General features: G+C 56.1%; 38 protein-coding genes and 2 pseudogenes (1 of these 40 only partly in view). 22 read left to right on the forward strand and 18 right to left on the reverse strand.

Annotated features, from left to right (window positions below):
- Positions 1-423: the 3' end of an o-succinylbenzoate--CoA ligase gene (gene menE, locus IAE27_RS16675; RefSeq protein ID WP_200092682.1), read on the forward strand. It extends 969 nt beyond the left edge of the window; 423 of the gene's 1392 nt are visible here — the last part of the coding sequence; its start codon lies beyond the left edge, outside the window; its stop codon occupies positions 421-423.
- Here menE and IAE27_RS16680 read toward each other — a convergent pair.
- The 4 genes from IAE27_RS16680 to IAE27_RS16695 all read right to left on the reverse strand — a co-directional run bounded on the left by IAE27_RS16680 (position 400) and on the right by IAE27_RS16695 (position 4088).
- A complete protein-coding gene (locus IAE27_RS16680; RefSeq protein ID WP_004114209.1) occupies positions 400-1023 on the reverse strand; it encodes a DUF2238 domain-containing protein in 624 nt (207 codons plus the stop codon). The two genes, menE and IAE27_RS16680, sit on opposite strands and share 24 nt — an antisense overlap.
- Positions 1024-1128: 105 nt before the next feature.
- On the reverse strand, positions 1129-2649 hold the full coding sequence (locus IAE27_RS16685; protein WP_004114208.1) for a tripartite tricarboxylate transporter permease: 1521 nt from the start codon (positions 2647-2649) through the stop codon (positions 1129-1131).
- An 11-nt stretch (positions 2650-2660) separates the two neighbouring features.
- Entirely contained in the window at positions 2661-3092 is a 432-nt protein-coding gene (locus IAE27_RS16690; protein ID WP_016808363.1) for a tripartite tricarboxylate transporter TctB family protein, read from the reverse strand.
- Between the two features lie 15 nt (positions 3093-3107).
- Positions 3108-4088, reverse strand: coding sequence for a Bug family tripartite tricarboxylate transporter substrate binding protein (locus tag IAE27_RS16695; RefSeq protein ID WP_070555602.1), 981 nt, complete (start codon positions 4086-4088; stop codon positions 3108-3110).
- Positions 4089-4222: 134 nt separating this feature from the next.
- Here IAE27_RS16695 and tctD point away from each other — a divergent pair, with 134 nt between their 5' ends.
- Together tctD and IAE27_RS16705 are read left to right on the forward strand one after the other, a co-directional pair.
- On the forward strand, positions 4223-4897 hold the full coding sequence (gene tctD, locus IAE27_RS16700) for a transcriptional regulator TctD (RefSeq protein WP_016809054.1): 675 nt from the start codon (positions 4223-4225) through the stop codon (positions 4895-4897).
- Positions 4884-6299 (forward strand): annotated as a pseudogene (locus tag IAE27_RS16705) (sensor histidine kinase). The gene tctD and the pseudogene IAE27_RS16705 overlap by 14 nt, the downstream one beginning before the upstream one ends.
- Here IAE27_RS16705 and nudI read toward each other — a convergent pair.
- Entirely contained in the window at positions 6291-6716 is a 426-nt protein-coding gene (gene nudI / locus IAE27_RS16710; RefSeq protein WP_004104021.1) for a nucleoside triphosphatase NudI, read from the reverse strand. The pseudogene IAE27_RS16705 and the gene nudI sit on opposite strands and share 9 nt — an antisense overlap.
- 141 nt (positions 6717-6857) lie before the next feature.
- On the opposite strand from nudI, the pseudogene IAE27_RS16715 reads away from it, so the two are divergent.
- Positions 6858-7499 (forward strand): annotated as a pseudogene (locus IAE27_RS16715) (Rpn family recombination-promoting nuclease/putative transposase); the annotation flags it as partial.
- 52 nt (positions 7500-7551) lie between these two features.
- Here the strand turns inward: IAE27_RS16715 and IAE27_RS16720 are convergent.
- Entirely contained in the window at positions 7552-9000 is a 1449-nt protein-coding gene (locus IAE27_RS16720; RefSeq protein WP_200092689.1) for a catalase, read from the reverse strand.
- Between the two features lie 269 nt (positions 9001-9269).
- Between IAE27_RS16720 and IAE27_RS16725 the strand changes: the two genes are divergently transcribed.
- The 6 genes from IAE27_RS16725 (at position 9270) to yfaU (ending at position 15471) form a co-directional block, all read left to right on the forward strand.
- Complete coding sequence (locus IAE27_RS16725) at positions 9270-9812, forward strand: YfaZ family outer membrane protein (RefSeq protein WP_004114193.1); 543 nt, start codon at positions 9270-9272, stop codon at positions 9810-9812.
- A 96-nt stretch (positions 9813-9908) separates the two neighbouring features.
- Positions 9909-11105, forward strand: a complete 1197-nt coding sequence (locus IAE27_RS16730) for a nicotinamide mononucleotide deamidase-related protein YfaY (protein ID WP_070555596.1) — start codon at positions 9909-9911, stop codon at positions 11103-11105.
- A 204-nt stretch (positions 11106-11309) separates the two neighbouring features.
- Positions 11310-12092 (forward strand): IclR family transcriptional regulator, encoded by a 783-nt coding sequence (locus IAE27_RS16735; RefSeq protein ID WP_004104016.1) that lies wholly within the window; start codon positions 11310-11312, stop codon positions 12090-12092.
- A gap of 13 nt (positions 12093-12105) precedes the next feature.
- Positions 12106-13311: an L-rhamnonate dehydratase gene (gene rhmD, locus IAE27_RS16740; RefSeq protein WP_004104015.1), complete on the forward strand. Its 1206-nt coding sequence runs from the start codon at positions 12106-12108 to the stop codon at positions 13309-13311.
- A 52-nt stretch (positions 13312-13363) separates the two neighbouring features.
- On the forward strand, positions 13364-14653 hold the full coding sequence (locus IAE27_RS16745; protein WP_004104014.1) for an MFS transporter: 1290 nt from the start codon (positions 13364-13366) through the stop codon (positions 14651-14653).
- A 14-nt stretch (positions 14654-14667) separates the two neighbouring features.
- Complete coding sequence (yfaU, locus tag IAE27_RS16750; RefSeq protein WP_004104012.1) at positions 14668-15471, forward strand: 2-keto-3-deoxy-L-rhamnonate aldolase; 804 nt, start codon at positions 14668-14670, stop codon at positions 15469-15471.
- Positions 15472-15493: 22 nt separating this feature from the next.
- On the opposite strand, the gene glpC is transcribed toward yfaU, so the two are convergent.
- From glpC to glpA, 3 genes are read right to left on the reverse strand one after another with little or no spacing between them, the layout of a single operon-like run.
- Positions 15494-16672 (reverse strand): anaerobic glycerol-3-phosphate dehydrogenase subunit GlpC, encoded by a 1179-nt coding sequence (glpC, locus tag IAE27_RS16755; RefSeq protein ID WP_004114188.1) that lies wholly within the window; start codon positions 16670-16672, stop codon positions 15494-15496.
- Positions 16669-17928, reverse strand: coding sequence for a glycerol-3-phosphate dehydrogenase subunit GlpB (glpB, locus tag IAE27_RS16760; RefSeq protein ID WP_115239356.1), 1260 nt, complete (start codon positions 17926-17928; stop codon positions 16669-16671). Before glpB ends, glpC begins: the two co-directional genes overlap by 4 nt.
- Entirely contained in the window at positions 17918-19540 is a 1623-nt protein-coding gene (gene glpA / locus IAE27_RS16765) for an anaerobic glycerol-3-phosphate dehydrogenase subunit A (RefSeq protein WP_004104005.1), read from the reverse strand. The genes glpB and glpA overlap by 11 nt, the downstream gene beginning before the upstream one ends.
- A 271-nt stretch (positions 19541-19811) precedes the next feature.
- Between glpA and glpT the strand changes: the two genes are divergently transcribed.
- Both glpT and glpQ read left to right on the forward strand, forming a co-directional pair.
- The gene (gene glpT / locus IAE27_RS16770; RefSeq protein ID WP_004104004.1) at positions 19812-21158 is read left to right on the forward strand and encodes a glycerol-3-phosphate transporter; all 1347 of its coding nucleotides are present in this window, start codon (positions 19812-19814) and stop codon (positions 21156-21158) included.
- A gap of 9 nt (positions 21159-21167) precedes the next feature.
- Complete coding sequence (glpQ, locus tag IAE27_RS16775) at positions 21168-22238, forward strand: glycerophosphodiester phosphodiesterase (RefSeq protein ID WP_115239357.1); 1071 nt, start codon at positions 21168-21170, stop codon at positions 22236-22238.
- A 71-nt stretch (positions 22239-22309) separates the two neighbouring features.
- On the opposite strand, the gene yfaE is transcribed toward glpQ, so the two are convergent.
- The 4 genes from yfaE to ubiG form a co-directional block, all read right to left on the reverse strand.
- Positions 22310-22564, reverse strand: a complete 255-nt coding sequence (gene yfaE / locus IAE27_RS16780; protein ID WP_004104002.1) for a class I ribonucleotide reductase maintenance protein YfaE — start codon at positions 22562-22564, stop codon at positions 22310-22312.
- Complete coding sequence (nrdB, locus tag IAE27_RS16785; protein WP_004104001.1) at positions 22564-23694, reverse strand: class Ia ribonucleoside-diphosphate reductase subunit beta; 1131 nt, start codon at positions 23692-23694, stop codon at positions 22564-22566. The genes yfaE and nrdB overlap by 1 nt, the downstream gene beginning before the upstream one ends.
- Positions 23695-23794: 100 nt before the next feature.
- Positions 23795-26080, reverse strand: a complete 2286-nt coding sequence (gene nrdA, locus IAE27_RS16790; RefSeq protein WP_200092691.1) for a class 1a ribonucleoside-diphosphate reductase subunit alpha — start codon at positions 26078-26080, stop codon at positions 23795-23797.
- Between the two features lie 344 nt (positions 26081-26424).
- Complete coding sequence (gene ubiG / locus IAE27_RS16795; protein ID WP_154022284.1) at positions 26425-27153, reverse strand: bifunctional 2-polyprenyl-6-hydroxyphenol methylase/3-demethylubiquinol 3-O-methyltransferase UbiG; 729 nt, start codon at positions 27151-27153, stop codon at positions 26425-26427.
- Between the two features lie 184 nt (positions 27154-27337).
- Between ubiG and gyrA the strand changes: the two genes are divergently transcribed.
- Positions 27338-29971, forward strand: a complete 2634-nt coding sequence (gyrA, locus tag IAE27_RS16800) for a DNA topoisomerase (ATP-hydrolyzing) subunit A (protein WP_004103997.1) — start codon at positions 27338-27340, stop codon at positions 29969-29971.
- A 131-nt stretch (positions 29972-30102) separates the two neighbouring features.
- Positions 30103-32949, forward strand: a complete 2847-nt coding sequence (gene rcsC / locus IAE27_RS16805; protein ID WP_004114172.1) for a two-component system sensor histidine kinase RcsC — start codon at positions 30103-30105, stop codon at positions 32947-32949.
- Between the two features lie 44 nt (positions 32950-32993).
- Here rcsC and rcsB read toward each other — a convergent pair whose 3' ends face one another.
- Both rcsB and rcsD read right to left on the reverse strand, forming a co-directional pair.
- A complete protein-coding gene (gene rcsB, locus IAE27_RS16810) occupies positions 32994-33644 on the reverse strand; it encodes a response regulator transcription factor RcsB (protein ID WP_004103995.1) in 651 nt (216 codons plus the stop codon).
- A gap of 16 nt (positions 33645-33660) precedes the next feature.
- A complete protein-coding gene (gene rcsD, locus IAE27_RS16815; RefSeq protein ID WP_200092693.1) occupies positions 33661-36321 on the reverse strand; it encodes a phosphotransferase RcsD in 2661 nt (886 codons plus the stop codon).
- Positions 36322-37092: 771 nt separating this feature from the next.
- On the opposite strand from rcsD, the gene IAE27_RS16820 reads away from it, so the two are divergent.
- The 6 genes from IAE27_RS16820 (at position 37093) to mgtE (ending at position 44457) form a co-directional block, all read left to right on the forward strand.
- Complete coding sequence (locus IAE27_RS16820) at positions 37093-38190, forward strand: porin OmpC (protein ID WP_004103993.1); 1098 nt, start codon at positions 37093-37095, stop codon at positions 38188-38190.
- 102 nt (positions 38191-38292) lie between these two features.
- Positions 38293-39345 (forward strand): FAD:protein FMN transferase ApbE, encoded by a 1053-nt coding sequence (gene apbE, locus IAE27_RS16825; RefSeq protein ID WP_004103991.1) that lies wholly within the window; start codon positions 38293-38295, stop codon positions 39343-39345.
- Positions 39346-39417: 72 nt separating this feature from the next.
- A complete protein-coding gene (gene ada / locus IAE27_RS16830; protein ID WP_135800604.1) occupies positions 39418-40482 on the forward strand; it encodes a bifunctional DNA-binding transcriptional regulator/O6-methylguanine-DNA methyltransferase Ada in 1065 nt (354 codons plus the stop codon).
- Entirely contained in the window at positions 40482-41138 is a 657-nt protein-coding gene (gene alkB, locus IAE27_RS16835; protein WP_200092695.1) for a DNA oxidative demethylase AlkB, read from the forward strand. Before ada ends, alkB begins: the two co-directional genes overlap by 1 nt.
- A 70-nt stretch (positions 41139-41208) precedes the next feature.
- The gene (locus IAE27_RS16840; protein WP_154022283.1) at positions 41209-42852 is read left to right on the forward strand and encodes a multidrug ABC transporter permease/ATP-binding protein; all 1644 of its coding nucleotides are present in this window, start codon (positions 41209-41211) and stop codon (positions 42850-42852) included.
- A 168-nt stretch (positions 42853-43020) separates the two neighbouring features.
- Positions 43021-44457 carry a magnesium transporter gene (gene mgtE, locus IAE27_RS16845; RefSeq protein ID WP_004103983.1) on the forward strand — a complete coding sequence of 479 codons (1437 nt, stop codon included), beginning with the start codon at positions 43021-43023 and terminating at the stop codon, positions 44455-44457.
- On the opposite strand, the gene IAE27_RS16850 is transcribed toward mgtE, so the two are convergent.
- The gene (locus IAE27_RS16850; RefSeq protein WP_227685273.1) at positions 44420-45667 is read right to left on the reverse strand and encodes a SulP family inorganic anion transporter; all 1248 of its coding nucleotides are present in this window, start codon (positions 45665-45667) and stop codon (positions 44420-44422) included. The genes mgtE and IAE27_RS16850 overlap by 38 nt on opposite strands.
- 279 nt (positions 45668-45946) lie before the next feature.
- Here IAE27_RS16850 and mqo point away from each other — a divergent pair, with 279 nt between their 5' ends.
- A complete protein-coding gene (gene mqo, locus IAE27_RS16855; RefSeq protein ID WP_004103978.1) occupies positions 45947-47581 on the forward strand; it encodes a malate dehydrogenase (quinone) in 1635 nt (544 codons plus the stop codon).
- A gap of 45 nt (positions 47582-47626) precedes the next feature.
- Here the strand turns inward: mqo and eco are convergent, their stop codons facing one another.
- Both eco and IAE27_RS16865 read right to left on the reverse strand, forming a co-directional pair.
- Positions 47627-48118, reverse strand: coding sequence for a serine protease inhibitor ecotin (gene eco / locus IAE27_RS16860; protein WP_004103977.1), 492 nt, complete (start codon positions 48116-48118; stop codon positions 47627-47629).
- 315 nt (positions 48119-48433) lie between these two features.
- The gene (locus tag IAE27_RS16865; protein ID WP_004103976.1) at positions 48434-49540 is read right to left on the reverse strand and encodes an AI-2E family transporter; all 1107 of its coding nucleotides are present in this window, start codon (positions 49538-49540) and stop codon (positions 48434-48436) included.
- A 1382-nt stretch (positions 49541-50922) separates the two neighbouring features.
- Here IAE27_RS16865 and vgrG point away from each other — a divergent pair.
- Positions 50923-52112, forward strand: a 1190-nt coding sequence (gene vgrG, locus IAE27_RS16870) for a type VI secretion system tip protein VgrG (protein ID WP_200092697.1), incomplete at its 3' end; no start/stop codon positions are given.

Consider the following 52112-nt stretch of genomic DNA (forward strand, 5'->3'; position numbering starts at 1 on the left):
CCGCTCACCAACGCCGATGGCTGGTTCGCCACCCGCGATCGGGGTCGGCTTGACAACGGCAGGCTGACCATCCTCGGGAGAATGGATAATCTTTTTTTTAGCGGTGGAGAAGGCATTCAGCCGGAGGAAGTCGAGCGGGTTATCGGCGCACACCCGTTGATTGAGCAAGTTTTTATCGTGCCGCAGGATGATGCGGAGTTTGGCCAGCGGCCGGTGGCGGTAGTAGAGTGTCGCGATCATGGCGATCCATCCGTGCTGGCTGACTGGTGCGCCGATAAGCTGGCGCGCTTTCAGCAGCCTGTGCGCTGGTTACGGCTGCCTGAATCGCTGAAAACCGGCGGAATTAAAATTTCCCGCCGGGCGTTACGTGACTGGGTCAGCCAGCAGCAGAGCTCCGCCTCAGATGCGCTGGACGTGCAATAGCTGCTTCGTATGCCAGCGGCCCAGCGCAAAAACGGTGGTCAGCGCGCCGAGCAGGGCGCAGAACATATCGGACTGAGTATCCCAGGGATCGCCCTGGGTGCCGAGAAAATCATCCGCCCCCTGTCCCAGCGCCAGCGCCGCCCACCATTCGATCAGCTCGTAGACGGCGCTAATCGCCAGCGCAATGCAGCAGACCACGAAAGCGAGCATTTTACGCCCGTGAACGTAGCCGCCGCGCAGCAGAATCTCCCGCGCCGCCAGGGCTGGCACCAGCCCCTGGAAAAAGTGCCCCAGCTTGTCGTAGGGATTACGACTCAAACCCAGCCACGCCTGGACATCAAAGCCGATGGGCACTTTCGCGTAGGTGTACATACCGCCGACCATCAAAATGATGGCATGGAAGAAAATCAGCACATAGAGCAGCGTCGTCAGCGGATAGCGAGCGCGCGTGGCCAGCAAAAGCGGAACGATGATAATCACCGGCGTCACTTCCATCAGCCAGGTAAGCTTTTCCCCTGCGCTGATACCGGTATAAATAAGAATCAGGGCCAGCGCCAGCGCTGCGAATGTTAACCCCGAGCGGGATGCTGCGACGGTCATAACGGATCACCAGAAAGTTAAAACCATAACTATCAGGCAGGTGCGGTGAAAATTCAACGTATACCGAGACTGGCGGCGCTGAGCGACCGCCAGTTTCGTTGCGCATCAGGAAGAGGGCAGGTCGCCCTGCGTGTTAAGCTGACGTTTGCGCCAGTAACGCAGCAGCGGAGGGACAACAAGCACCGCGATGGCTAACACCAGGAGCGTTTTAGTTACGCCGCTTTGCCACAAAATCCCCACGTTGCCGTTACTGATGGACAGCGCGCGGCGCAGGTTCTGCTCCAGCATCTCGCCCAGCACAAACCCTAAGATCAACGGCGACATCGGGAAGTGCATCTTACGCATAATGTAGCCCAGCACGCCCAGCCCAACCATCAACAGCAGGTCGAAGGTAGTGCTGTGTACCGCGTAGACGCCGACCGCGGACACGGCGGCGATGGCCGGGGCCAGAAACCACAGCGGGATCGTCAGCATGCGGGTGAACAGACCGATCAGCGGAATGTTCATAATCAGCAGCATCACGTTGGCGATCAGCAGCGCGGCAATTAATCCCCAGACGATATCCGGCTGCTCGGTAAACATCGCCGGACCCGGAGTGATATTGTAGAGGGTCAGGGCGCCCATCATCACCGCGGTAGTTCCGGAGCCGGGGACGCCGAGGGTAAGCATCGGAATGAACGATCCGCAGGCGGAGGCGTTATTTGCCGCCTCCGGCGCCGCCACGCCGCGAATATCGCCCTTACCGAAGGTATCGCTGTTACCGCTGAGCTTTTTCTCGGTCATATAGGTGATGGCGCTGGCAATGGTCGCCCCCGCGCCCGGCAGAATACCGACAAAAAAGCCCACCACCGATGAACGCAGCGTCGCGCCCACGCACTGGCCCGCCTCTTTGGCGTTAAACAGCATGCGCCCGGTTTTACGTACCAGCCTCTGTCCGCTGCTGGTGCTCTCCAGCATCAGCAAAATCTCCGAAACCGAAAAGAGCCCAATCACCACCACGATAAACTGCACGCCGTCTGAAAGATGAACGCTATCGAAAGTGAAACGGTACACCCCGGTATTGGCATCAACGCCCACCGTCGCCAGCCCCAACCCGATTAACGCGGCGAGAAACGATTTCAGCGGATTTTGCGCCATCATGCTGCCGAGGCAGGCGATGGCAAAAATCATCAGGGCGAAATATTCCGCCGGACCGAACGCCAGCGACCACTGCGCCAGCACCGGCGCGAACAGGATGATCCCGCCGATAGCGATCGTTGAACCCACAAAGGAGCTCACGGCAGAGATCGACAGCGCCACGCCGCCGCGTCCCTGCTGCGCCATCGGGTAACCGTCGATGGCGGTCATAATGGCGGCGGCATCGCCGGGCACGTTGAGCAGGATCGACGAAATACGCCCGCCGTATTCACATCCAATATAGACCGTAGCCAGCAGAATTAACGCCGATTCTGCGGGCAGGTGCAGGGCAAAGGCCAGCGGCAACAGGATCGCCACGCCGTTAATCGGGCCGAGACCCGGCAGGAGTCCGACGATGGTGCCGACGAAGCAGCCGATCAGCGCGATCGTCAGGTTGCCCGGCGTCATGGCGACAGCGAAGCCCTGCGACAGATAAATCCAGATATCCATAACCTTCTCCGTTAACTTAACCAGACGCCGAGCGGCAGGGTGACATCAAGCAGGGCGTCAAAGACGTACCACAGCGCGATGCCCATCGCGACGCCTGCTACCCCAGCAGCGGGCAGGGTGGCGCCAAACAGCAGGCCAAAAACAGCGGTCAGCAGCGCGGTGGCCAGAGGAAACCCCAGCCATTCAAAACCCCACGCATAAACCGCCAATGCCACGACCATCGTCAACAGCCGTTGTAAAACCAGACGCCCGGGCCAGGAGATTGCGTCGGGCCGCCGCAGTAGCAGCAAAACGGAGCACAGCAGCATCAGGCCGATAATGCCGACCGGAAAGGGGCGTGGGCCGACGGGTTCATAGGCGTATTCGCTGTGGATTTGCCAGGCGATAAACATCCCCCCTACGCAGAGCAGCAGCCATATTCCGGCAAAAATACGATCGCTCATCGCAGCCTCCGTGGGTTATTTGGCCAGGCCAAAAGATTTCGCCTGCAGGCGATACTCTTCCACCTGCTTTTTGACGTAGGCGTCCAGCTCTTTCCCGTTCAAATTGAATTCAAACAGGCCGCGCAGCTCGCGCTGTTTTTTAAACGCGTCGGTCTGCTGCAGTCGAGTGAACTCCGCCACCCACCACTGATAATCGGCATCGCTGACTTTCGGGCCGACGAAGAAACCGCGAATAATCGGCCACACCAGGTCATAGCCCTGCTCTTTGGCGGTAGGGACATCGGCGAGCGCGCCGGGCAGCCTTTCGTTAGCGAAAACCGCCAGCACGCGGATTTTATTGCTCTGGAGATAAGGCACCATTTCGCTGAGATCGCCGGATACTGCCTGCACGTGATTACCCAGCAGCGCGGTGACCGGTTCGCCACCGCCCTCAAACGCCACGTAGCGCATTTTGTGCGGATCGACGTTTGCTTTCTGCGCCAGCAGCGCCGCTTTCATCCAGTCCTGGCTGCCGATTGAGGCGCCGGCACCGATGACGATACTGGCGGGATTTTTTTCCATTGCCGCCATAAACGACGGCAGATCTTTCCACGGCGAGTCGGCGCGGACGGCAATCATGCCGTAATCGGTGCCGACGCTGGCCAGCCAGCGGACATCATCCACGCCGTAGCGGCCAAACTTGCCCTGCGCCAGGTTGAGCAGCGAGCCGCCGGAGAAGGCGACAACGGTGCCGGGTTCTCCGGGGCGCTGGGCGACGATAGCGTTATAGGCCACTGCGCCTACGCCGCCGGGCATATAGGTGACGCGCATCGGTTTTTGGATGGCGCCGGTTTCCATCAGGCTCACCTGAATCAGCTTACAGGTGAGATCGAAGCCGCCGCCGGGCTTGGCGGGCGCGATACATTCGGTACGGGAAGGCGCTTCGGCGGCCCAGGCAGAGGCGGTAAAAAGGCATAACGCGATAGCGCTAAGAGGGCGAAGGAACGGGATATTCATAGGCTTCCTCAGTCAGATACAGGGGACGTTTTTTTGATTATGTGAACCGGCTTGTGGCTATTCGGTTGCGTGATTGTTAAAACAATTACCTTTCATTTCCCTTTCAATGCGGCAGCAACTTTACAGGATGTGATATGCGTCTCTTACTGGCAGAAGATAACCGTGAGCTGGCTCACTGGCTGGAGAAAGCGCTGGTACAGGGCGGGTTTGCCGTGGACTGCGTATTTGATGGCCGGGCGGCCGATCATCTGTTGCAAAGCGAAAAATACGCGCTGGCGGTACTGGATATCGGCATGCCGGGCTTCGATGGCCTGGAAGTCGTGCAGCGTCTGCGAAAGCGCGGACAAACCCTTCCCGTTTTGCTGCTGACCGCACGCAGCGCGGTGGCGGATCGGGTAAAAGGGCTCAACGTCGGCGCCGATGACTATTTACCAAAACCGTTTGAACTTGAAGAGCTGGACGCCAGGCTGCGCGCACTGCTGCGGCGTAGCGAAGGCCAGGTGCATGAGATTCAGCAGATCGGCTCTCTGGAATATCGCGATGAAGGCTATTTTTTACTGCGCGGACAGACGCTATCGTTGACCCCGCGCGAGCAGGCGCTGCTGACGGTGCTGATGTTTCGCCGCACGCGTCCGGTGTCGCGCCAGCAGCTGTTTGAACAGGTCTTCAGCCTTAACGATGACGTCAGCCCGGAAAGCATCGAGCTATATATCCATCGTCTGCGGAAGAAACTTCAGGAGAGCAACGTGCGAATTGTGACCCTGCGTGGCCTGGGTTACGTGCTGGAGCTCGCCGATGAGGTGGGGTAAGCCGCAGTCGTTATTCGCTCAGCTGCTGCTGTTTCTTGGCCTGCCGCTGGTGTTACTGTGGGGGCTGTCGGCATTCAATAGCTACGTCAGCGCTCTGCAGGCGGCGACTCAGGCTTACGATCGTACGCTGCTCTCCTCCGCCCGCACGGTGGCGGAACGCCTGGTGGTACGCGGCGGCAGACTGGAGGTGAATGTCCCCTGGGTGGTGCTCGATAGCTTCGAGCTGAATATGAACGATCGCCTGTACTATAAGGTACTCGATCCCGGTAAGCGGGTGATTTCCGGTTTTGACGATCTGCCATCGATGCCGCCCTCAACCTCTCGTACCGAGCTCTATCCGGCGCTGGCGTGGTTTTATCATACCGAGTATCGCGGTCAGGCCATCCGCGTGGCGCGGCTGCTGCAGCCGGTTAACGAAGGCGGCGTTGTGGGAATGGCGGAAATCTATATCGCCGAAACGCTGCAGTCGCGGCGCTGGCTGGCGGGACAGCTGCTGTTTTCATCGTGGATCTCGCAGGGGCTATTGGTGCTGTTGACGCTGGTGCTCACCGGCTGGCTGCTGCGTCGGGTGCTGCGGCCGATGCGTCGGCTTTCGGCGCTCATGGTGCGGCGCGAACCCGGCCTGTTGACGCCGCTGCCGGAACTGCTGCCGTGGTCGGAAACCCGTTTATTGATTGTTGCTTTTAACCGCTATATCGACCGGCTGCGGGCGATGATCTCCCGGCAGGAGCGGTTTAGCGCCGATGCTTCTCACCAGTTAAAAACGCCGCTGGCGGTGCTGAAAACCCAGGCTTCGGTGGCGCTGGCGAGCGGCGATCCCCGGCTGTGGCGAGAGAGTCTGGAGGCGATGAGCGGCACGCTGGACAGTACGATTCTGCTTACCGAACGCCTGCTACAGCTGGCTACCATCAAACGTAAAGAGCAGGGAGAACACGCGTTTCCGCCGGTGGATCTGTATGAGATCGTCCACAACAGCTGCTTTTCCCGTCTTCAGCAGGCGCGGAGCAAAGCTATCGATCTCGGCTATGAGGGGGAACCCTCAACGGTGACTATCGCTGGCGATGGCGTGCTGTTGAGCGAGCTGTGCGCAAATCTGTTGGATAACGCGATCCGCTATACGCCGCAGGGCGGTATCGTCACGGTCAGCCTGCATCGTTAAGGGGAGGCGGTGCTGCTGGATGTTGAAGACAGCGGGCCGGGAATTGATGATGCGCAGATCCAGCAGGCGCTCATGCCTTTCCACCGTCTGGAAAACGTTGGTGATAACCCCGGCGCCGGGCTCGGACTGGCGCTGGTCAGCGATATTGCACGCCTGCATCGCAGCCATCCGCAGCTGCTGCGTAGCGAAACGCTGGGCGGGCTGATGGTCAGGCTGCGCTTTTTGACTGTGGGTTCAGAGTAGGCCTTTCAGGGTGAGCGTCTTCCGGGTCGCCTCGTTCAAATCATAGTGGGGAAGATCTTCCGCTTTTACCCAGGCGTAGTCCTGAAACTCCTCGTTGATGGTTACTTCGCGATTGGCGCTGACGCAGTCGAAGATAAGATAAATCATATATATTTCTTCCTGACGGCCATCGGCGTAGGTTTTAACCCGTACGTCATCGCTAAAGGTCCATGGTGTGATGTGGGTTAGCTGCAGTTTTTCGCCCAGCTCTTCGCGAATTTCCCGCCGCAGCGCCGCTTCGATGCGTTCGCCGGGCTCGACGCCGCCGCCGGAGAGCGCCCACTGCCCGGGAAATACCCCGCGATCGTCGGCCATTTTGCACAACAGATAGTGACCCTCATGTTGAATGAGCGGGCAGACAATAGTCCTTTGACGCATAACTTCTCCTTAATGGTGGCAGGGATATATCACGGGATGGTCCAGTTTGCGAGCTGCCTCGGCAAACCGCAAGCGAAAATACGCGTTGAGCGCGAGCGGTGGTAGGGTGAGCGCAGGTTAATGGGTTGGGGCCATCATTAGCTGCCGCTGGTTATTCCTCTGCTGTTTTATCACGGCAGAATCAGTCCCTACCCGTACTCAACGCGCTGGCTGGACGGTTTTTCTCTACCAGAGGTGGCCGAGCGGCTCTATAGCCAGAACTTTCCGCTAATAGACGTGACTGAGATCCCAGATGACCAGCTGATACAGCACCGGCGGGTCGCTATGCTGGAACTGTTGCAAAAGCATATTCGGCAGCGGGATATGATGGACATCTCAGAGCAACTGGTCAGAATATTGTCCCCGGGATACACTACCCGTCGGCAGTTTAAAACGTTGCTGAATTATATGCTTCAGGCGGGCAACGCCGCCGATCCGGTGGCTTTTTTACGCAAGCTAGCGCAAAAGACGTCACTCAAGCCGCATAAGGAGACGATGAAGAATATTGCTCATTTTCTCGAAGAGCGAGGTCGCAAAGAGGGGATGCTTCAGGGAATGAAGGCGGGGATAGAAAAAGGTTTGCGCAAGGGCCGACAGGAAGGTCGTAATGAAGGCAGAAATGAAGGGCAACTAGCGGCGACAAAACGCATCGCCCGGGCGATGCTGGAAGAGGGGCTTGAGCGTGACCAGGTCGCAAAGCTAACCGGACTGTCGCTGCGGCAGCTCGCTAAGCTTCAGCACTAACCCCTAAAACGTTTTCGTCAAACGGCAGCCCACGTGCGGCTGCCGTTTGTGTTTACAGGGTTTTCTGTAAGACTTTCAGCGCCGCGGCCACGCCCGCGCCGTACTCGGGATGGACTTGACTAAACAGGCTAATTTGTCGCTGCTGGATAAATTCAGGGATATCCCGCATATCGCTGGCGATTCGATGGAACATACGCTGATGCTCGTCTTCGCTTAATAGCCCGAACAGCGCGCGCGGTTGGCTAAAATAGTCGTTATCTTCCCGATGATTCCAGTGAGCCGCCGCGCCTTCAAGATTTAAAGGCGGTTCGCTAAAGTCCGGCTGCTCCTGATAGAGGCCGAAGCTGTTTGGCTCATAGGTGACGCCGTTGCCGCTATTGCCGTCGACGCGCATCGCGCCATCGCGATGGTAGTTATGGAACGGGCAGCGCGGCGCATTGACCGGAATCTGATGATGGTTAACGCCCAGGCGGTAGCGCTGGGTGTCGCCGTAGGAGAATAAACGACCCTGCAGCATGCGATCCGGAGAGAAGCTGACGCCAGGCACCACGTTAGCCGGATTCATCGCAACCTGCTCAACCTCGGCGAAATAGTTGTCCGGGTTGCGGTTGAGCTCAAGTACCCCCACTTCTATCAGCGGATAATCACTATGCGGCCATACTTTGGTCAGATCGAAAGGATGGTAAGGGACCCGGCTGGCTTCTGCTTCCGGCATGATCTGCACGTAAAAGGTCCAGCGCGGAAAATCGCCTCTTTCAATCGACTCATAGAGATCGCGCTGCGAACTCTCGCGGTCCTCGGCCACCAGACGTTTTGCTTCATCATCCATCAGGTTGGCGATCCCCTGCTGGGATTTAAAGTGGAATTTCACCCAAAAACGTTGATTGTCGGCATTTATAAAGCTGAACGCGTGGCTGCCGAAGCCGTGCATATGGCGATAAGAGCGCGGGATGCCGCGGTCGCTGAAGTCGATAGTCAACTGATGCAGCGTTTCGAGCAGCAGGGAGAAAAAATCCCACTTCCAGGTAGGGTTGCGCAGGTTGGTGCGCGGATCGCGCTTCACTACGTGGTTCAGGTCCGGGAATTTCAGCGGGTCGCGAAGATAAAAAACAGGGGTATTATTGCCTACCAGATCCCAGTTGCCCTCTTCGGTATAAAACTTGATAGCGAAGCCGCGGATGTCGCGCTCGGCGTCTGCGGCGCCGCGTTCTCCGGCAACGGTGGAAAAGCGCAGGAACAGATCGGTGGTTTTACCGACCTCGGCGAACATTTTTGCGCGCGTGTAGCGGCTGATATCGTGAGTGACCGTTAATTTACCGTAAGCGCCGGAGCCTTTTGCGTGCATTCGGCGTTCCGGGATAACCTCCCGGTCGAAGTGGGCCAGTTTTTCCAGAAACCAGACATCCTGCAGCAGCATCGGGCCGCGAGGACCTGCGGTGATGACATTGTTATTATCGACAACCGGCGCGCCGGAGCCGGTGGTTAATCCTTTTTTGCTCATCTTTATCTCCTGACAAAGTTTTATGTAACTTATTCATTTCCCGCAAGGGCAGAATAAGCTGAGCGCTATTTGTAGAATAAATATCCAACACGGACAATCTGGCTCTGGCTATCGATTTGATACCCGCGTCCGTTGGCCTGGCTCCGGTAGCAACTGGTTACAATCACAATGGTAAAGCTCGTCTTAGCGCATTGATTCCTTAACGTTCGGCAGTACAATTTCGCGGTTTTTTGGGACTTTTTAATTCTTGTTTGTTGGATAGAGTAAAAATGAAAAAAAGTATATTTGCGGCCCTCGCTGGCATGATGTTCGTCTCAACGGCGGCGCATGCGATCAGCTTCAGCGGACAGGCCGGCGAGCACTACACGAACCTTGGCGTCGGATTTGGCACGGAATCTACCGGCCTGGCGGTAACCGGCAACTGGCTGCATAACGATGACGACGGCGATGCGGCAGGCCTGGGACTGGGGCTGAACATCCCTTTAGGTCCATTCCTTGCCACCGTTGGCGGTAAAGGGGTTTATACCAATCCGAATAACGGCGATGAGGGCTACGCAGCAGCGGTTGGCGGCGGCCTGCAGTGGAAGATCGGCGACAGCTTCCGCCTGTTCGGCGAATATTATTATTCTCCTGATTCGCTCTCCAGCGGTATCGACAGTTATCAGGAAGCTAATGCCGGCGCGCGCTTTACCATTATGCGTCCTCTGAGCATTGAAGCCGGTTATCGCTACCTTAACCTGGCGGGTAAAGACGGCAACCGCGATAACGCGGTCGCGGACGGCCCGTACGTCGGCGTTAACGCCAGCTTCTAACCCCTTCGGCGCGGTATTCCGCCGCGCCTGATTTTCAGGCTTTTTCGCCAGCCGCTTTGCGATATAGTATTTCTACTTATCAGGCTGGAGTTGACAATGTTAAACGTGGAAATGCTGTCCACCGGCGATGAAGTGCTGCATGGGCAAATCATCGATACCAATGCCGCGTGGCTGGCGGATTTCTTTTTTAATCAAGGATTACCTTTAAAGCGTCGCCATACCGTGGGTGACGATCTTGACTCCCTGGTGGCGATTTTACGCGAGCGCAGCGAGCATGCCGATGTGCTGATCGTCAACGGCGGTCTGGGCCCGACCAGCGATGATTTAAGCGCGCTTGCCGCAGCGACCGCCAAAGGTGAAGGGCTGATTCTGCATGAAGCGTGGCTGGAAACCATGACCCGTTTCTTTGCCGAGCGCGGAAGGCCTATGGCCGCCAGCAACCGTAAACAGGCGGAAATTCCGCAAAGCGCCGAGATGATCAACAATCCGGTCGGAACCGCCTGCGGTTTTGCCGTTCAGCTAAACCGCTGCCAGATGTTTTTCACTCCCGGCGTGCCGTCTGAATTTAAGATAATGGTCGAGCAGGAAATCTTACCGCGCCTGCGCGAACGTTTTCCGCTGCCCGCCGCGCCGCTGTGTCTGCGTCTGACCACCTTCGGTCGTTCCGAAAGCGAGCTGGCGCAGAGCCTCGAGCATTTACAACTGCCGCCGGGCGTGGTGATGGGCTATCGTTCCTCAATGCCGATTATCGAACTGAAGCTGACCGGGCCTGCCGAACAGCGCGAGGCGATGCTGGCGCTGTGGCCGGAAGTGCAAAAAGTGGCCGGAGAGAGCATCGTTTTCGAAGGCACCGAAGGCCTGCCGGCGCAGATCGCCCGTCGTCTGCAGGAGCGCCAGCTAAGCCTGACGCTAAGCGAGCAGTTCACCGGCGGTCTGCTGGCGCTACAGCTTTCACGGGTCAATGCCCCGCTGTTGGCCAGCGAAGTCATTCCGGCGCAGGAGGAGACCCTGGCGCAGTCTGCACGCTGGGCGGCGGAACGGCGCGAAAAACACTTTGCCGGTCTGGCGCTGGCGGTGAGTGGTCAGGAGAGCGATCACCTGAACTTTGCGCTTTCCACGCCGGACGGCACCCACGCGCTGCGGGTGAAGTTCGCGACCAACCGCCACAGCGTGCAGGTGCGTCAGGAGGTCTGCGCGATGATGGCTCTCAACATGCTGCGCCGCTGGCTGAATGGCCAGCCCGTGGCCGGTGAACACGGCTGGATTAACGTCGTTGACTATCTCGCCGTTTAGATAAAACACCGCGTCGGGAGCCCTACCCGACGCGCAATCAGTCCAACCTGCTGTACTTGCTTTTAAAAATTCTGTGCACTATCTCGCATTTCTATCCCCTTGAACGTCCACCCTGCTGGAATAGCGTCGTCATTTGAAGTCGCTCACAATTTACAGACCCGACAACCGCAACACTGATTCCAGTATTCAGGATTGGAGTCCAGTATGTTGGAATCAAGCAAAGTCCCGGCGCTAACCCGCGCCATCGATATTCTCAATTTGATCGCCCGCATTGGTCCGTGCAGCGCGGCGACCATTATTGACGAACTGGGTATTCCGAAAAGCACCGCTTACCTGCTGCTGGGAGAACTGAGAAAACAGCGCTTCCTCAGCATGGATAATCAGGACAACTACTGTCTGTGGACCAAACTGGTTGAGCTGGCCGGTCACGCGCTGAGCAAAATGGATCTGCGCGAACTGGCGCGTCCGCGCCTGACGCAGCTAATGGATCAGTGCGGACTGCTCTGCCATCTGGGCATTATCGATGGCGGTAACGCCTACTACATTCTGAAGATTGAATCCCCGGCCACCATCAGCGTGCGTTCCCACGAAGGTAAAAGCCTGTCGCTGTACCGCTCCGGTATCGGTAAATGCCTGCTTGCCTGGCAGCCCGAGCGGGTTCAGGAGTCAATTATCAGCGAGCTGCAGTGGGAGAGGGCAACGCCAACCACCATCACCAGCGCCCAGTTGCTTCGCGATGAACTGGGGCGTATTCGCGCCCGCGGCTGGAGCTTCGATAACGGCGAAGATTATCCCGACGTTCGCTGCGTGGCGGCGCCGGTTTTTAATGCCAATAACGAGCTGACCGCCGCCATCTCCGTGGTGGGTACTCGTCTGCAAATCAATGAAGACAATCGCGATTATCTCGCTGGCAGGGCGATTGCCTGCGCCAAAGACATTTCTCGTCTGCTGGGGTGGAAAAGCCCCTTCGAACAACAAGCCTCATAATAAGGAGAAGATCATGACCCTACCGAAAATTAAACACGTCCGCGCCTGGTTTATCGGCGGCGCTACCGCAGAGAAAGGCGCTGGCGGCGGCGACTATCATGACCAGGGCGCAAACCACTGGATTGACGATCATATCGCCACGCCGATGAGCAAATATAAACAGTATGAACAGTCCCGCCAGTCGTTTGGCATCAACGTTCTCGGCACGCTGATTGTTGAAGTCGAAGCCGAAAACGGCCAGACCGGCTTTGCGGTATCAACCGCCGGCGAGATGGGCTGTTTTATTGTGGAAAAGCACCTGAACCGCTTTATCGAAGGGAAGTGCGTCAGCGATATCAAACTGATCCATGACCAGATGCTCAACGCCACCATGTACTACTCCGGCTCCGGCGGCCTGGTGATGAATACCATCTCCTGTATCGACCTGGCGCTGTGGGATCTGTTCGGCAAAGTGGTGGGATTACCGGTATACAAACTGTTGGGCGGCGCGGTACGCGATGAAATTCAGTTCTACGCTACCGGGGCCCGTCCGGACCTGGCGAAAGAGATGGGCTTTATTGGCGGCAAGATGCCGACCCACTGGGGCCCGCACGATGGCGATGCGGGGATCCGCAAAGATGCCGCCATGGTGGCCGATATGCGCGAAAAATGCGGCCCGGACTTCTGGCTAATGCTGGACTGCTGGATGAGCCAGGACGTTAACTACGCCACTAAACTGGCCCACGCCTGCGCGCCCTATAACCTTAAGTGGATCGAAGAGTGCCTGCCGCCGCAGCAGTATGAAGGCTATCGCGAGCTGAAACGCAATGCCCCGGCCGGAATGATGGTCACCAGCGGCGAGCACCACGGCACGCTGCAATCCTTCCGCACGCTGTCGGAAACCGGCATCGATATTATGCAGCCTGACGTAGGCTGGTGCGGCGGTCTGACCACGCTGGTGGAGATTGCGGCGATCGCCAAATCGCGCGGCCAGCTGGTGGTGCCGCACGGCTCGTCGGTCTATTCGCATCATGCGGTCATTACCTTTACCAACACGCCGTTCAGCGAATTCCTGATGACCAGCCCGGACTGCTCAACGATGCGTCCGCAGTTTGACCCGATTCTGGTTGATGAGCCGGTACCGGTGAACGGGCGCATTCATAAAACCGTTCTGGATAAACCGGGTTTCGGCGTCGAGCTGAACCGCGACTGCAACCTGAAACGTCCTTATAGCCACTGATCCCGTCGTGCCGCACAGCGCTGATGTGCGGCCTATTGTTGAGGATATTACGATGAGCAACACCTTGCTTGAGAGCGTGGTGAAGAAAAACCGCGCCCGTTTGATCCCCTTTATGCTGGCGCTGTACGTGCTGGCGTTTCTTGACCGTTCGAATATCGGCTTTGCGAAAGAGACCTATCAGCTGGATACCGGCCTCAGCAATGAAGCTTACGCGCTGGGGGCGGGGATTTTCTTTGTGGTGTACGCCTTTCTTGGGGTACCTGCCAACCTGCTGATGCGCAAATTCGGCGCGAGAAAATGGATTGGCTGCACCACCTTGCTGTGGGGCATTCTTTCAGCGGCGATGGCGTGGGCGGATACGGAAGCGAAATTTCTGCTGGTACGCACCCTGCTTGGCGCCGCCGAAGCGGGTTTCTTTCCGGGCATGATCTACCTGACCTCACAGTGGTTTCCGCAGCAGAACCGCGCCAGCATTATGGGGTTATTTTATATGGGCGCGCCGCTGGCGCTCACCCTCGGGTCGCCGCTCTCCGGCGCGCTGCTGGAAATGCACGGTTTTATGGGGCATCCCGGTTGGTTCTGGATGTTTATTATTGAAGGCTTACTGGCGGTCGGCGCGGGTTTCTTCACTTTCTTCTGGCTTGACGACACGCCGCAAAACGCCCGCTTCCTGACCGCTGCCGAAAAGCAGGCGCTCATCAGCGAGCTGGCCAGCGAAGAGCAGAAAAAGATTACTTCGCGTTTGTCCGATGCGCTGCGCAACGGCCGCGTCTGGCAGCTGGCGATTATCTATCTCACCATTCAGGTGGCGGTTTACGGCCTGATCTTCTTCCTGCCGACCCAGGTTGCGGCGCTGCTCGGCACTAAAGTGGGGTTTGTAGCATCGGTGGTGACCGCGATCCCGTGGGTGGCAGCGCTGTTCGGTACCTGGCTGATTCCTCGCTACTCCGACCGCACCGGCGAGCGGCGTAATATTGCGGCATTGACCCTGCTGGCGGCGGCAATTGGCATTGCGGTCTCCGGGCTGGTGTCGCCGGTACTGGCCATCATCGCGCTGTGCGTTGCCGCCGTCGGCGTCATTGCCGTACAGCCGGTCTTCTGGACTATGCCGACGCAGCTGTTATCCGGCACGGCGCTGGCCGCAGGCATTGGTTTCGTCAACCTGTTTGGCGCGATCGGCGGATTTTTAGCGCCGATTATACGCGTCCAGGCTGAAACGATGTTCGGCAATAATTCTGCCGGATTATTGACGCTCGCCTGCGTGGCGGTTATCGGGGTTGTTATTATCTTTTCACTGCGCGTGAGCCGCACGGTACCGCAGGCCGGCAGCGTACAGCATTAATTTAAGGGAGAACTATGAACGCAATTTTATCGAACCCATTTAAAGCGGGGTTATTGCAAGGGGAAGCACAAATTGGCCTGTGGCTGAGCTCGACCTCCTCTTATATGGCTGAGATTGCCGCCACCTCGGGTTACGACTGGCTGCTGATTGACGGTGAACATGCGCCGAATACTATTCAGGATCTTTATCATCAGCTACAGGCCATTGCGCCCTACGCCAGCCAGCCGGTGATTCGTCCGGTAGAGGGCAATCGTAGCCTGATTAAACAGGTGCTGGATATTGGCGCCAGAACGCTGCTGATCCCCATGGTCGATACCGCAGAACAGGCGCGGGACATTGTCTCGGCGACGCGCTATCCGCCGCTGGGGACCCGCGGCGTCGGCGCCGGGGTAGCTCGCGCCGCGCGCTGGGGAAGGGTAGAGAACTATATGGCGCAGGCCAACGATGAGCTGTGCCTGCTGATTCAGGTTGAGAGCAAAACCGCCCTCGATAATCTGGATGCGATCCTTGAAGTCGAGGGGATTGACGGCGTCTTTATCGGCCCGGCGGACCTGTCGGCCTCGCTGGGCTACCCGGATAACGCCGGTCATCCTGAAGTGCAGCGGGTTATTGAACAGAGCATCCGCCGCATTCGCGCGGCGGGAAAGGCGGCCGGATTCCTGGCCGTCGATCCAGAGATGGCGCACAAAGCGCTGGCGTGGGGGGCGAATTTCGTTGCCGTTGGCGTCGATACCAACCTCTATACCAGCGCGCTGGATAAACGACTGGCGATGTTCAGGCCGGTAGCCGAACAGGCGGAGGGCAAGGGGAGCTACTAGCCCCCCGGCGTTGGCGCTGGCGTCATGCCAACGCCTGCGCCAGCAGAGTGATGGGATGCTCGCAGCGTTTACTGGTGGACATCTCTATCTGCCATTTACAGGTTTCACAGTCGGTCACTACCAGGTCCGCGCCGCTCTCCTCAATTTGTCGGAACAGAGGCGCGCCAATCGCCTGCGATGAGTCGTAATTCTCCGACTTGAAGCCGAAGGTGCCGGCAATACCGCAGCATTGCGAGTCGAGCACCTCCAGCTGCAAGCCGGGGATCAGCCGCAATAGCTCAAGGGTATACAGCGACCAGCCCATCTTCTCCATATGGCAGGGCGTGTGATAGATCACCTTCAGCGGCAGCGATTTCAGCGCCAGCTTCCGTCCGGCGTCCAGCTGACGCCAGATCCAGCGGGTCGCCAGTTCAACCCGGTCGCGCACATCGTGATTATCGATATCAAGGACGTGCGGATATTCATCGCGCAGCGTAAAAGTGCAGGTCGAGGACGTCGCCACCACTGGCAGGTTATTTTCCCGCATCGCGGTAACGTTGCTCTGTGCCTGTTTACGCGCCTTCGCAAAAAAACCGTTGGCAATGAGCGGCACGCCGCAGCATTTTTCTTTATGCAATAGCTGCACGCCGATGCCTATGGCGTTGAGCACCCGGATAAGATCTTTACCCAACTGCGGATTGTTGTAGTTCACATAGCAGCCGTGAAAGAAGGCTACCTGCTCGGCGTACTGCGCCTGTTGGCCAGCCAGCTGTCGATACGCGCGGCGAAAGGTGCCGAAGCCATATTTGGGCAGCGAGCGGCGGTGATCGATTTTGAGCGCGGCATCCAGTACCCGACGTACCGGCATCAGCCCGGTGGCGGCGTTTACCAGCGGAGCAAACGGCGTGGAGAGGGTGCCCATCAGATCGGTGTGGCTGAGGATGGTATCGCGCAGCGTGGGCTTTTGCCGGCCGTATTCCATGCGCGCCCGCTGGATAATATCGCCGATTTTGACGTCTGAAGGGCAGGCGACTTCACAGCGTTTACAGTTAATGCAGTATTTTAACGCCTCGTCGTAGAGCGCGCCGTCTTTCAGGCGCAGGCGCTCGCCGTCCGGCCCGGCCTGTTTTGGCCCCGGGTAGCGCGGATTAACCCGGCTGACCGGGCAGGCGGTGGTGCAAACGGTGCATTTAATACAGTGTTCAAAGCGCGTGTCGTTCATGACTCACCTCCGGCAAGCTCGCCAATTAGCCCTGCGGCGTGAAGCGCGGTCACTGCGCACACGCCGCCGCCGCATCCCAGCGCGATGGCATCAAAACCGCCGAGGATCGAACCGACGGCGAACAGATTCTCCAGCGTCCGCCCCTGACGCTGGGGACGCAGAGCCTCATCGGTTTTCAGGCCGAAACGCTGCCAGGGCTGCGAGGCAAAAAAATCCTGCTGATACCAGCTTTCGCGCGGCAGCGTCTGCTGCAGATCCAGACCGAGGATCGGCTCGCGCACGCCGCTACGTTCGGCGACCAGCCCGTTGCTGAAAAAGCTGCCGCTGGCCAGCACAGCGAAGCGCGGACGCAGCGGAATATCGCCGTGATTGCGCGTCCAGATCGCGTTAACCCTACCGTCCTGGTGGCTGATATCAATGACTTCATCCCCGGTCAGCCAGGTCCCGCCGCTGCGGATAAATTGCCGCTGCAGCTGGGCGTGCAGGCGCATGCCCGGCACCGATGGCGGCAGGGTAGGCAGCAGGCGCAGCGGGCAGGGCAGACGCTGCCGCAGCCACTGGTACAAGCGATCGTCGGCGAGGCCGAAGCAGGCGGGCATAATCAGTAAATTATGCTGCTGCGCCAGCGGGCGCAGCGCCGCCAGCAGCGCCGGCCAGTGCGCTTCATCGTCCAGCCGGCGGGCGATATTGGCGGCGCGAAATTCGGATGGGCTATCGCGCAGAACATCAAGAAGGGGTAATTCTATCTCGTGGGCTTCGGCGGTCACGCCGTGCTGGTGCAGAGAGGCCGCGGCAAGATGCGGCTGGAAGTCGCCGAACCCGCTGATGCCAACGACGCAGACGCCGCTGACGGGCAGCGGCGCGGTGGCGATTTCCTGCGGAGAAAGCCAGGCCGCGCGTAAGATTCCCAGCGGCGTCACGCGCAGATGCGGCTGGCTGGCATCGCCCTGCATGGCAATCCCGCAGTCGGCAAACAGCGCCTGAGCCTGGCGGGCGTAATTCATCACCCTTTCGGCGCCGAGCCTGGCATAAGGGTGTTCGGGAAGCTGGCGGGCCAACTGGCCGATACCGTAAGCAACATCGGTGACGGTTTCGCCATTCGGCAGTGTCGAGAGCAAATCCAGCGAGGCGGAAGAGAAGTGCAGGGCGCTTTGGCCCCGGCTGATAATCACGCTGCGCAGGCCGCGCTGGTTGAGCGCCAGCCCGCAGAGCAGCCCGGCAAGGCCGCCGCCAATAATCGCGCAATCAAACTTCATCCTGGTGCTCCTTTTCTAATCCGCACAGACCGAGATAAACCCAGCGGGTAAACTCGCTTTCGCGCAGCGCATCCCCCCAGGCCACCGGCTGAACGCCTTTCCAGCGTTCGTTCAAAAATTGGGACAGCTGGGTGAGGGATCGCGCGGAGGTGGTGACGTTAAAACGCGCGAGCAGCCCGGCGGCGCGGCAGGCGCACAGTTCGCCCTGACAGGTTCCCATGCCGACGCGGGTACGGCGGCGCAGGTCAAGCAGGTTTTTCACCGCCAGGTTTTCAACCGCGTACTCTACTTCTCCGGCAGTGACCGCCTCGCATTCGCAGACCAGGCTACGCCGCTGGCGGCTATCGCCAAGCCATGCCGGGGTGCGATCGCCGTGGCGGTAGATGGCCGACCCGCGCAGCGGCGCAGGTAACGAGATGATTTTACTTAGCGTGGCTTCCGCCGGTTCCTGCGAACCGGGCAGCGGCGTATCGGCGGTCGTGCAGGGGGCGGTATTTCCGAGCTTGCGGCATAGCGCATCCGTGGCCCACTCCGCCATCAGACGATAGGTCATCAGCTTACCGCCGGTGATGGTGATGAAGCCTTCCATACCGTCGCGGCGGGCGTGGTCGAGCAGCACGATACCGCGGCTGACGCTACGGCCACTGGGATCGTCATCGCTGGCGACCAGCGGGCGTATACCGGAATAGGCGCGAAGGACCCGCGTCCGCCCCATGATCGGCGCCAGCTTTTCTCCCTCCCGCAGCAGCGTTTCGACTTCCTCGGTGGTTACCCGGTTGTCGTCAATTTCGTCATAGGGAATATGCATCGAGGTGGTGCCAATCAGCGAAATAGTATCGCCGGGCACCAGGATATCGGCGTCAGCCGGTTTGCGGCAGCGGTTGATAACCTGACGGTTAATGCGGTGGTCGAGGATCAGCAAAGATCCTTTTGCCGGAAACATCGCGATGCGCAGGTCGGCGTACTCTGCGATGCGCTGCCCCCAAATCCCGGCGGCGTTGACCACCACCTGAGCGCGCAGCGTGCGCGATTCTCGGCGCTGATGATTGTAGATCGCGACGCCATGGACGCGATCGCCCTGCCGCAGCAGACCGGTGACTTCGCAGCCGGTGAGGATCGTCGCGCCATGTTCGCGGGCATCGAGCATATTCGCCGCGGTGAGGCGGAAAGGATCGACGGTGCCGTCGGGAACCTGTACCGCGCCGAGCAGCGCCGGGTTAACCGCGGGCTCAATACGCAGCGCTTCGGCGGGCGTCAGAGGCTGGGCTTCGATACCTGCCTGCTGACAGGCGCTGATAAAGGTGTACTGGTACGCCGGGTCATCTTCCGGCAAGGTAATAAACAGACCGCTGGTGGGCTCTATGCAGTGGCGGGCGATACGGCGCAATATACGGTTTTCGCTAATGCACTCGCGCGCTGATTCGCTATCGGTGACCGCATAGCGCGCGCCGCTATGCAGCAGACCGTGATTGCGGCCAGTCGCGCCGGTGGCGATATCGTAGCGCTCCACCAGCGCTGCCTTTAGCCCGCGCAGCGCGCAGTCGCGCGCGATCCCGGCGCCGGTGGCGCCGCCGCCAATAATAATGACGTCATATTCACGACTATCGGCCATCTCCCCGTCCTCTGTTTTCGTTTTACATCATTTAGCCATATCGACAGCATTTAATGTTTGATTTCGAGCATATTTGCGCGCAATTCGAGCGTTTGTTGTGACTTTGTGCGCATATTAGAAAATGCTGTCATATTTCTGTAACAAAGTGTGCGACATTTCACAGTATTAGATTTACGCTTTGCCTACTATCGCGACCAAATCAGAAGTTGGTGAATAAATTACGTTTTTTTGCGTCGACGTCAGAAGAACAGCAATGGCCACGGAGGCTGATATGTTAAGTATATTTAAACCCGCAGCGCATAAAGCGCGATTGCCAACCGCGGAAATCGATCCTTTATATCGTCGATTACGCTGGCAGATCTTTATCGGTATTTTCTTCGGATATGCTGCTTACTATTTGGTTCGTAAGAACTTTGCTTTAGCAATGCCCTACCTTATCGAGCAGGGGTTCTCCCGTGGCGACCTCGGTTTTGCCCTTTCCGGTATCTCCATTGCCTACGGATTTTCGAAATTCATCATGGGGTCGGTTTCCGACCGCTCGAATCCGCGCATTTTTTTACCGGCAGGCTTGATTCTTGCCGCGCTGGTGATGCTGGTGATGGGCTTCGTCCCTTGGGCGACCTCCAGCATTATGGTGATGTTCGTTCTGCTGTTCCTGTGCGGCTGGTTCCAGGGGATGGGCTGGCCGCCGTGCGGACGTACGATGGTGCATTGGTGGTCGCAGAAAGAGCGCGGCGGTATCGTGTCGGTATGGAACTGCGCGCATAACGTCGGCGGCGGGATCCCGCCGCTGCTGTTCCTGCTGGGAATGGCGTGGTTTAACGACTGGCATGCGGCGCTGTATATGCCGGCTTTCGGCGCGATCCTGCTGGCGATTTTCGCCTTCGCGATGATGCGCGATACTCCGCAGTCCTGCGGTTTGCCGCCGATCGAAGAGTATAAAAACGATTATCCTGATGACTACAGCGAGAAGCATGAAGAGGAGCTGACCGCAAAGCAGATCTTTATGCAGTATATCCTGCCGAACAAGCTGTTGTGGTACATCGCCGTTGCAAACGTGTTTGTTTACCTGCTGCGCTACGGCATTCTTGACTGGTCGCCAACCTACCTGAAAGAGGTTAAGCACTTCGCGCTGGATAAATCCTCCTGGGCCTACTTCCTTTATGAATATGCGGGGATTCCGGGCACTCTACTGTGCGGCTGGATGTCGGATAAAGTGTTTAAAGGCAACCGCGGCGCGACCGGTGTCTTCTTTATGACCCTGGTCACCATCGCCACCGTTGTCTACTGGCTGAACCCGCCGGGTAACCCGGGCGTGGATATGGCCTGTATGATTATTATCGGCTTCCTGATTTATGGCCCGGTGATGCTGATTGGCCTGCATGCGCTGGAGCTGGCGCCGAAAAAAGCCGCCGGCACCGCTGCGGGCTTCACCGGCCTGTTCGGTTATCTCGGCGGTTCCGTGGCCGCGAGCGCCATCGTTGGCTATACCGTCGATTTCTTCGGCTGGGACGGCGGCTTTATGGTGATGATCGGCGGCAGCGTGCTGGCGGTTGTGCTGCTGATTATCGTGATGCTGGGTGAACGACGCCACCATCAACAGATGAAACAAGGTTAAGGTGCGGCGATGAAAAGTCAATTAACCACCCTGATGAGCGGAGTGCTGCTGGCCGCCACGGCGCTCTCCTTCAGCGCCGTGGCGGGAGAGAAAATCGTTATCGCCCACCGCGGCGCCAGCGGCTATCTGCCGGAACATACCCTGCCGGCGAAAGCGATGGCCTACGCGCAGGGGGCGGATTACCTTGAGCAAGACCTGGTGATGACCAAAGATGACCGGCTGGTGGTCCTGCATGACCACTATCTGGATCGGGTGACCGACGTGGCCCAGCGTTTTCCGCAGCGGGCGCGTAAAGATGGCCGCTTCTACGCTATCGACTTTACCCTCGCTGAGATAAAGTCGCTGAAGTTTACCGAAGGGTTTGAACCGAAAGATGGCAAGAACGTGCAAACTTATCCGGGTCGCTTCCCGATGGGGATATCTGATTTCCGCATTCATACCTTCGAAGAGGAGATTGAGTTTGTCCAGGGGTTAAACCATTCGACCGGCAAAAACATTGGCATCTACCCGGAAATCAAAGCGCCGTGGTTCCACCATCAGGAAGGCAAGGATATTGCCGCCAGCACGCTGAAAGTGCTGAAGGAATATGGTTACACCGGCAAGCAGGATAAGGTGTATCTGCAGTGCTTTGACGCCAACGAGCTCAAGCGTATTAAGCATGAGCTGGAGCCGAAAATGGGGATGGATCTCAATCTGGTGCAGCTTATCGCCTATACCGACTGGAATGAGACCCAGCAGCGGCAGGCTGACGGCAAGTGGGTGAACTACAGCTATGACTGGATGTTCAAACCAGGGGCAATGGCGCAGATCGCCCAGTACGCTGACGGTATTGGTCCGGACTACCATATGCTGGTGGCGGAAGGCTCGAAACCGGGAGACGTGAAGCTGACGGCAATGGTGAAAGAGGCGCACGCCAGCGGCATGCAGGTACATCCATACACGGTTCGCGCGGATCAATTGCCTGACTACGCCATCGACGTCAATCAGCTCTATAACGTGCTGTACCATCAGGCGGATGTCGACGGCTTGTTCACCGATTTTCCGGATAAAGCCGTGCAGTTTCTGCACGCTAAGCAGTAAAAAGCCGGGTTTACCCGGCCTGTGAACGGCAGTTTTGTCGGGCGCATAAGCGTTATGCCGCCCGACAAAACTTACATCTCAATTTCGATATCGCCTTTTGCCCGGCAGCAGCAGGGCAAAATCTCTCCCGGCTGGACAAACGCCAGCGGCTCGGTGAGCCAGTCAACCTGACCGGAAACCAGCCGCAGACGACACGATCCGCAGTATCCTTCGCGGCACTGATACTCCACGTCGATATTGTGCGATTCCAGGGCCGCCAGCAGGGAGGGATGTTCATCCTGACACTCAAGGCGAGTGTCAGAAATCTTCAAGAAAATGCGTTTCATCAGAGCTGGAAGTTGCTCAGATCGTCAGCGTCGACTTCGGAATCGATCTGCCCGACCAGATAAGAGCTGACTTCCACTTCCTGCGGCGCGACCTGCACGTTATCGGACACCAGCCAGGTGTTGATCCACGGGATCGGGTTGGAGCGGGTCTGGAACGGCAGATCGAGACCTACCGCCTGCATGCGGATGTTAGTAATGTACTCAACGTACTGGCAAAGAATATCTTTGTTCAGGCCGATCATCGAACCGTCGCGGAACAGATAATCCGCCCACTCTTTCTCCTGCTGTGCCGCCAGCACGAACAGGTCGTAGCACTCCTGCTTGCACTCTTCGGCGATTTCCGCCATTTCCGGATCGTCAACGCCGGAGCGCAGCAGATTCAGCATGTGCTGAGTGCCGGTCAGGTGCAGCGCTTCGTCACGGGCGATCAGACGGATAATCTTGGCGTTACCTTCCATCAGCTTGCGCTCGGCAAAGGCGAAAGAGCAGGCGAAGCTGACGTAAAAACGGATGGCTTCCAGCGCGTTCACGCTCATCAGACACAGGTACAGTTTCTTCTTCAGCTCGCGCAGGTTCACGGTAATGGTTTTACCGTTCACGCTGTGGGTGCCTTCGCCCAGCAGATGCCAGTAGCTGGTCAGCTCAATCAATTCATCGTAATAGCTGGAAATGCCTTCCGCGCGTTTTTGGATCTGCTCGTTGGTGACGATATCGTCAAATACCATCGCCGGATCGTTAACGATATTACGGATGATATGGGTGTAGGAGCGCGAGTGGATGGTCTCCGAGAACGCCCAGGTTTCAACCCAGGTTTCCAGCTCAGGAATGGAAATCAGCGGCAGCAGGGCAACGTTCGGGCTGCGTCCCTGGATCGAGTCCAGCAGCGTCTGATATTTCAGGTTGCTGATAAAAATGTGTTTTTCGTGTTCCGGCAGCGCCTGGTAGTCGATACGGTCGCGGGAAACGTCAACTTCTTCCGGACGCCAGAAGAAAGAGAGCTGTTTTTCAATCAGCTTTTCGAAGATGTCATATTTTTGCTGATCGTAGCGGGCGACGTTCACCGGCTGACCAAAAAACATCGGCTCAAGCAGCTGATCGTTTTTAGTCTGAGAAAAAGTGGTATATGCCATTGAAGTGAGTCCTGTTGAGATTGTATCGCCCGGCGGCAGTGAGTTTGCCGGGCCTACAAAACCTTAGGCCGGGCCAGCATCGCGCCGCCCGGCAAAAAACTTAGATCTTACATGCGCCGCTTTCGCAGCCGTCGTCCTGAATAGACGGCGCCAGGTCATCCTGGGCATCTTCCGCGCCATCGCGAGTGTTGTGATAGTACAGCGTTTTGACGCCGAACTTATAGGCATTGAGCAAGTCTTTCAGCAACTGCTGCATCGGCACTTTGCCTGACGGGAAGCGCGTCGGGTCGTAGTTGGTATTGGCGGAAATCGACTGGTCGATAAACTTCTGCATAATACCGACCAGCTGTAAATAACCGTCGTTGTTCGGCATTTCCCACAGCAGCTCGTAGCCGTTCTGCAGTTTTTCGTAATCCGGCACCACCTGGCGCAGGATACCGTCTTTTGACGCTTTGATGCTGACGTGACCGCGCGGCGGTTCAATGCCGTTGGTGGCGTTGGAGATCTGCGAAGAGGTCTCGGACGGCATCAGCGCGGAGAGCGTGGAGTTACGCAGGCCGTGCGTTTTGATCGACTCGCGAAGCCGCTCCCAATCGTAGTGCAGAGATTCGCTGACGATAGCATCCAGGTCTTTCTTGTAGGTATCGATCGGCAGAATGCCTTTTGCATAGGTGGTTTCGTTAAACCACGGGCACGCGCCTTGTTCGATCGCCAGCTCGTTAGAAGCTTTCAGCAGATAGTACTGAATCGCTTCGAACGTTTTATGCGTCAGGTTGTTAGCGCTGCCGTCGGAGTAGCGTTTACCGTGCTTCGCCAGATAGTAGGCAAAGTTAATCACGCCAATACCCAGCGTACGACGGCCCATCGCGCCGCGTTTGGCCGCCGGGATCGGGTAGTCCTGGTAATCCAGCAGAGCATCCAGCGCGCGAACGGCCAGCACCGCCAGCTCTTCCAGCTCATCCAGGCTATCGATAACCCCGAGGTTGAAAGCGGACAGGGTGCACAGCGCAATTTCACCGTTTTCGTCGTTTACATCTTCCAGCGGCTTGGTCGGCAGGGCGATTTCCAGGCACAGGTTGGACTGGCGCACCGGCGCGACAACCGGGTCAAATGGGCTGTGGGTGTTGCAGTGGTCCACGTTCTTGATGTAGATACGACCGGTGGAGGCACGCTCCTGCATCATCAGCGAGAACAGCTCTACGGCTTTAATGCGCTGCTTGCGGATGCTGTCGTCCTGCTCGTATTGGGTATACAGGCGCTCGAACTCGTCCTGGTCGGCGAAGAACGCATCGTACAGGCCCGGAACGTCGGACGGGCTGAACAGGGTGATGTCTCCGCCTTTCAGCAGGCGAGTGTACATCAGCTTGTTGATCTGTACGCCGTAGTCCATATGACGAACGCGGTTGGCGTCGGTACCGCGGTTGTTTTTCAGCACCAGCAGGCTTTCGACTTCCAGATGCCACATTGGGTAGAAGAGGGTGGCAGCACCGCCGCGGACGCCGCCCTGCGAGCAGGATTTCACTGCGGTCTGGAAGTGCTTATAGAACGGAATACAGCCGGTGTGGAAAGCTTCACCGCCGCGAATCGGGCTACCCAGCGCGCGGATGCGGCCGGCATTGATGCCGATACCGGCGCGCTGAGAAACGTATTTAACAATCGCGCTGGAGGTCGCGTTAATAGAATCCAGGCTATCACCGCACTCGATCAGCACGCAGGAGCTGAACTGACGGGTCGGGGTACGCACGCCGGACATAATCGGCGTCGGCAGCGAGATTTTAAACGTCGACACCGCGTCATAGAAACGCTTGATATAGTCCAGACGCGTCTCGCGCGGATAGTTGGAGAACAGGCAGGCGGCCACCAGAATGTACAGGAACTGGGCGCTTTCGTAGATCTCACCGGTGACGCGGTTCTGTACCAGATATTTGCCTTCGAGCTGCTTAACCGCAGCGTAGGAGAAGGTCATATCGCGATCGTGCTCGATGAACGAATCCATCTGCTTGAACTCTTCTTCCGTGTAGTCTTCCAGCAGATGAGTATCGTATTTGCCGTTTTTCACCATTTTCGACACGTGGTCGAACAGCGCTGGCGGCTCAAACTGGCCGTAGGCTTTTTTGCGCAGGTGGAAAATCGCCAGACGAGCGGCGAGATACTGGTAGTCCGGCGCGTCGCGGGAGATCAGATCCGCAGCGGCTTTGATAATGGTTTCGTGAATATCGGCGGTTTTAATGCCGTCATAGAACTGAATGTGGGAACGCAGTTCTACCTGGGAGATGGATACGTTATTCAGCCCTTCTGCCGCCCAATCCAGCACGCGGTGGATTTTGTCGAGATTGATGCGCTCGGTGCTACCGTCGCGCTTTGTCACCAGCAGACTCTGATTCATGTGGTTTATACCTGTCCGTGAAAGAAAATATCCCCCACTTATCCACAGATCGCCGTTGTGACTAACTCTGTGGATAAATACTATATGTAGGGGGTGGTCGATAAAAGAAACGCTATATGGTGAGTATTCTAGTAAGGATTCTTTTGAGTACAAGAGTTGATTTTGACGTTAAATTGAGGTTGCGGAAGGGTAATAATCGCGAAATCCACGCCCCATAAGGCCTGGAGAAGATGTCAATAAATCTGAAAAAAAAATGAAAATTTGATCGAGTGCTGATTTCTTCATCGGAAGAAATAATCACGCGGCTTGATGCCGCGCAATCATCATAGGAAATACTGCTGACGTTATGCTTTTTTCGCCGTTGTATGCAACATATAGTTAACATCCACCCCCGGCCCCAGCTTGAAGGTATTGGTCAGCGGATTGTAATGAAGACCGGTAATGTGCTGCTCTTTCAGAATTGTCTCATCCACCCAGCCAAGCAGCTCCGCTGGTTTAATGAATTTCTTCACATCGTGGGTTCCCTTCGGCACCATCTTCATGACGTACTCGGCGCCGACAACCGCCATCAGCCAGGCTTTACCGTTACGGTTAATGGTAGAGAAGAATACCTGGCCGCCAGGCTTGACCAGACGCGCGCAGGCGTGAACGACCGACTGCGGGTCCGGCACGTGCTCCAGCATCTCCATGCAGGTGACGACGTCGTACTCCCCGGCGTGCTTCGCCGCGTGTTCTTCCACGGTTTCCTGGACATAGTCGACCTGAATACCGCTCTCCAGTGCATGCAGTTTCGCGACCTGAAGCGGTTCAAACCCCATATCCAGACCGGTGACCGTAGCGCCTTCCCGCGCCATGCTTTCTGCCAGGATGCCGCCGCCGCAGCCGACATCCAGCACTTTCTTACCAAACAGGCCGCCTGAGCGCTCCGCAATATAGCCAAGACGCAAAGGATTAATGCGATGTAACGGTTTGAATTCGCCCTCTAAATCCCACCAGCGCGATGCGACGGCTTCAAATTTAGCGATTTCATTATGATCAACATTGTGGGCCACCGACGGTTTTTCGGCATTCATGGGCGCTATTACTCCTGTTCAGTTCAGACCGGCAAGTATATCAGGCCTCCGCGATGAATAAACCGTCTATCCCTGTCCCTGTTACAGCGCGAAAATCATTGGGTATAGGTTTACCCGTATCACCGCGGCTGTGTTATAATTTGCGACCTTTGAATCCGGGATACAGTAGAGGGATAGCGGTTAGATGAGCGACCTTGCGAGAGAAATTACACCGGTCAACATTGAGGAAGAGCTGAAGAGCTCCTATCTGGATTATGCGATGTCGGTCATTGTTGGCCGTGCGCTGCCGGATGTCCGAGATGGCCTGAAGCCGGTACACCGTCGCGTACTATACGCCATGAACGTATTGGGCAATGACTGGAACAAAGCCTATAAAAAATCTGCCCGTGTCGTGGGTGACGTCATCGGTAAATACCACCCTCATGGTGATACTGCCGTATACGACACCATTGTACGTATGGCGCAGCCATTCTCCCTGCGTTACATGCTGGTAGATGGCCAGGGTAACTTTGGTTCGGTCGACGGCGACTCCGCCGCAGCGATGCGTTATACGGAAATCCGTATGTCGAAGATCGCCCATGAACTGATGGCCGACCTCGAAAAAGAGACGGTGGATTTCGTCGATAACTATGACGGCACGGAGAAAATCCCTGACGTTATGCCGACCAAAATCCCGAACCTGCTAGTCAACGGTTCGTCCGGTATCGCGGTAGGTATGGCGACCAATATTCCGCCGCACAACCTGACCGAAGTGATCAACGGCTGTCTGGCCTACGTTGAAAACGAAGACATCAGCATTGAAGGGCTGATGGAACATATTCCCGGCCCGGACTTCCCGACCGCTGCGATCATCAACGGTCGCCGCGGCATTGAAGAGGCCTATCGTACGGGTCGCGGAAAAGTGTACATTCGCGCTCGCGCGGAAGTGGAAGCTGACGCGAAGACCGGCCGCGAAACCATCATCGTGCATGAAATTCCGTATCAGGTGAACAAAGCGCGCCTGATTGAGAAAATCGCCGAGCTGGTCAAAGACAAACGCGTTGAAGGCATCAGCGCGCTGCGCGACGAGTCTGATAAAGATGGCATGCGCATCGTGATTGAAGTGAAGCGCGATGCGGTGGGTGAGGTGGTGCTTAACAACCTCTATTCGCAGACTCAGCTCCAGGTCTCCTTCGGTATCAACATGGTTGCCCTGCACCATGGTCAGCCGAAGATCATGAACCTGAAAGAAATTATTGCCGCGTTCGTGCGCCACCGCCGCGAAGTGGTGACCCGTCGTACTATTTTTGAACTGCGTAAAGCCCGCGATCGCGCGCATATCCTCGAAGCGCTGGCGATTGCCCTGGCCAACATCGATCCGATTATCGAACTGATTCGCCGCGCGCCGACTCCGGCGGAAGCGAAAGCAGCATTAATCGCGCGTTCATGGGATCTGGGCAACGTTTCCGCTATGCTGGAACGCGCAGGCGATGACGCCGCTCGTCCGGAATGGCTGGAGCCTGAGTTCGGCGTACGCGACGGTCAGTACTACCTGACCGAACAGCAGGCGCAGGCGATTCTGGATCTGCGTTTGCAGAAACTGACCGGTCTTGAGCATGAAAAACTGCTCGATGAATACAAAGAGCTGCTGGAACAGATTGCGGAACTGCTGCACATTCTGGGCAGCGCCGATCGCCTGATGGAAGTTATCCGTGAAGAGCTGGAGCTGGTCCGTGAACAGTTCGGCGACGCGCGTCGTACCGAGATCACCGCTAACAGCGCGGATATCAACATCGAAGACCTGATCAACCAGGAAGATGTTGTCGTGACCCTTTCGCATCAGGGCTACGTGAAGTACCAGCCGTTAACCGATTACGAAGCACAGCGTCGTGGCGGTAAAGGTAAATCTGCGGCGCGTATAAAAGAAGAAGACTTTATCGACCGCCTGCTGGTGGCCAACACCCACGACACGATCCTCTGCTTCTCCAGCCGCGGGCGTCTCTACTGGATGAAGGTTTATCAGCTGCCGGAAGCCAGCCGCGGCGCGCGCGGGCGTCCGATCGTCAACCTGCTGCCGCTTGAAGCCAACGAACGTATCACCGCGATTCTGCCGGTACGTGAGTACGAAGAGGGCGTGAACGTCTTTATGGCTACCGCCAGCGGTACCGTGAAGAAAACGGCGCTGACCGAATTCAGCCGTCCGCGTTCTGCCGGTATTATCGCGGTTAACCTCAACGAAGGCGACGAGCTGATTGGCGTCGATCTGACCTCCGGTCAGGACGAAGTTATGCTGTTCTCCGCCGCCGGTAAAGTGGTGCGCTTTAAAGAGGACGCCGTCCGCGCAATGGGCCGTACCGCTACCGGCGTACGCGGCATCAAGCTGGCCGGCGAAGATAAAGTGGTTTCGTTGATCATTCCGCGCGGTGAAGGGGCCATCCTGACCGTTACGCAGAATGGCTACGGTAAACGTACCGCGGCTGAAGAGTATCCAACCAAGTCGCGTGCGACCCAGGGCGTAATCTCAATCAAAGTGACCGAACGCAACGGTTCCGTGGTGGGTGCGGTGCAGGTTGATGACTGCGACCAGATTATGATGATCACCGATGCGGGCACGCTGGTACGAACCCGCGTTTCCGAGGTGAGCATTGTCGGCCGTAACACTCAGGGCGTGATCCTGATTCGTACCGCGGAAGATGAAAACGTGGTCGGTCTGCAGCGCGTTGCTGAGCCGGTTGATGACGAAGAGCTGGATGCCATCGACGGCAGCGCGGCGGAAGGCGATGAAGATATCGCGCCGGAAGCGGACACTGACGATGACATCGCCGAAGATGAAGAGTAATTCTCTGCGGTAATTGTTCTGAAAGGGTCGGGCTCATCCCCGGCCCTTTTTGTTTTCCCGTTGCGGGACCGTAGTTTTATCGTTACCTTAACGCCATTCTGTTGAGCCCCTGACGGCCGAGCATCGCCACATTGAAATATCTAGCTTCTTTCCATAACACGTTAAAAGTTTCACGCTATCTGTTCAGAGCGCTGGCGGTACTGCTGTGGGTGCTGGTCGCTTTTGTTTCGGTGTTTTACATCGTCAATGCTTTGCACGATCGGGAATCGGAAATTCGCCAGGAATTTAACCTCAATGCCGATCAGGCGCAGCGCTATATACAGCGTACGGCCGACGTGATTAAGGAGCTGAAATATGTTGCCGGTAATCGGCCGATAGATGGCGGCGAAGGCGGCGATACGCCGGCCCAGCGCGGCAATATTTCAATTCCTGATTTTGAACCGCTCTATCCGGATTCCGACTGTGCGCTGATGAGTTCCACCTGGCGTAATTCGCTGCAGTCATTGGCGTGGTTTATGCGCTACTGGCGCGACAATTTCTCCACGGCCTACGACCTCAATCGTATTTTTTTGATTGGTAGCGACAATCTATGCATGGCCAACTTCGGCCTGCGTGATATCCCGCTGGAGCGGGACCAGGCGCTTAAAGTACTGCATCAGCGCATTGAGCAGTATCGCGACGCGCCGCAAAACGAGCGCGGCAATAATCTGTTCTGGATAAGCCAGGGCGTGCGCCCGGGCGTTGGCTATTTCTATGCGCTCACGCCCATCTATGTGGCGAATCGTCTGCAGGCGATGCTTGGCGTAGAGCAAACCATTCGTATGGAAAGTTTCTTTACCCCGGGCAGTTTGCCGATGAACGTGACGATCCTTGACGATAATGGACAGTCGCTGATTTCACTTGCCGGGTCGAATAGCAATATCAAACCGGACGCGAAGTGGATGCAGGAGCGTCTGTGGTTTGGCTATACCGCGGGTTTTCGCGAGCTGGCGATGAAAAAAAGCCTGCCGCCGTCATCCTTAAGTATTGTCTATTCGGTGCCGGTAGATCAGGTGCTGGAACGCATTCGGATGCTGATACTGAACGCGGTGGTACTCAATCTGCTCACCGGCGCGCTCCTTTTCGCCCTCGCCCGAATGTATGAACGACGGATTTTTATTCCGGCCGAAAATGATGCCCAGCGCCTGGAAGAGCATGAGCAGTTCAACCGCAAAATCGTTGCCTCCGCGCCGGTGGGGATCTGTATTTTACGTACCCTCGACGGCACCAATATCCTGAGTAACGAGCTGGCGCATAACTATCTCAACATGTTAACTCATGAGGACCGGCAGCGGCTGACGCAAATTATCTGCGGCCAGCAGGTAAACTTTGTCGATGTGCTGACCAGCAATAATACCAACCTGCAAATCAGCTTTGTCCATTCGCGCTATCGCAACGAGAACGTGGCGATCTGCGTACTGGTGGACGTATCGGCGCGCGTCAAAATGGAAGAGTCTCTGCAGGAGATGGCCCAGGCCGCCGAGCAGGCCAGCCAGTCGAAATCGATGTTCCTCGCCACCGTCAGCCACGAACTGCGTACGCCGCTGTACGGGATTATCGGCAACCTCGATCTCTTGCAGACCAAGGAGCTACCGAAGGGCGTCGATCGTCTGGTGACAGCGATGAACAACTCTTCCAGCCTGCTGCTGAAAATCATTAGCGATATTCTCGATTTCTCTAAAATTGAGTCCGAGCAGCTTAAAATTGAGCCGCGGGAGTTTTCGCCACGTGAGGTAATGAACCATATCTCCGCCAACTATCTGCCGCTGGTGGTGCGTAAACATCTTGGGCTGTACTGCTTTATTGAGCCAGACGTTCCGCAACTGATGTCCGGCGATCCGATGCGCCTGCAGCAGGTTATTTCAAACCTGTTGAGTAATGCGATTAAGTTTACCGATACCGGCTGTATTGTCCTGCACGTAGAGCGGGCGGATGATTATCTGCGCATCAGCGTACGCGACACCGGCGAAGGGATCCCGGCGAAAGAGGTGCTACGCCTGTTCGATCCGTTCTTCCAGGTCGGTACCGGCGTGCAGCGCAACTTCCAGGGAACCGGGCTCGGCCTGGCGATTTGTGAAAAGCTTATCAGCATGATGGATGGCGATATCGCCGTCGAAACCGAACCGGGTATGGGCAGTCGATTCACTATTCGTATCCCGCTTTATGGCGTGCAAAATACGCCGCCGCTGAATATTGATGGACTGGCTGAAAAATGCTGCTGGCTGGCGATTGATAACAGCTCGCTGGCGGTGTTCGTCGAGCAGTTGCTGACCTTCCACGGCGTTCCTGTCCGTCGTTTTGACGGGCAAACGCCGGGAGCGGAAGATATTCTGTTAACCGATAGCGAGACGCATGAAGCCTGGGCTGGCTGCGCGATGGTGATCTTCTCTCGTCGGCATATCGGTATTCCGCAAGAGCGGGCACCCGGCGAGTGGCTGCATAGCGTCGCCACGCCGCACGAGCTCCTGCCGCTGCTGGGACGCATCTTCCATATTGCCGTAGCCAGTGCGGATAACGGCCCTGCGCTAGCTGCCGCGGATGCACAAAACGCCAGCAATGATGACATGATGATTCTGGTTGTTGACGATCATCCGATCAACCGTCGCCTGCTGGCCGATCAGCTTGGATCGCTGGGCTATCAGTGCGTGACGGCAAATGATGGGGTCGATGCGCTGAATGTCCTGAGCAAACAGCATATTGATATCGTGCTCAGCGACGTCAACATGCCGAACATGGACGGCTATCGCCTGACTCAACGTATTCGCCAGCTGGGGCTCACGCTGCCGGTGATTGGCGTCACCGCCAACGCGCTGGCGGAAGAGAAGCAGCGCTGCCTGGAATCCGGTATGGACAGCTGTCTTTCTAAGCCGGTCACGCTGGATATCATTAAGCAGACGTTAACGCTCTACGCTACGCGGGTACGTAAGGGAAGGGAGTAGAGAAGCTTCCCGGATAACGCCGCGCTATCCGGGAAGAAAAGAGCTTAGTCTTTGTCGGTTGAGCTCAGGGAAACGGAAGAGAGGTAGTTCAGCAGGGCGATGTCGTTTTCCACGCCGAGCTTCATCATCGCCGATTTTTTCTGGCTACTGATGGTTTTGATGCTGCGGTTGAGCTTTTTGGCTATCTCGGTGACCAGGAAGCCTTCGGCAAACAGGCGCAGCACTTCACTCTCTTTCGGCGACAAACGTTTGTCGCCGTAACCGCCGGCGCTGATTTTTTCCAGCAGGCGCGAAACGCTCTCAGGAGTGAATTTTTTGCCTTTTTGCAGCGCGGCCAGCGCTTTAGGCAGGTCGGTTGGCGCCCCCTGTTTCAGGACAATCCCTTCTATGTCCAGATCCAGAACCGCGCTAAGGATCGCCGGGTTGTTATTCATCGTCAGTACAATGATTGACAGGTCCGGGAAATGACGCTTGATGTATTTGATAAGCGTAATGCCATCGCCGTATTTATCACCGGGCATGGATAAATCGGTAATCAGGACATGTGCGTCCAGTTTTGGCAGATTGTTGATTAATGCGGTGGAGTCTTCAAACTCGCCGACAACGTTCACCCACTCAATTTGTTCAAGTGACTTACGAATACCGAACAGTACGATCGGATGGTCATCGGCAATAATTACGTTCATATTGTTCATGTATTAGGCTACCTTGCTACAGCAAGCTCTTGACGTAGTCGTCAATGTCGCTGATATATTTTTCTATGCCTTGCGCATCTTTTTCTCGGATCAGATGCTCAAGCGTTTCACATAACTGCTTGCCGGGTACCAGATTTAGCATAGCAAACGCCCCTTTGAGGCGGTGAGCGGTCTGCGCCAGCGCGGCGAAATCGCCCGTTGCCCGTTCATTATACAGCCTCTTAACATCATCTGGTACCGTGTCAGCAAACAGCGTGTAATAGCCGCTGGCATGCAGTTCGGCGTTACTTTCGCTACCGGCAGAGGAAGGCTGCTCCTCTTCCTCTGCAAGCTGCTGCTCAATCAATTGCAGGATAGCTTCCTGCAGCGCAGCGCTGATATTAAAGTTTACGCGGAGCTGACCAGGACCAATCTTATGAACCCGGGCTTCATCATCGCTTAAAAGCAAGCCCGAAGCAGTAAGATTAGACGGATTATCCGTTAAAAAGAGATCATATTGTTGACTTGTGATTCTGTCATCCGGCGTGATGCAGGTGGCCCCCCAGCTCTCCAGCTGGCGAGTCACAATACGGCGGACTTCATTGGCGGTCACATCAAGCAATATCACCACGTCATCCAGCAGATGTTCCCCTGACTCACTCTCCTCTGCGCTGGCGGCCATTTTTAAATGCAGGGAGTAGCGGGTACCCAGCGACTCGCGTGCTTTGATATTGAGCTGCCCGCCGAGCTTGCGCGTCAGGCGATCGCAGAGCCAGAAGGTGAGGGCGTTGGCCTTGCCGTAGAGGTCTGCCTGCGTATTGTTGAGGAACGGAAAGTGCATATTGTCAATTTCGTTTGCGGAAACGCCGTTGCCGGTATCGAGAATACGGAAGGTCAGACGATCGTCCGCTGATTCATCTTTACTCACTTCCAGAGTGATTTTGCCAATAGGCGTGGTGGTAACCGAATACTGGATAAGCAGTAAAAGCGTACGGCGCAGGGCGTCGCGATCGCCGTAGCGTTGCTCATTGGCCGGCAAGGCGTTGTTAATCAGCAGCTGTAGACCCTTACGTTTGATGATAGGTAGCACTTCAGGCACTACTTCATCTATCAGTTCCTGAATCGAGAATAGACCCTGAGCGCTCTTCCAGCTATCGCTCTCCAGCAGGTTTGCCAGCTCGATTTCATCTACCAACTGCACCAGTTCGTCCGCATGCTGGGCCAGCCTGCGGCTTTCAGCCATGCCGAGCGCCGCGGCTTCTTCCGCCAGCGTTTGCGCCGGCTGCCTGAGCGCCGCGCCGATATGCTGCATAAACGCCGTGCGGCCCTGCTGATTTTTCTCATACAGACGCTGGGCCTGCTTAAGTTTCTTATTCACCATCACCTCACGGTCCTGATCGCGAATAATAAAAATTTGCGTTCGTGGCGAAACCTGACTGCGGAACTGACGGATTTCATACAGTTCATTGTTCACCGTCGCCTGGATCACGCCCTGATGCTGATCGGCCATATTAATGATGTTTTGCAGGTTCAGATGCGGCAGCAGATGATCGGCGATCGGATTGCTGATCACCGTACGGTTAGCCTCCAGATCGTGCACCAGCAGCCCGAGCGGCAGCAGGGAAACGATCTCTTCGTGAATGGCGCGCTGAGCGCGTAGTTCACTATTGGCTGCCGAGGAGATAGCCGTTCCCGCGACGCTTTTACGTCCGCTGTAGTGACGGAAGGTGGTAAATCCGAACAGCGCCAGCGCCAGCAGACCAATGTTCAGCAACAGCGGCAGTAAAATATTTTGCAGCGATTCCAGAATCAGCTCGCTAAAGGGCACCATCCAGACCAGGCGCATACCGGTGGTATTAATGGTCGTAATGATTTCAATCTGCGGGCCGTTAAAGTTAATGCTGACGATGTCGGCAGCTTCTTTATCCGGATTGCTGGTTCCGTTCTGCGAGGGATCGGGCTCCAGACGGAAACTCTCAAGAGACATACTCGGCGGAATGAGATCGTTAATGGGCAGATCGAAGGCCACTACCGTCGCCAGATGACCGGGCTGGTTAAAGGTGGTGCGTAAGGTGAAGTAGTAGCCGTTTTGCCAGGCGAGGTGGCGCAGCGACGAAAACGTCTCGCGTTCATCAAGGGTATTGGCCTGCAGCAGCATCTCAGCCCGGCGTGATTCAACGACGCTGCTGATCGTCGATTCTTTGAAGCTGGAAGAGAGATCTTTTAACGGCAGCGTTGAAACCAGTATCAGGCTGTTATCCAGGCCGTTGAGATAATACATTGACCAGGGAATCGTCTCGGCGCCCCACAGGATATCGAGATAGTTGGAGATTTTTTGCGTCATTTCCAGCGTTGAGCCGTCATGAGAGCCAAAAATCAGCGCTTCGGTTTTGCGCCGCGGTTTCTCCAGATAGTAAACATCCTGCTTTAAACGCGTTTCCTGCAACCCGGTTTCGGAGGCTGAGCTGGCAGAGGTTGCGGCGATGTTGTCATAGATTTGCCAGGTGGCGTAGCGCCAGGTATCGATGCGTTTATGCAAGTCGTAGCTGACATCGACAACCTGGTAGCTTTTATCTTTTAGCCAGGCGTTAACGGCGCTTTGGATCATGACCCCCATCGTCGCCAGCAGGACGATGACCATGAGAATAAAGAAGCGGGTAATGTTGCCGGGTATCAGGGAAAATTTTTTCGGGGTCATCGTGTGAGAGTACGACTCATCAGTGTGTGTAAACGGACTGTTGCACCAAGTTAACCGGGGGCAGCGCAGATGCTACGAACAGTATAAAGGTTAACGTCCAAAATCCATACATCTGAATACCCTACAATGACTTTTTTGCCTTGAGATTTATCTTAAACCAGTAATGCGAGCAAAGATGTACACCGCGGTTGTTTTTGTACAATTATTGACGGATTGTCTTAGGGAAATAGCACTAAATAACAAGAAATTATATAAATAGCGTTGAGCTTAGACGTAAGTTGTTTGATTAATAACCGTTATTTTTTTCACGAGTAGCATGGAATAATTAAAGATGTGTAAAGAAGGGTAAAAAAAACCGGATGCGAGGCATCCGGTTGAAATAGGGGTAAACAGACATTCAGAACTGAATGACGGTAATAAATAAAGTTAATGATGATAGCGGGATTAATTTTAGTCGCAGACGAGAATTTTGTTTTACCATTCAGTGCTATAGAGATGTAACCATGTAACTCATTGACAGGGATTGAAAATTTTTATTTTTTGATTATTAGTGCTTATTTAGTTGCGCATTTGTGGCAGAAAAAAAGTTCCCTTGTATTTACAAATTGAAACATCTTGTGGGTATTTTGAAACATCTTAGAAGTTTTAGTATCATATTCTTGTTGGATTATTCTGCATTTTGCAGCACAATGAAATAGCCGACTGATTAGAAGGGTAATCAGTAAGCAGTGGCAATAATAAAAGGCATATAACAAACAGAGGGTTAATAACATGAAAGTTAAAGTACTGTCCCTCCTGGTACCGGCTCTGCTGGTAGCAGGCGCAGCGAATGCGGCTGAAGTCTATAACAAAGATGGCAACAAATTAGACCTGTACGGTAAAATCGACGGTCTGCACTATTTCTCTGACGACAAATCTTCCGATGGCGACCAGACCTACATGCGTCTGGGCATCAAAGGCGAAACTCAGATCAACGACCAGCTGACCGGTTACGGCCAGTGGGAATACAACGTTCAGGCGAACAACGTAGAAGGTTCTGACAAGCAGTCCTGGACTCGTCTGGCATTTGCGGGTCTGAAATTCGGTGACGCGGGTTCTTTCGACTACGGTCGTAATTACGGCGTAGTATACGACGTGACTTCCTGGACCGACGTTCTGCCGGAATTCGGCGGCGACACCTACGGTTCTGATAACTTCCTGCAGTCTCGCGCTAACGGCGTGGCGACCTACCGTAACTCCGACTTCTTCGGTCTGGTTGACGGTCTGAACTTTGCTCTGCAGTATCAGGGTAAAAACGGCAGCACCAGCGGTGAAGGTTCCACCAACAATGGTCGTGACTGGAATAAACAGAACGGCGACGGCTACGGCACCTCTCTGACCTATGATATCTACGACGGTATCAGCGCTGGTTTCGCGTACTCTCACTCTAAACGTACTAGCGATCAGAACACCAAAGCAGCACTGGGCCGCGGCGACAACGCTGAAACCTACACCGGCGGTCTGAAATATGACGCCAACAACATCTATCTGGCGTCTCAGTACACCCAGACCTACAACGCAACTCGCGCCGGTTCCCTGGGCTTTGCTAACAAAGCGCAGAACTTCGAAGTGGTTGCTCAGTACCAGTTCGACTTCGGTCTGCGTCCGTCCGTGGCTTACCTGCAGTCCAAAGGTAAAGATCTGGGACGTGGCTACGGCGACGAAGATCTGCTGAAATATGTTGATGTAGGCGCGACCTACTACTTCAACAAAAACATGTCCACCTACGTTGACTACAAAATCAACCTGCTGGACGAAAACAACTTCACCCGTGCTGCCGGTATCTCTACCGACGACATCGTTGCTCTGGGCCTGGTTTACCAGTTCTAAGCACGCTGAAGTTTGAAAAAAGGCGCCGATGGCGCCTTTTTTTATGCCCGGTTTAACCTTGCTGGTGTACTCTTTGGGCCTTAGCAAGAGGAAGCCAATTTTATGGACATGACATTTTTCCGCGCCGCCCTGTTCGGGGCCCTGGTATTACTTTCAGGTTGTGATTCCGCCACTTCTCCCCAGACGCCAAAATCAGCCGCTACCGTACTGGACGGTAAAACCATGGGCACATTCTGGCGGGTCAGCGTCATAGACCTTGATCAGGCGAAGGCCGAGGCGCTGCGTCAGAAAGTTCAGGCTCAGCTGGATGCTGACGATCGCCTGCTTTCTACCTGGAAGAACGATTCAGCGTTGATGCGCTTTAACCATTCGCCGGAGACATCGCCCTGGCCGGTCAGCGAGGCGATGGCGGATATCGTGACGATGTCCCTGCGAATTGGCGCTAAAACTCACGGCGCTATGGATATTACCGTCGGGCCGCTGGTCAATTTATGGGGCTTTGGCCCGGACAAACAGCCGGTAAAAACGCCGGATCCGCAGCAGATTGCCGATGCCAAAGCGCGTAGCGGCTTACAGCATCTGACGGTGATCAACCGGGCCGACGGGCAGTATCTGCAAAAAGACATTGCGGATCTGTTCGTCGATCTCTCCACCGTCGGTGAAGGCTACGCTGCCGATCATCTGGCGCGCCTGATGGAACAGGAGGGGATCTCGCGCTACCTGGTCTCGGTGGGCGGGGCGCTGGTGAGCCGGGGCATGAATGCCGAAGGTCAACCGTGGCGGGTAGCGATCCAGAAACCGACCGATCGCGAAAATGCGGTACAGGCGATCGTCGATATTAACGGCCACGGTATCAGTACCTCGGGCAGCTATCGCAACTACTATGAGCTGGACGGCAAGCGCATCTCGCACGTCATCGATCCGCAAACCGGGCGACCAATCGATCACAAGCTGGTTTCGGTGACCGTTATCGCTCCGACGGCGCTGGAAGCCGATGGCTGGGATACCGGGCTGATGGTACTGGGGCCGGAAAAAGCGCAGGAGGTGGTGCGTGAACAGGGGCTGGCGGTCTATATGATTGTCAAAGAGGGGGAGGGGTTTAAAACCTGGATGTCTCCGCAGTTCCGCGCTTTCCTGGTTGGCGAGAAAAATTAAACCGCAAGATTTCGGGTTTTTGCTAACGGACTTCGGCCCAGACTGAAGTTACACTTACAGCAGGAGTCCGTGATGAAACCGATAATGTTTGATACCGATGAGCGCCGCTGGCAGGCAGTATGCGAACGCGATACCGGCGCCGATGGTCAGTTCGTTTTTGCCGTGCTGACTACCGGCGTTTGCTGCCGTCCGTCCTGCCGCTCTCGTCGCGCGCTGCGGGAAAATGTTCGCTTCTATCCTGATGTCGATACCGCGCAGGCGGCAGGCTTTCGCCCGTGCAAACGCTGCCAGCCGGAAAACAGCGATCCGCAGCAGCAGAAGGTAGAGAAAGTCGCTGCCGCCTGCCGTCTGCTGGAGCAGGAGACGCCGATAACGCTGGAAGCACTGGCACGCCAGCTTGCGGTCAGCCCCTTTCATTTTCACCGCCTCTTTAAATCCGTGACCGGTATGACCCCCAAAGCCTGGCAACAGGCCTGGCGCGCTCGCCGTTTACGCGAAGCGTTAGGGCAGGGGGCGAAAATTACCGACGCGGCGCTATCCGCCGGTTTCCCGGATAATAGCAGCTACTATCAGCAGGCTGACGCCGCGCTGGGGATGACCGGCCGTCAGTTTCGCCGCGGCGGTGAGAATATGGATATTACCTGGGTATGCGGCGACGGGCCGCTGGGGCGCTGCCTGGTGGCTGAGAGCGAACGGGGAATCTGTGCCGTGCTACCGGGAGATAGCGACAGCTCGCTGTATGATCAATTAGCCAGCCTGTTCCCCAATGCGCGACTGCATCCAGGCGATGAAGTCTTTCGCCTGCGGGTTGCGCAGGTCTTTTCTCATCTTAACGATCATCGCCAGCCGTTTTCTTTGCCGCTGGATCTGCGCGGCACGGCTTTTCAGCTTCAGGTCTGGCAGGCGCTGCGCCAGATCCCGGCGGGGGAGACCCGCAGCTATCGCCAGGTGGCGCAAAGTATGGGGCGTCCCCGCGCGGTGAGGGCGGTGGCCAGCGCCTGTGCCGCCAATAAGCTGGCGCTGGTTATCCCGTGTCATCGTGTGGTTCGCGAGGATGGGGCACTATCCGGCTATCGTTGGGGAACGGCGCGTAAGGCGCTGCTGCTGGCGCGAGAAGCGCAATACGAGGAGACATAATGCTCGATCTTTTTGCCGATACGCCGCCCTGGCAGGAGCAACTGGCTCCGGGGGCGACAATTTTGCGCCGCTACGCCCGTGAACGCGCGCCAGCGCTTTTGCAGGCAATCACTGATATTGCCCATCGTTCGCCTTTTCGTCAGATGGTTACCCCCGGCGGCTATACGATGTCGGTGGCGATGACCAACTGTGGCGAGCTGGGCTGGACCACGAACGCGCGCGGCTATCTCTATGCCAGCGACGATCCGCTGACGGGAAAGCGCTGGCCGCAGATGCCGCCGCTTTTCCACGAGCTGGCCTCAGAGGCGGCGGCGGCGGGCGGCTATGCGCACTTTACCCCGGATGCGTGTCTTATTAATCGTTATCAGCCCGGCACAAAGCTGTCGCTGCATCAGGATAAAGACGAGCGCGACCTGCGGGCGCCGATCGTCTCCGTCTCGCTGGGGTTGCCGGCGATATTCCAGTTTGGCGGCCTGCGGCGTAGCGATCCGCTACAGCGGGTGCTGCTGGAGCACGGCGATGTGGTGGTCTGGGGCGGCGAATCACGGCTGTTTTACCATGGCATTCAGCCGCTAAAAGAGGGTGTTCATCCGGATACCGGCTCCTGTCGCTACAATCTCACTTTCCGCCTGGCAGGGAATAAAGAAAAAAAATAAGAATTATTCTTGCTGTCATCGTCGAGCAGTTTAAACTGCTGGCTGTTTTTGCTTGCCCGGATTACGCGTTATGGAACTTCTTCTTCTTGTCTGGCGTCAGTACCGCTGGCCGTTTATCTCCGTCATAGCCCTGAGCCTGCTGAGCGCGGCGCTGGGTATTGGGCTTATCGCCTTTATTAACCTGCGCCTGATAACTATCGTCGATACCTCCCTGACGGTACTGCCGGAATTTCTGGGACTATTATTGCTGCTGATGGCGGTCACCCTCGGCTCGCAGCTGGCGCTTACTACGCTCGGCCACCATTTTGTTTATCGCCTGCGCGGGGAATTTATTAAGCGCATTCTGGATACGCAAATTGAGAAGATCGAGAAAATCGGCAGCGCGTCGCTGCTGGCCGGGTTAACCAGCGACATCCGCAACATTACCATTGCTTTCGTGCGTCTGCCGGAGCTGGTACAGGGGATTATTCTGACCTTTGGTTCCGCCGCTTATCTGGCCTGGCTGTCCGGAAAAATGATGCTGGTTACCGCGCTGTGGCTGGCGTTAACCATCTGGGGCGGATTTGTGCTGGTGTCGCGGGTCTACAAGCACATGGCCTCGCTGCGCGAAACCGAAGATAAGCTGTATCACGATTATCAAACGGTTCTCGAAGGACGCAAAGAGCTCACCCTTAATCGCGAGCGCGCTGAATATGTATTTAATCAGCTCTATCTCCCGGACGCGCGCGAATACCGCCACCATATTGTCCGCGCCGATACCTTCCATCTGAGCGCGGTCAACTGGTCGAATATTATGATGCTGGGCGCGATTGGCCTGGTCTTCTGGATGGCTAACAGCCTGGGCTGGGCCGATACGGCGGTGGCGGCCACCTATTCGTTGACGCTGCTCTTCCTGCGCACGCCGCTGCTCTCTGCGGTTGGCGCGCTGCCGACTCTGCTCAGCGCTCAGGTGGCATTCAATAAGCTGAATAAGTTTTCGCTCGCGCCCTACCGCGCTGAATTCCCGCAGGCGCAGGCGTACCCCCACTGGCAGACGCTCGAGCTGCGCGATATTACCTTCCATTATCCCGACAACAGCTTTGCGGTCGGGCCGATTAATCTGACTCTCAGGCGCGGCGAGCTGGTATTCCTGATTGGCGGCAACGGGAGCGGAAAATCGACGCTGGCCATGCTGCTGACCGGTTTGTATCAGCCGGTTTCTGGACAGATCCTGGTTGACGGGAAGCCGATGGCGGCGGATAAGCCGGAAGATTACCGCAAGCTTTTCTCGGCGGTCTTTACCGACGTCTGGCTGTTCGACAGGCTGCTGGGACCGGAAGGGAAGGCGGCGGATCCGGCGCTGGTGGAGAAGTGGCTGGGCTATCTGCAAATGAACCATAAGCTACGGCTGGACGATGGCAAAATTCTCGACCTGAAGCTGTCAAAAGGGCAGAAAAAGCGCGTGGCGCTGCTGCTGGCGTTAGCGGAAGACAGAGATATCATCATGCTGGATGAATGGGCGGCAGATCAGGACCCCCATTTCCGCCGCGAATTCTATCAGGTGCTGCTGCCGCTGATGAAGGAGATGGGCAAAACCCTCTTTGCCATCAGCCATGACGATCACTACTTTCAGCACGCCGACAGGCTGCTGGAAATGCGCGGCGGCCAGCTCTCAGAGCTGACCGGAAATGAGCGCGAACTGGCGACCCGCGATGCGGTTGCCCGTACCGCCTGATCGGTTTACGCCGTCCCGGAGGCGTTAGTCGACCTCCGGGGTATCTGCAGGCTGCTGTTTTTTCCGTCGACCGAATTCATAGCGGTTATTATTTCCGCCTCCTCGCGCTATGCTTAAGGCTTCCGGCCTGCTGGTCTGACAGATATTTTTACAAGGATTGCCTGACCGATGTCCGTTTTGCACAAAAAAAGCGCCAGATTGCGCGATGAAGAGCGCGCCCGCCTCATTTGGCTCCTGAGCACCGATAAAGCCGTCACATCTTCACTGCTGGGTAAATTAACCCTCGCTGAACGCTACGATGACAGTACCCTGGCCGACGATCTGGCGGAAGTGGAAATGCTGGTTTCACACCTGCCGCCGCCGGATCTTGCCGATGCACTCGAAGCGCTGCCCTATGATGCGCGCAACGCGCTCTGGCGGCTGGTCGCCGATGACAAGCGCGGCAAAGTGCTGCTGGAGGCGTCGGAAAGCGTCTGGGGCGACCTCATTGAAGAGATGAGCGATCACGATCTGCTGTTCGCGCTGCAAAATCTCGATATCGATGAACAGGTTTACCTGCTACAGCACTTGCCCCGCGATCTGACCGGACGTTTACTGGCCACCCTGCCTGCGGATAAGCGCGCGCGTATTCGTCAGATGATGCGCTACGCCGACAATACCGTCGGTGCGATCATGGAGTTTGAGGTCATTACCGTCCGTCCGGAAGCGACTCTCGCAGCGGTGCAGCGCTATCTGCGGCGACTGGGTAAAATGCCGGAGAATACCGATAAACTGTTTGTGACCACCCGCAATAAGCTGCTGCTCGGCGAACTCGAGCTGCAAACCATTCTGCTTAACGATGCGCAGAAGCGGGTAGGGGAAGTGATGGAAGGCGATCCGGTGACCTTCCAGCCGCACGAAGACGCGGAGAAAGTGGCGCGTACCTTTGAACGTGATGACTTACTTAGCGCCGCGGTGATTGATGCCGACGGCAAGCTGATGGGACGTTTAACCATTGATGAGATCGTTGACGTGGTCTATGAGGAGACGGATAACGATTTACGCCGGATGGGCGGCCTGAGCAACGATGACGACGTGTTTGCGCCGGTGAGCAAAGCGGTGAAGACCCGCTGGGCCTGGCTGGCGGTGAATCTTTGCACCGCGTTTATCGCTTCCCGCGTGATCGATGGCTTCGAACATACTATTTCCCAACTGGTGGCGCTGGCGTCGCTAATGCCGATTGTCGCCGGGATTGGCGGCAACACGGGCAACCAGACGATCACCATGATCGTGCGGGCAATGGCGTTACAGCATATTCAGCCGGGAAGTTTTACCTTCCTGATCTTGCGCGAGATGGGCGTTGCGCTGATCAATGGGATCGTCTGGGGCGGGATTATGGGGGCTATCACCTGGTGGCTATACGACGATCCGCAACTGGGCGGCGTGATGACGTTGGCGATGATGCTCAATCTACTGATGGCGGCAATGATGGGCGTCATTATCCCAATGGTTATGGTCAAGCTGGGACGCGACCCGGCGGTCGGCTCCAGCGTAATGATTACCGCGATTACCGACACCGGCGGATTCTTTATTTTTCTTGGGCTGGCGACGCTTTTTCTGATGTAGCCTGCGCTTGAGTCCGCAGACGGCGGGGGATCAGAACCATTGAGATCAGCCCTGCCAGAACGCCGATTGCCAGATTGCTGGTGCCGACGGTTGCGCCGACGGTCACCAGCATCACCAGCGTTTCCGGCCACGGATTGCGCGCCAGCTCAGCCGGACGAATACTGTGCCAGCTAAAGGTCTTCACCGCGACAATCACCATCACCCCGGCGAGCACGGCCATCGGGATTTTTGCCATCACTTCGCTTAAGGCAGTCACCAGCAGGAGCAGTACCAGGCCTGCGGCAACGGTCGACACGCGGCTGCGCGCTTTACCCATTTCAACATTAACGATGGTCTGGCCGATCATCGCGCACCCGGCGATACCGCCATAGAACCCGGCGAGAATGTTGGCGATGCCCAGACCCGCGCTCTCGCGCGCTTTGCTGGAAGGCGTTTGGGTTAAATCATCCACCAGCTTTGCCGTCAGAAGCGACTCCATCAGGCCGACAAAAGCAATACTCAGCGCGCAGGGCCAGATGATGTGCAGCGTGGTTAAATTCAGAGGCACTATCAGGCTGGTTAACCCCGGTAGTCCGCCGCCCATTGAGCCTTCATCGCCGACGGTCGGCAGCAGCTGGCCGCTGAAAACGGTAAACAGCGTCAGCAGTACGATAGCGATGAGCGGAGAAGGGATTGCCTTTATATAGCGCGGCGCCCACAGCACAATCAGCAGCGTTAACACGAACAGGCCGATAATCAGCGGCTGCTTGCTCCAGAAATGCGGTACCTGGGCAAAAAAGATGAGAATACCCAGCGCGTTAACAAAACCGGTCATCACCGGCTGCGGAATAAAGCGCATCAGGCGCGCCATGCCGCAAATGCCAAACAAAATTTGAATAACGCCGGCCATTATGACCGCCGGGAGAATGTAGCCGACGCCATATTGATGCACCATCGGACCAATCACCAGCGCTACCGATCCGGCGGCGGCGGTGACCATCGCCGGTCTGCCGCCGAGAACCGACATCGCCAGGCACAGCACTACGGAGGCAATCAGGCTGACTTTCGGATCAACGCCAGCGATAACCGAGAAGGAGATGACCTCGGGGATTAGCGCCAGTGCGGTGAGTACGCCCGCCAGCGTTTCACGCGTCAGCAGCGCGGGCGAGCGCAGGATCTGGCCTAATGCGCCAGCGTTGCTGGAGGTAGCGGAATCAGAAACAGGGGGCATAAAAAAATTTCGCAGAATTTAAAAAATTTGGGCCATGATCGGTCGCTGGTTACGTGCGGTCGGTCACAAAACCGAGGATAATAGCGCGGAAGCGCCTCTGATACCAGTACAAAATGTGATTTATGATACACATTTATTAAACATTTTTATAACAGATCTCAAAACTCAACTTAAAATTTAAACAATATTTAAATTTTTTTTCTTCAGTGTTACCTTTGAAGCCGAGAATCGTTTCACCTGCGCTAAATAAAAAAGCGAGTAAAGTAAGGCTCAAATCCGATGAAGAAAAAGATGGCCGTACCCAGCTCACAGGCGGTTGGTTCCAATAACACTCGGACCAACACCCGCCATGAGCAAGAGACGGATGTATTGTTGATTGGCGGCGGCATCATGAGCGCCACGTTGGGAACCTGGCTGCAGGAACTGGAGCCGGATTGGTCTATTACCATGGTCGAGCAGATGTCCAGCGTGGCGGAAGAGAGCTCGAACGGATGGAACAACGCGGGTACCGGCCACGCGGCGTTGATGGAACTGAACTATACGCCGCAAACCGCTAACGGTATCAACATCGATAAAGCGGTCGACATCAACGAATCCTTCCAGATTTCTCGTCAGTTCTGGGCCCATCAGGTGACCCGGGGCATTCTGAAAAAGCCTAAATCCTTTATTAACAGCGTGCCGCACATGAGCTTCGTATGGGGCGAAGACAATGTTAACTTCCTGCGCGCTCGATATGCGGCTTTACAACAAAGCGAGCTGTTCCGCGGTATCCGCTACTCTGAAGATCATCAACAAATAAAAGAGTGGGCTCCGCTGGTGATGGAAGGACGCGATCCGCAGCAGAAGGTGGCCGCGACCCGCTCGGAGGTGGGTACCGACGTGAATTACGGCGAAATCACCCGTCAGTTGATCGCCGGGCTGCAAACCCATGATAATTTCTCTCTCCAGCTGGGGACCGTGGTGCGCCGTTTTAAGCGCAACGCCGACAAAAGCTGGACCGTTACGCTGGCGGATGCGAACAACCGTCACCAGAAACGGGTTATCAAGGCTAAATTTATCTTTATCGGGGCCGGTGGCGCCGCGCTAACCCTGCTGCAGGAAACCGGTATTCCGCAGGCTAAAGAGTACGCGGGCTTCCCGGTCGGCGGACAGTTCCTGGTGTGTGAGAACCCGGAAGTGGTTAATCACCATCTGGCCAAAGTCTACGGTCAGGCCGAGGTTGGCGCGCCGCCGATGTCGGTTCCGCACATCGACACCCGTATTATCGACGGCAAGCGCGTGGTGCTGTTTGGGCCGTTCGCAACCTTCTCGACCCGCTTCCTGAAAAACGGTTCGCTTTGGGATCTGCTGGCCTCGACCAACACCTCGAATATCATGCCGATGCTCAACGTGGGGCTGGATAACTTCGATCTGGTGAAGTATTTGATTAGCCAGGTGCTGCAAAAGGACAAAGATCGTCACGCGGCGCTGTGTGAATACTATCCGGAAGCGCGCAAAGAAGACTGGCGCTTATGGCAGGCCGGCCAGCGCGTGCAGATTATCAAGCGCGATGAGAAGAAGGGCGGCGTTCTGCGCCTCGGTACCGAGGTCGTCAGCGATGACGAAGGCACCGTAGCCGCGCTGCTGGGCGCCTCGCCGGGAGCGTCCACTGCGGCGCCGATTATGCTGCAGCTCATGGAAAAAGTGTTCAAAGAGAAGGTCAACTCAGCGGAGTGGCAGGCGAAACTGAAAGCGATTATACCAAGCTACGGTACGCGTCTGGACGGCAACGCTGCGGAAATAGAAAAGGCGCTGGCGTGGACCAGCGAAGTGCTGGAACTGCACTACGAGCCGGTTACGGTGGCTGATGAGGTTCCGCAGGCGGAGCTGAAGCCGCTGCCGGAAGGTAAACCGGTCGCTGATATTGCGCTCTAACTTCTTCTCCGGCGGCTCAGGCCGCCGGATTCACTCGTACAGGGATTAACGCACAACGGCCGTGCCGATGGTTTCGTCCGCTCTCCAGATACGATATTTCACATCGATGTTGGCCGGGGTATAAACCACGATTGGCAGCTTACTGTTGTAACGCAGCATTCCCGCATCGCCCAGACCTGCCATCACAAACTGCTTCTCTTTTTTACCATCCGGACAGGCCATCATGGTCGAGACGGGGGAAGTCACTTTATCAAATACGTAGTAGTCGTAGCCCCAGCCTTCAAGGGTTTTGCTTTCCAGTTGACCGCCAAGACGATGACGATTGCAGTCGACTTCCAGCGTTTGGCCAATCATCAGCTCCACTTTTAACGTCGACTCATCCTGCTGCTGCGGCAGCTGGATCACCTGACGCTTCATCCCTTGCTCCGCTTTAGGGTAGGGAGCGATTTTTTCCAGCGGCTGTTCAGTTGCAACGGCGCTGGCGGAAACGCAGGCAAGAGCCAGCATGGAAGCGGCGAACGTAGTGATTTTTTTCACGTGGGTAATCCTTTGTTATCAATCCTCAACGGCATAAGAGTAGCATTTATCCGCTGAATGATAAGTGCAATTTACCAAAATTTTCACAAATAGCAGTTATAAATTCTGTTTATGAGAGAGAGCGTAGTCGTTAACTTTAACGTCTCGGTTTAAGACGGGCGCTGAGAACGGGGTTTCATCGCAGTCGAGCAGGGGGTGCCCCCCTGCGTTTTGCTGTCCCGCGCTGTTTTTACTCATTTACCGCTCAGATAAAACGCCGATCGCCACCTGCCGGGATGGCAGCATTTTACCTGTAAGCGCTGCAATACAGCGCTGCTACTCTTCGTGATTTTTACCTTCTTCGAGGAAATCTTCATCAAGCTCATCAATGTTTCCAGCGTGATCGCGTCCGGAGAGAAGGTTCCAGCAGGCGATAAACAGCGCGGCGATCAGCGGGCCGATAACAAAACCATTGATGCCGTAAATTTCCATTCCGCCGATCGTGGTGATCAGGATCAGGTAGTCCGGCATTTTGGTATCTTTACCAACCAGTAAAGGTCGCAGAATGTTATCCACCAGCCCTACGATGATCACAAAGAAACCGACGATAAACGCGCCCTGCCAGAGCTGGCCGGTCGCGAAGAGATAGATTGCCGCTGGAACCCAGATAATCGCCGAGCCCACCGCCGGGATTAGCGACAGAAACGCCATCAGGGCGCCCCACAGGATGCTGCCATCAATCCCCACGATCCAGAACGCCAGTCCCCCAAGCGCGCCCTGCGCAAGCGCCACCGCGACGGTGCCTTTTACCGTCGCCCGGGAGACGGCGGCAAATTTAGCGAAAAGATGCTGCTTCACATGATTCGATAGCGGCAGGGATTCAAGGATCAGTCTGACCAGATACGGGCCATCTTTGAGCAGGAAAAACAGCAGATAAAGCATGATGCCGAAGCTGACGGTAAAGCCGAAGGTCCCTTTCCCAATCAAGAATGCGCTACCGGCCAGGTACTGGCCTCCTTTCAGCGCTACGTCTGAAAGCTGGCGCTGAATCTGTTCCGCGCTATCGAGATTATGCTCAGAAAGGAAGCTCCTGGCCCATTCCGGCAGATGAGCAAACAGGCTGGCTACCACGGTCGGGAACTGGGTGTCATTATGCTGCAGTTTGGTGTAAACCACGTTGAGCTCGAAGGCCAGCGACGAAAGAATGATCGCCAGCGGGGTAAAGACAATCAGGCAGATAATGACGATGGTCAGCAGCGCCGCCAGGCCGTTGCGCTCGCCGAGCCGATCGCGCAGTTTGTTTTTCACCGGGTGGAAGATCACCGCCAGAATGGCCGCCCATAAAATGGCTGAATAATAGGGGGAGAGAACGTCGAAAAAAGCCAGGGTGACGATCAGCACGATCAGGATGAAAAATCCTTTCGTAAGTCCATTAACTCTCATGTAAATCCTTCAGAAAAATGACGTGTACAGTCAAATAATAGAAGTTTCTCGGCAATTTACAATCATAGCTGCTGCGGCGATGTGTAGAAGAACTGTATTGATGGGAGATATCATTGCTGGTCAAACTTTAAACACACCGGCAGAATGGAGTCGCGCTATTTTTGTTCTCGCTTTCTCTGTCCGGCTCGCCAGGACGAGTAATCAGTCGTTGAGACGGCCAGGTATTATTTGGCTCTTTTATATTAAATTCTCTTTCCATTATTATCACGATATTAATACCCTCTATTATTATTCCCTTGCAGCGGGTATGCATGACAATATTTAAACGTCTACTGATTGTGCTGAGTGTTTTCAGTTCCAGGAATAATTACTATCCCTTGCGTGCATTGATTTATATCAATTAAATGGTTTTATTTATATATGAATGCAAAGTTTATTCATACGTCTGTTATGAATTTAGTCATTAAGCAGAATGAATAATTAGTATTTTTTACAAAGAGTTGAATTTCTTAATTGAAACCCTGGTTAAAAGCGGGAGGCTTACTGGTTGACCTGTTACAATACTTTGTTCTACTATGGTTTTATTCAGGCTATTCATTATTTTTCTCTAAGGTCCCTCAAAGGAAGAGATTGCTATGGCCGCTACGACTTAGAATAAAAGCCTGGTTAACGTATTAATTTACCCTTAAGACTTTATATCGGTGGCGTACAGAGAAGTGTCGATCTATGACTAAAACTTCTTACCACCAGCGATTGTCAGTCGTAATACAGCAGCCGTTTATTCTCTGAAGGAGAAAAAATCATTATCAATAAAAATTATTTCAATGTGGGGCTATTTTAATTTAGCCCGGACATAAGCTTCAACGTGCAAAATATGCTGGCAGGGGCGGTTCGGAATAAAAGTTGATGCTGAATGTTGCCTGTATTAAAGGCTTTAATCAGGAAATGGCTGGTCGTAGAGATCGTAACATCGCGCCATGCTGGCGACGCCGCTCTAATTGCTGGCTTCTTAATAACGCTACTTTTCAGGAAATAACCTGGAAATATTTTAAAAGCCCCTGGATGGTCAGAAGCGTTAGCTGACGAAATGCGCGAACCTGGCAAAAACACACAATCAGCCTGTCAGGCCTGATGCGCTTTGGTAAGTCAGCAGCGACGGGCGGTAGCGTGCCCGCAAACGATAAAGAGAGATTCCTGTGAAAACCCCGCCATGCAGCAACGCCAACTTAATTCCTGCTGTACCGTGCTGCAGAAGGAGTGCGCCAGACCCGGGCGTGCGGGCAAATCCTGCCCGGGCACTGTCAGCCGGCGCAGACGGGCCCGGTTCCGGCCTGCAATAAAGAGGAGCGGCCTGCGATGACGTTTGAGAAAGAGGTGAACGAATGAGTGATATCCCGGCACAGCAGTTCAGCCACAACCATCCTCTGTTAACGGTGCGCGGCTGCCGCGCCCTCCTGGACGTGCTGGCCTTTGAAGGCGATGAGGCCCTGAGCGAACCGTTCAGCTACCAGATTGAATTCACCAGCGCCGACAAAACCCTCACGCCGCAGCAGATGCTGATGCAGGATGCCGCCTTCACCCTGCAGGCCCCGGTTGACCAGGGCTTCGGGGTAAAAATCCGGCAGCCGGTACGCACGATTCAGGGCGTGGTGACGGCGTTTGAGCGCCTTTCCGCCTCCCGGGACGAAACGCATTATTCCCTGACTCTGCAGCCGCGTCTGGCGCTGCTCTCCCGGAGCCACCAGAACCGGATTTACCAGGATATGTCGGTGCCGGATATCGTGGAGCATATCCTGCGCACCCGCCACGGCATGCGCGGGGAGGACTTTATCTTCACGCTGGCGCAGGCGTACCCGCGTCGCGAGCAGGTGATGCAGTACGGCGAGGACGACCTGCGCTTTATCACCCGCCTGCTGAGTGAGGTGGGTATCTGGTTCCGCTTCACCGCCGACACCCGGCTGAACATCGACGTGGTGGAGTTTTACGACGACCAGCGGCACGACGGGCAGGGGCTGGTTCTGCCGTCTGTGCCGCCTTCCGGCCAGCACGACAGCGGGTTGGAATCCGTGTGGGCGCTGAAAAGCCGGCATCGCGTGGTGCCGCAGTCGGTGTTCACCCGGGACTATAACTACCGCAACGCGCCGGCGGAGATGAGCCTCAGCATCGATGTCAGCCGGGGCGACAGCACCACTTACGGCGAGGCGTACCACTGGGGGGATAACTACCTGATGCCGTGCGACAGCCATCCGCGCGACCCGGCGCCGGAGAGCGGGGCGTTTTATGCCCGCCTGCGTCACGAGCGTTACCTGAACGACCAGTCCCGGCTGAGCGGAAAGAGCAGCTGCGCGACGCTCGCCCCCGGTCAGGAACTGAAGGTGAGCGGCAGCGAAGAGGTCACCGGCACCTTCCGTGAGGGGGTGGTGATAACCCACATCCACAGCCGCGCCCGGCGCGACCGCAGTTTTGAGGTGGCCTTCCACGCCATCCCGTATTCGGAAGATTACGGCTTCCGCCCGGCCACTATCGCCAGGCCGGTGATGGCCGGGACGCTGCCGGCGCGGGTCACCAGCAC

Origin of the sequence: Klebsiella sp. S69, assembly GCF_016516145.1 — a bacterium.
Taxonomy (GTDB): Bacteria; Pseudomonadota; Gammaproteobacteria; order Enterobacterales; family Enterobacteriaceae; genus Klebsiella; species Klebsiella oxytoca.

Excerpts from the sequence above, each read along its gene's own strand:
- IAE27_RS16680 (WP_004114209.1), bottom strand. The coding sequence starts at position 1,023 with ATGACCGTCGCAGCATCCCGCTCGGGGTTAACATTCGCAGCGCTGGCG.
- IAE27_RS16685 (WP_004114208.1), bottom strand. The coding sequence starts at position 2,649 with ATGGATATCTGGATTTATCTGTCGCAGGGCTTCGCTGTCGCCATGACG.
- IAE27_RS16690 (WP_016808363.1), bottom strand. The coding sequence starts at position 3,092 with ATGAGCGATCGTATTTTTGCCGGAATATGGCTGCTGCTCTGCGTAGGG.
- IAE27_RS16695 (WP_070555602.1), bottom strand. The coding sequence starts at position 4,088 with ATGAATATCCCGTTCCTTCGCCCTCTTAGCGCTATCGCGTTATGCCTT.
- tctD (WP_016809054.1), top strand. The coding sequence starts at position 4,223 with ATGCGTCTCTTACTGGCAGAAGATAACCGTGAGCTGGCTCACTGGCTG.
- nudI (WP_004104021.1), bottom strand. The coding sequence starts at position 6,716 with ATGCGTCAAAGGACTATTGTCTGCCCGCTCATTCAACATGAGGGTCAC.
- IAE27_RS16720 (WP_200092689.1), bottom strand. The coding sequence starts at position 9,000 with ATGAGCAAAAAAGGATTAACCACCGGCTCCGGCGCGCCGGTTGTCGAT.
- IAE27_RS16725 (WP_004114193.1), top strand. The coding sequence starts at position 9,270 with ATGAAAAAAAGTATATTTGCGGCCCTCGCTGGCATGATGTTCGTCTCA.
- IAE27_RS16730 (WP_070555596.1), top strand. The coding sequence starts at position 9,909 with ATGTTAAACGTGGAAATGCTGTCCACCGGCGATGAAGTGCTGCATGGG.
- IAE27_RS16735 (WP_004104016.1), top strand. The coding sequence starts at position 11,310 with ATGTTGGAATCAAGCAAAGTCCCGGCGCTAACCCGCGCCATCGATATT.
- rhmD (WP_004104015.1), top strand. The coding sequence starts at position 12,106 with ATGACCCTACCGAAAATTAAACACGTCCGCGCCTGGTTTATCGGCGGC.
- IAE27_RS16745 (WP_004104014.1), top strand. The coding sequence starts at position 13,364 with ATGAGCAACACCTTGCTTGAGAGCGTGGTGAAGAAAAACCGCGCCCGT.
- yfaU (WP_004104012.1), top strand. The coding sequence starts at position 14,668 with ATGAACGCAATTTTATCGAACCCATTTAAAGCGGGGTTATTGCAAGGG.
- glpC (WP_004114188.1), bottom strand. The coding sequence starts at position 16,672 with ATGAACGACACGCGCTTTGAACACTGTATTAAATGCACCGTTTGCACC.
- glpB (WP_115239356.1), bottom strand. The coding sequence starts at position 17,928 with ATGAAGTTTGATTGCGCGATTATTGGCGGCGGCCTTGCCGGGCTGCTC.
- glpA (WP_004104005.1), bottom strand. The coding sequence starts at position 19,540 with ATGGCCGATAGTCGTGAATATGACGTCATTATTATTGGCGGCGGCGCC.
- glpT (WP_004104004.1), top strand. The coding sequence starts at position 19,812 with ATGTTAAGTATATTTAAACCCGCAGCGCATAAAGCGCGATTGCCAACC.
- glpQ (WP_115239357.1), top strand. The coding sequence starts at position 21,168 with ATGAAAAGTCAATTAACCACCCTGATGAGCGGAGTGCTGCTGGCCGCC.
- yfaE (WP_004104002.1), bottom strand. The coding sequence starts at position 22,564 with ATGAAACGCATTTTCTTGAAGATTTCTGACACTCGCCTTGAGTGTCAG.
- nrdB (WP_004104001.1), bottom strand. The coding sequence starts at position 23,694 with ATGGCATATACCACTTTTTCTCAGACTAAAAACGATCAGCTGCTTGAG.
- nrdA (WP_200092691.1), bottom strand. The coding sequence starts at position 26,080 with ATGAATCAGAGTCTGCTGGTGACAAAGCGCGACGGTAGCACCGAGCGC.
- ubiG (WP_154022284.1), bottom strand. The coding sequence starts at position 27,153 with ATGAATGCCGAAAAACCGTCGGTGGCCCACAATGTTGATCATAATGAA.
- gyrA (WP_004103997.1), top strand. The coding sequence starts at position 27,338 with ATGAGCGACCTTGCGAGAGAAATTACACCGGTCAACATTGAGGAAGAG.
- rcsB (WP_004103995.1), bottom strand. The coding sequence starts at position 33,644 with ATGAACAATATGAACGTAATTATTGCCGATGACCATCCGATCGTACTG.
- rcsD (WP_200092693.1), bottom strand. The coding sequence starts at position 36,321 with ATGACCCCGAAAAAATTTTCCCTGATACCCGGCAACATTACCCGCTTC.
- IAE27_RS16820 (WP_004103993.1), top strand. The coding sequence starts at position 37,093 with ATGAAAGTTAAAGTACTGTCCCTCCTGGTACCGGCTCTGCTGGTAGCA.
- apbE (WP_004103991.1), top strand. The coding sequence starts at position 38,293 with ATGGACATGACATTTTTCCGCGCCGCCCTGTTCGGGGCCCTGGTATTA.
- ada (WP_135800604.1), top strand. The coding sequence starts at position 39,418 with ATGAAACCGATAATGTTTGATACCGATGAGCGCCGCTGGCAGGCAGTA.
- alkB (WP_200092695.1), top strand. The coding sequence starts at position 40,482 with ATGCTCGATCTTTTTGCCGATACGCCGCCCTGGCAGGAGCAACTGGCT.
- IAE27_RS16840 (WP_154022283.1), top strand. The coding sequence starts at position 41,209 with ATGGAACTTCTTCTTCTTGTCTGGCGTCAGTACCGCTGGCCGTTTATC.
- mgtE (WP_004103983.1), top strand. The coding sequence starts at position 43,021 with ATGTCCGTTTTGCACAAAAAAAGCGCCAGATTGCGCGATGAAGAGCGC.
- IAE27_RS16850 (WP_227685273.1), bottom strand. The coding sequence starts at position 45,667 with ATGCCCCCTGTTTCTGATTCCGCTACCTCCAGCAACGCTGGCGCATTA.
- mqo (WP_004103978.1), top strand. The coding sequence starts at position 45,947 with ATGAAGAAAAAGATGGCCGTACCCAGCTCACAGGCGGTTGGTTCCAAT.
- IAE27_RS16865 (WP_004103976.1), bottom strand. The coding sequence starts at position 49,540 with ATGAGAGTTAATGGACTTACGAAAGGATTTTTCATCCTGATCGTGCTG.